This is a genomic window from Phenylobacterium sp., assembly GCF_030651185.1.
Lineage (GTDB): Bacteria > Pseudomonadota > Alphaproteobacteria > Caulobacterales > Caulobacteraceae > Phenylobacterium.
In genome coordinates this window covers 55,352-108,410 of record NZ_JAUSCJ010000013.1, presented here as the reverse complement: position 1 = coordinate 108,410, position 53,059 = coordinate 55,352, and the positions used below count along the sequence as shown (strand labels likewise).

The 53,059-nt window shown below is 67.9% G+C and carries 63 protein-coding genes and 2 tRNA genes (2 of these 65 cut by a window edge); 45 read left to right on the top strand and 20 right to left on the bottom strand.

The features are described 5' to 3' along the window. Together Q7J39_RS05650 and Q7J39_RS05645 are read right to left on the bottom strand one after the other, a co-directional pair. Positions 1 to 452, bottom strand: partial view of a hypothetical protein gene (locus tag Q7J39_RS05650; protein ID WP_304821305.1) — the 5' portion only. 382 nt of this gene lie to the left of the window's left edge; 452 of the gene's 834 nt are visible here — the first part of the coding sequence; it begins with the start codon at positions 450 to 452; the stop codon falls past the left edge of the window. Between the two features lie 3 nt (positions 453 to 455). After that, positions 456 to 1,448 (bottom strand): ATP-binding cassette domain-containing protein, encoded by a 993-nt coding sequence (locus Q7J39_RS05645; protein WP_304821304.1) that lies wholly within the window; start codon positions 1,446 to 1,448, stop codon positions 456 to 458. Between the two features lie 127 nt (positions 1,449 to 1,575). On the opposite strand from Q7J39_RS05645, the gene Q7J39_RS05640 reads away from it, so the two are divergent. Both Q7J39_RS05640 and Q7J39_RS05635 read left to right on the top strand, forming a co-directional pair. Continuing rightward, positions 1,576 to 1,863 (top strand): hypothetical protein, encoded by a 288-nt coding sequence (locus Q7J39_RS05640; RefSeq protein ID WP_304821302.1) that lies wholly within the window; start codon positions 1,576 to 1,578, stop codon positions 1,861 to 1,863. Positions 1,864 to 1,964: 101 nt separating this feature from the next. Further along, positions 1,965 to 2,174, top strand: coding sequence for a cold-shock protein (locus Q7J39_RS05635; protein ID WP_215341185.1), 210 nt, complete (start codon positions 1,965 to 1,967; stop codon positions 2,172 to 2,174). A 107-nt stretch (positions 2,175 to 2,281) separates the two neighbouring features. Here the strand turns inward: Q7J39_RS05635 and Q7J39_RS05630 are convergent, their stop codons facing one another. The 3 genes from Q7J39_RS05630 to Q7J39_RS05620 form a co-directional block, all read right to left on the bottom strand. Further along, positions 2,282 to 2,467 (bottom strand): hypothetical protein, encoded by a 186-nt coding sequence (locus tag Q7J39_RS05630; RefSeq protein WP_304821300.1) that lies wholly within the window; start codon positions 2,465 to 2,467, stop codon positions 2,282 to 2,284. A 142-nt stretch (positions 2,468 to 2,609) separates the two neighbouring features. Further along, complete coding sequence (locus tag Q7J39_RS05625) at positions 2,610 to 3,845, bottom strand: acyl-CoA dehydrogenase family protein (protein WP_215341183.1); 1,236 nt, start codon at positions 3,843 to 3,845, stop codon at positions 2,610 to 2,612. A gap of 79 nt (positions 3,846 to 3,924) precedes the next feature. Then, on the bottom strand, positions 3,925 to 4,278 hold the full coding sequence (locus Q7J39_RS05620) for a DUF4180 domain-containing protein (RefSeq protein WP_304821297.1): 354 nt from the start codon (positions 4,276 to 4,278) through the stop codon (positions 3,925 to 3,927). A 99-nt stretch (positions 4,279 to 4,377) separates the two neighbouring features. Between Q7J39_RS05620 and Q7J39_RS05615 the strand changes: the two genes are divergently transcribed. Together Q7J39_RS05615 and Q7J39_RS05610 are read left to right on the top strand one after the other, a co-directional pair. Beyond that, positions 4,378 to 4,887 (top strand): DUF1993 family protein, encoded by a 510-nt coding sequence (locus Q7J39_RS05615; protein ID WP_304821295.1) that lies wholly within the window; start codon positions 4,378 to 4,380, stop codon positions 4,885 to 4,887. A 79-nt stretch (positions 4,888 to 4,966) separates the two neighbouring features. After that, entirely contained in the window at positions 4,967 to 5,179 is a 213-nt protein-coding gene (locus tag Q7J39_RS05610) for an alkylphosphonate utilization protein (protein ID WP_304775779.1), read from the top strand. Here Q7J39_RS05610 and Q7J39_RS05605 read toward each other — a convergent pair. The 6 genes from Q7J39_RS05605 to Q7J39_RS05580 form a co-directional block, all read right to left on the bottom strand. Beyond that, complete coding sequence (locus Q7J39_RS05605; protein WP_304821293.1) at positions 5,176 to 6,996, bottom strand: NAD(P)/FAD-dependent oxidoreductase; 1,821 nt, start codon at positions 6,994 to 6,996, stop codon at positions 5,176 to 5,178. The genes Q7J39_RS05610 and Q7J39_RS05605 overlap by 4 nt on opposite strands. An 82-nt stretch (positions 6,997 to 7,078) precedes the next feature. Continuing rightward, on the bottom strand, positions 7,079 to 8,101 hold the full coding sequence (locus Q7J39_RS05600; RefSeq protein WP_304821291.1) for an NADP-dependent oxidoreductase: 1,023 nt from the start codon (positions 8,099 to 8,101) through the stop codon (positions 7,079 to 7,081). Positions 8,102 to 8,162: 61 nt separating this feature from the next. Beyond that, a complete protein-coding gene (locus Q7J39_RS05595) occupies positions 8,163 to 9,608 on the bottom strand; it encodes an MFS transporter (RefSeq protein ID WP_304821289.1) in 1,446 nt (481 codons plus the stop codon). Further along, positions 9,605 to 10,045: a MarR family winged helix-turn-helix transcriptional regulator gene (locus Q7J39_RS05590; RefSeq protein WP_304821287.1), complete on the bottom strand. Its 441-nt coding sequence runs from the start codon at positions 10,043 to 10,045 to the stop codon at positions 9,605 to 9,607. Before Q7J39_RS05590 ends, Q7J39_RS05595 begins: the two co-directional genes overlap by 4 nt. A 57-nt stretch (positions 10,046 to 10,102) precedes the next feature. Continuing rightward, complete coding sequence (locus Q7J39_RS05585) at positions 10,103 to 10,531, bottom strand: hypothetical protein (RefSeq protein ID WP_304821285.1); 429 nt, start codon at positions 10,529 to 10,531, stop codon at positions 10,103 to 10,105. Between the two features lie 80 nt (positions 10,532 to 10,611). Next, positions 10,612 to 11,253, bottom strand: coding sequence for a S24 family peptidase (locus Q7J39_RS05580; protein ID WP_304821284.1), 642 nt, complete (start codon positions 11,251 to 11,253; stop codon positions 10,612 to 10,614). Between the two features lie 83 nt (positions 11,254 to 11,336). Between Q7J39_RS05580 and Q7J39_RS05575 the strand changes: the two genes are divergently transcribed. The 3 genes from Q7J39_RS05575 (at position 11,337) to Q7J39_RS05565 (ending at position 13,072) form a co-directional block, all read left to right on the top strand. Beyond that, on the top strand, positions 11,337 to 11,648 hold the full coding sequence (locus Q7J39_RS05575) for a hypothetical protein (RefSeq protein WP_304821282.1): 312 nt from the start codon (positions 11,337 to 11,339) through the stop codon (positions 11,646 to 11,648). Next, positions 11,645 to 12,217, top strand: a complete 573-nt coding sequence (locus Q7J39_RS05570; protein WP_304821280.1) for a hypothetical protein — start codon at positions 11,645 to 11,647, stop codon at positions 12,215 to 12,217. The genes Q7J39_RS05575 and Q7J39_RS05570 overlap by 4 nt, the downstream gene beginning before the upstream one ends. A 99-nt stretch (positions 12,218 to 12,316) precedes the next feature. After that, positions 12,317 to 13,072, top strand: coding sequence for an enoyl-CoA hydratase/isomerase family protein (locus tag Q7J39_RS05565; RefSeq protein WP_304821278.1), 756 nt, complete (start codon positions 12,317 to 12,319; stop codon positions 13,070 to 13,072). A gap of 342 nt (positions 13,073 to 13,414) precedes the next feature. Here Q7J39_RS05565 and Q7J39_RS05560 read toward each other — a convergent pair whose 3' ends face one another. Next, positions 13,415 to 14,497, bottom strand: a complete 1,083-nt coding sequence (locus Q7J39_RS05560; RefSeq protein WP_304821276.1) for a toll/interleukin-1 receptor domain-containing protein — start codon at positions 14,495 to 14,497, stop codon at positions 13,415 to 13,417. A 172-nt stretch (positions 14,498 to 14,669) separates the two neighbouring features. Then, entirely contained in the window at positions 14,670 to 14,840 is a 171-nt protein-coding gene (locus tag Q7J39_RS05555; RefSeq protein WP_304821274.1) for a hypothetical protein, read from the bottom strand. Positions 14,841 to 15,159: 319 nt separating this feature from the next. On the opposite strand from Q7J39_RS05555, the gene Q7J39_RS05550 reads away from it, so the two are divergent. Continuing rightward, on the top strand, positions 15,160 to 15,564 hold the full coding sequence (locus tag Q7J39_RS05550; protein ID WP_304821272.1) for an excalibur calcium-binding domain-containing protein: 405 nt from the start codon (positions 15,160 to 15,162) through the stop codon (positions 15,562 to 15,564). A 110-nt stretch (positions 15,565 to 15,674) separates the two neighbouring features. Here the strand turns inward: Q7J39_RS05550 and greA are convergent, their stop codons facing one another. After that, entirely contained in the window at positions 15,675 to 16,148 is a 474-nt protein-coding gene (gene greA / locus Q7J39_RS05545) for a transcription elongation factor GreA (protein WP_304821270.1), read from the bottom strand. Between the two features lie 177 nt (positions 16,149 to 16,325). On the opposite strand from greA, the gene Q7J39_RS05540 reads away from it, so the two are divergent. Beyond that, the gene (locus tag Q7J39_RS05540) at positions 16,326 to 17,729 is read left to right on the top strand and encodes an HWE histidine kinase domain-containing protein (RefSeq protein ID WP_304821269.1); all 1,404 of its coding nucleotides are present in this window, start codon (positions 16,326 to 16,328) and stop codon (positions 17,727 to 17,729) included. A 33-nt stretch (positions 17,730 to 17,762) separates the two neighbouring features. Here the strand turns inward: Q7J39_RS05540 and Q7J39_RS05535 are convergent, their stop codons facing one another. Next, positions 17,763 to 18,551 (bottom strand): SDR family oxidoreductase, encoded by a 789-nt coding sequence (locus tag Q7J39_RS05535; protein WP_304821268.1) that lies wholly within the window; start codon positions 18,549 to 18,551, stop codon positions 17,763 to 17,765. Positions 18,552 to 18,854: 303 nt separating this feature from the next. Here Q7J39_RS05535 and Q7J39_RS05530 point away from each other — a divergent pair, with 303 nt between their 5' ends. From Q7J39_RS05530 to Q7J39_RS05460, 15 genes are all read left to right on the top strand, one after another. Next, positions 18,855 to 19,640 carry a trans-aconitate 2-methyltransferase gene (locus Q7J39_RS05530; protein ID WP_304821266.1) on the top strand — a complete coding sequence of 262 codons (786 nt, stop codon included), beginning with the start codon at positions 18,855 to 18,857 and terminating at the stop codon, positions 19,638 to 19,640. Positions 19,641 to 19,851: 211 nt separating this feature from the next. After that, positions 19,852 to 20,325: an SMI1/KNR4 family protein gene (locus Q7J39_RS05525; RefSeq protein WP_370690000.1), complete on the top strand. Its 474-nt coding sequence runs from the start codon at positions 19,852 to 19,854 to the stop codon at positions 20,323 to 20,325. Between the two features lie 60 nt (positions 20,326 to 20,385). Next, positions 20,386 to 20,640 carry a type II toxin-antitoxin system Phd/YefM family antitoxin gene (locus Q7J39_RS05520; protein ID WP_304821262.1) on the top strand — a complete coding sequence of 85 codons (255 nt, stop codon included), beginning with the start codon at positions 20,386 to 20,388 and terminating at the stop codon, positions 20,638 to 20,640. Continuing rightward, positions 20,637 to 20,903, top strand: a complete 267-nt coding sequence (locus Q7J39_RS05515) for a Txe/YoeB family addiction module toxin (protein WP_304821260.1) — start codon at positions 20,637 to 20,639, stop codon at positions 20,901 to 20,903. The genes Q7J39_RS05520 and Q7J39_RS05515 overlap by 4 nt, the downstream gene beginning before the upstream one ends. Positions 20,904 to 21,059: 156 nt before the next feature. After that, positions 21,060 to 21,671 carry a hypothetical protein gene (locus Q7J39_RS05510; protein ID WP_304821258.1) on the top strand — a complete coding sequence of 204 codons (612 nt, stop codon included), beginning with the start codon at positions 21,060 to 21,062 and terminating at the stop codon, positions 21,669 to 21,671. Next, entirely contained in the window at positions 21,649 to 22,989 is a 1,341-nt protein-coding gene (locus Q7J39_RS05505) for a hypothetical protein (protein ID WP_304821256.1), read from the top strand. The genes Q7J39_RS05510 and Q7J39_RS05505 overlap by 23 nt, the downstream gene beginning before the upstream one ends. A gap of 25 nt (positions 22,990 to 23,014) precedes the next feature. Continuing rightward, the gene (locus Q7J39_RS05500; RefSeq protein ID WP_304821254.1) at positions 23,015 to 23,434 is read left to right on the top strand and encodes a hypothetical protein; all 420 of its coding nucleotides are present in this window, start codon (positions 23,015 to 23,017) and stop codon (positions 23,432 to 23,434) included. 5 nt (positions 23,435 to 23,439) lie between these two features. Then, positions 23,440 to 23,841: a hypothetical protein gene (locus Q7J39_RS05495; RefSeq protein WP_304821252.1), complete on the top strand. Its 402-nt coding sequence runs from the start codon at positions 23,440 to 23,442 to the stop codon at positions 23,839 to 23,841. 65 nt (positions 23,842 to 23,906) lie between these two features. Next, positions 23,907 to 25,799: a portal protein gene (locus tag Q7J39_RS05490; protein ID WP_304821250.1), complete on the top strand. Its 1,893-nt coding sequence runs from the start codon at positions 23,907 to 23,909 to the stop codon at positions 25,797 to 25,799. Positions 25,800 to 26,012: 213 nt separating this feature from the next. Further along, complete coding sequence (locus Q7J39_RS05485) at positions 26,013 to 26,834, top strand: hypothetical protein (RefSeq protein WP_304821248.1); 822 nt, start codon at positions 26,013 to 26,015, stop codon at positions 26,832 to 26,834. A gap of 801 nt (positions 26,835 to 27,635) precedes the next feature. Beyond that, a complete protein-coding gene (locus Q7J39_RS05480) occupies positions 27,636 to 28,832 on the top strand; it encodes a P22 phage major capsid protein family protein (protein WP_304821246.1) in 1,197 nt (398 codons plus the stop codon). Between the two features lie 102 nt (positions 28,833 to 28,934). Next, positions 28,935 to 29,555, top strand: a complete 621-nt coding sequence (locus Q7J39_RS05475) for a hypothetical protein (protein ID WP_304821244.1) — start codon at positions 28,935 to 28,937, stop codon at positions 29,553 to 29,555. Then, complete coding sequence (locus Q7J39_RS05470; protein ID WP_304821242.1) at positions 29,552 to 29,791, top strand: hypothetical protein; 240 nt, start codon at positions 29,552 to 29,554, stop codon at positions 29,789 to 29,791. The genes Q7J39_RS05475 and Q7J39_RS05470 overlap by 4 nt, the downstream gene beginning before the upstream one ends. Then, positions 29,791 to 30,375, top strand: coding sequence for a hypothetical protein (locus tag Q7J39_RS05465; RefSeq protein ID WP_304821240.1), 585 nt, complete (start codon positions 29,791 to 29,793; stop codon positions 30,373 to 30,375). Before Q7J39_RS05470 ends, Q7J39_RS05465 begins: the two co-directional genes overlap by 1 nt. 12 nt (positions 30,376 to 30,387) lie before the next feature. Continuing rightward, positions 30,388 to 30,798, top strand: coding sequence for a hypothetical protein (locus Q7J39_RS05460; protein ID WP_304821238.1), 411 nt, complete (start codon positions 30,388 to 30,390; stop codon positions 30,796 to 30,798). Between the two features lie 580 nt (positions 30,799 to 31,378). On the opposite strand, the gene Q7J39_RS05455 is transcribed toward Q7J39_RS05460, so the two are convergent. Continuing rightward, positions 31,379 to 32,146, bottom strand: a complete 768-nt coding sequence (locus Q7J39_RS05455) for a bifunctional 2-polyprenyl-6-hydroxyphenol methylase/3-demethylubiquinol 3-O-methyltransferase UbiG (protein ID WP_304821236.1) — start codon at positions 32,144 to 32,146, stop codon at positions 31,379 to 31,381. A gap of 64 nt (positions 32,147 to 32,210) precedes the next feature. Here Q7J39_RS05455 and Q7J39_RS05450 point away from each other — a divergent pair, with 64 nt between their 5' ends. The 4 genes from Q7J39_RS05450 to Q7J39_RS05435 are packed head-to-tail and all read left to right on the top strand — an operon-like array spanning position 32,211 to position 35,380. Next, positions 32,211 to 33,719 carry a hypothetical protein gene (locus Q7J39_RS05450; RefSeq protein WP_304821234.1) on the top strand — a complete coding sequence of 503 codons (1,509 nt, stop codon included), beginning with the start codon at positions 32,211 to 32,213 and terminating at the stop codon, positions 33,717 to 33,719. 7 nt (positions 33,720 to 33,726) lie between these two features. Then, entirely contained in the window at positions 33,727 to 34,074 is a 348-nt protein-coding gene (locus tag Q7J39_RS05445; protein WP_304821232.1) for a hypothetical protein, read from the top strand. Further along, positions 34,074 to 34,970, top strand: a complete 897-nt coding sequence (locus Q7J39_RS05440; RefSeq protein WP_304821230.1) for a hypothetical protein — start codon at positions 34,074 to 34,076, stop codon at positions 34,968 to 34,970. Before Q7J39_RS05445 ends, Q7J39_RS05440 begins: the two co-directional genes overlap by 1 nt. 53 nt (positions 34,971 to 35,023) lie before the next feature. Further along, positions 35,024 to 35,380, top strand: a complete 357-nt coding sequence (locus tag Q7J39_RS05435; protein WP_304821228.1) for a hypothetical protein — start codon at positions 35,024 to 35,026, stop codon at positions 35,378 to 35,380. On the opposite strand, the gene Q7J39_RS05430 is transcribed toward Q7J39_RS05435, so the two are convergent. After that, the gene (locus Q7J39_RS05430; protein WP_304821226.1) at positions 35,377 to 35,946 is read right to left on the bottom strand and encodes a DUF2239 family protein; all 570 of its coding nucleotides are present in this window, start codon (positions 35,944 to 35,946) and stop codon (positions 35,377 to 35,379) included. The two genes, Q7J39_RS05435 and Q7J39_RS05430, sit on opposite strands and share 4 nt — an antisense overlap. Before the next feature lie 163 nt (positions 35,947 to 36,109). Beyond that, positions 36,110 to 36,184 (bottom strand) — tRNA-Thr (locus Q7J39_RS05425). 105 nt (positions 36,185 to 36,289) lie between these two features. On the opposite strand from Q7J39_RS05425, the gene Q7J39_RS05420 reads away from it, so the two are divergent. The 6 genes from Q7J39_RS05420 to Q7J39_RS05395 all read left to right on the top strand — a co-directional run bounded on the left by Q7J39_RS05420 (position 36,290) and on the right by Q7J39_RS05395 (position 40,101). Then, positions 36,290 to 36,418, top strand: a complete 129-nt coding sequence (locus Q7J39_RS05420; RefSeq protein ID WP_304821224.1) for a hypothetical protein — start codon at positions 36,290 to 36,292, stop codon at positions 36,416 to 36,418. 97 nt (positions 36,419 to 36,515) lie between these two features. Next, a complete protein-coding gene (locus Q7J39_RS05415) occupies positions 36,516 to 36,935 on the top strand; it encodes a DUF2948 family protein (protein ID WP_304821222.1) in 420 nt (139 codons plus the stop codon). A 42-nt stretch (positions 36,936 to 36,977) separates the two neighbouring features. Further along, positions 36,978 to 38,261 (top strand): histidinol dehydrogenase, encoded by a 1,284-nt coding sequence (hisD, locus tag Q7J39_RS05410; protein WP_304821220.1) that lies wholly within the window; start codon positions 36,978 to 36,980, stop codon positions 38,259 to 38,261. 131 nt (positions 38,262 to 38,392) lie between these two features. Next, entirely contained in the window at positions 38,393 to 39,019 is a 627-nt protein-coding gene (locus Q7J39_RS05405) for an SH3 domain-containing protein (RefSeq protein ID WP_304821219.1), read from the top strand. A 143-nt stretch (positions 39,020 to 39,162) separates the two neighbouring features. Next, the gene (locus tag Q7J39_RS05400; RefSeq protein ID WP_304821217.1) at positions 39,163 to 39,642 is read left to right on the top strand and encodes a UPF0262 family protein; all 480 of its coding nucleotides are present in this window, start codon (positions 39,163 to 39,165) and stop codon (positions 39,640 to 39,642) included. A 6-nt stretch (positions 39,643 to 39,648) separates the two neighbouring features. Then, complete coding sequence (locus Q7J39_RS05395) at positions 39,649 to 40,101, top strand: low molecular weight phosphatase family protein (protein ID WP_304821215.1); 453 nt, start codon at positions 39,649 to 39,651, stop codon at positions 40,099 to 40,101. Here the strand turns inward: Q7J39_RS05395 and Q7J39_RS05390 are convergent. Next, a complete protein-coding gene (locus tag Q7J39_RS05390; RefSeq protein WP_304821213.1) occupies positions 40,098 to 40,844 on the bottom strand; it encodes a nucleotidyltransferase domain-containing protein in 747 nt (248 codons plus the stop codon). The two genes, Q7J39_RS05395 and Q7J39_RS05390, sit on opposite strands and share 4 nt — an antisense overlap. 134 nt (positions 40,845 to 40,978) lie before the next feature. Here Q7J39_RS05390 and infA point away from each other — a divergent pair, with 134 nt between their 5' ends. The 5 genes from infA (at position 40,979) to Q7J39_RS05365 (ending at position 43,225) form a co-directional block, all read left to right on the top strand. Continuing rightward, positions 40,979 to 41,197 carry a translation initiation factor IF-1 gene (gene infA / locus Q7J39_RS05385; protein WP_215341158.1) on the top strand — a complete coding sequence of 73 codons (219 nt, stop codon included), beginning with the start codon at positions 40,979 to 40,981 and terminating at the stop codon, positions 41,195 to 41,197. An 18-nt stretch (positions 41,198 to 41,215) separates the two neighbouring features. Further along, positions 41,216 to 41,797, top strand: coding sequence for a nucleoside triphosphate pyrophosphatase (locus tag Q7J39_RS05380; RefSeq protein WP_304821210.1), 582 nt, complete (start codon positions 41,216 to 41,218; stop codon positions 41,795 to 41,797). Beyond that, complete coding sequence (locus tag Q7J39_RS05375; RefSeq protein ID WP_304821208.1) at positions 41,794 to 42,825, top strand: ribonuclease E/G; 1,032 nt, start codon at positions 41,794 to 41,796, stop codon at positions 42,823 to 42,825. Before Q7J39_RS05380 ends, Q7J39_RS05375 begins: the two co-directional genes overlap by 4 nt. Beyond that, the gene (gene yacG, locus Q7J39_RS05370) at positions 42,822 to 42,995 is read left to right on the top strand and encodes a DNA gyrase inhibitor YacG (RefSeq protein ID WP_304821206.1); all 174 of its coding nucleotides are present in this window, start codon (positions 42,822 to 42,824) and stop codon (positions 42,993 to 42,995) included. The genes Q7J39_RS05375 and yacG overlap by 4 nt, the downstream gene beginning before the upstream one ends. Positions 42,996 to 43,149: 154 nt before the next feature. After that, positions 43,150 to 43,225 (top strand) — tRNA-Phe (locus tag Q7J39_RS05365). A gap of 31 nt (positions 43,226 to 43,256) precedes the next feature. Here Q7J39_RS05365 and Q7J39_RS05360 read toward each other — a convergent pair. After that, positions 43,257 to 43,862: a hypothetical protein gene (locus tag Q7J39_RS05360; RefSeq protein ID WP_304821204.1), complete on the bottom strand. Its 606-nt coding sequence runs from the start codon at positions 43,860 to 43,862 to the stop codon at positions 43,257 to 43,259. Between the two features lie 145 nt (positions 43,863 to 44,007). On the opposite strand from Q7J39_RS05360, the gene Q7J39_RS05355 reads away from it, so the two are divergent. The 6 genes from Q7J39_RS05355 to Q7J39_RS05330 all read left to right on the top strand — a co-directional run. Next, positions 44,008 to 46,287: an NADP-dependent malic enzyme gene (locus Q7J39_RS05355; RefSeq protein WP_304821203.1), complete on the top strand. Its 2,280-nt coding sequence runs from the start codon at positions 44,008 to 44,010 to the stop codon at positions 46,285 to 46,287. A gap of 138 nt (positions 46,288 to 46,425) precedes the next feature. After that, positions 46,426 to 48,360 (top strand): translation factor GTPase family protein, encoded by a 1,935-nt coding sequence (locus tag Q7J39_RS05350; protein WP_304821201.1) that lies wholly within the window; start codon positions 46,426 to 46,428, stop codon positions 48,358 to 48,360. A gap of 168 nt (positions 48,361 to 48,528) precedes the next feature. Beyond that, the gene (locus Q7J39_RS05345) at positions 48,529 to 50,631 is read left to right on the top strand and encodes a TonB-dependent receptor (protein WP_304821199.1); all 2,103 of its coding nucleotides are present in this window, start codon (positions 48,529 to 48,531) and stop codon (positions 50,629 to 50,631) included. Positions 50,632 to 51,300: 669 nt separating this feature from the next. After that, the gene (locus Q7J39_RS05340; RefSeq protein WP_304821197.1) at positions 51,301 to 52,206 is read left to right on the top strand and encodes a MotA/TolQ/ExbB proton channel family protein; all 906 of its coding nucleotides are present in this window, start codon (positions 51,301 to 51,303) and stop codon (positions 52,204 to 52,206) included. A 5-nt stretch (positions 52,207 to 52,211) separates the two neighbouring features. After that, positions 52,212 to 52,646 (top strand): biopolymer transporter ExbD, encoded by a 435-nt coding sequence (locus Q7J39_RS05335; RefSeq protein ID WP_304821195.1) that lies wholly within the window; start codon positions 52,212 to 52,214, stop codon positions 52,644 to 52,646. 9 nt (positions 52,647 to 52,655) lie between these two features. Beyond that, positions 52,656 to 53,059, top strand: partial view of an energy transducer TonB gene (locus tag Q7J39_RS05330; protein WP_304821193.1) — the 5' portion only. It continues 295 nt past the right edge of the window; 404 of the gene's 699 nt are visible here — the first part of the coding sequence; its start codon is at positions 52,656 to 52,658; its stop codon lies beyond the right edge, outside the window.

Genomic DNA, 53,059 nt, shown 5'->3' with positions numbered 1-53,059 from the left:
CTGGCCGGGGGCTGCCAGGCCCATTGGTCCTGGCCGATCAGGGGCAGGACGATGCCCGCGGCCAGGATCATCAGCGCGACGCGGGGGATCAGGCGGGCGGTCATCCAGCCGGCGGCGCGGACGTACCACAGGGTGTAGGCGTCCACCGGGCGCAGCCGGTCATAGCTGATGGCGCCGGTGCGGACGCCGTCGGCGATCTCGGGGTCTCCCACCCAGGGCAGGACGGCGAGTAGCCCTTGGGCCAGCCAGGTATAGGTGATGGCCTGGGAGAGGCTGAGAGGGCTCTCCGCCGCCGCCTCAGGGGCGCCGAGGTAGAAGGCGGCCAGCACCATGACGTGGACCGCCCCGAACCAGCACTGGGTGAAGAAGCCCGCGAGCGCGGCGGCCCGGTACTGCATCATCAGCAGGAAGCGCGAGCTGAAGGCCGCGGCATAGGGGCGAAGCGCGTCCACCGATCACGCCTCGTTCGCGCCGTGCAGGTCGTAGAACTTGGCGATCACTTCCTCGATGGCCGGCTGCTCGACGTGGATGTCCTCCACCGCGTGGCGGGCGGTGATGGCGGCGATCAGGGCCGGGGCGGTGGTGATCCGCGGGTCGAAGGCCAGTTCCAGGGAGCGGCCGTCACGCTTGCGGACCTCGACGCCCGGCAGGTCGAGGGTGGGCGGGTCCCCCGCGAAGTCCACGAACAGACGCCGCTCGGCCAGGACATTGGCGCGCAGGGCCTCGAAGGGACTGTCGGCCAGCACCCGGCCATGGCCGATGACGATCACCCGCTGGGCCAGGGCCTCGATGTCGTGCATGTCGTGGGTGGTGAGCAGGACGGTTACGCCGCGCTCCTGGTTCAGCTTCTTGACGAACTCGCGGACCGCCAGCTTGGAGGGGGCGTCCAGGCCGATGGTGGGCTCGTCGAGGAACAGGATCGAGGGCTCGTGCAGCAGGGCCGCGGCGATCTCGGCGCGCATGCGCTGGCCGAGCGACAGTTGGCGCACTGGCTGGTCCAGCAGCTTCTCCAGCCGCAGCATGGCCACCAGTTCGTCGCGGGTAGTCCTGTAGCGCTTTGGATCTACTCGATAAATGTCCCGCAGCAGGTCGAACCCGTCGATCACCGGCAGGTCCCACCAGAGCTGGGTGCGCTGGCCAAACACCACCCCGATGCGGCCGACGTGCTTGATGCGGTCGGCATAGGGGACCAGGCCCTCGATCTCCACGCGGCCGGAGTCGGGCCGCAGGATGCCCGACAGGATCTTGATGGTGGTGGACTTGCCCGCCCCATTGGGTCCGATGAAACCCAGCAACTCGCCGCGCTCCAGGGAGAAGCTGACATCCTTCAGGGCTTGCACCGTGCGCCAGCGGCGGCGCACGAGGCCGCGCACGGCCCCGAACATGCCGGGGTCGCGTTCGGCCACGCGATAGGTCTTCGCCAGGTCCTGAACCAGGATCTGGGGCATGGGGGGCCGCCTTCGATTTCAAAGAAGAGGCGGGACGCTATGGGCCCGTCTCAACCACGTCAATGGCGCGGCTTCCGGTTTTCGCGCGCCGGCGCCAGGATGCCGACGGCCGGAAAGAGGGCTCGGAATGACCTTCACCAAGAAGCTGCGCGAACCGATCATGCGCGGCGAGATCACCTGTAGCGTGCGCATCTGGCGGAGCCCTCGCGTGAAGCTCGGCGGACGCTACCGGCTGGGGGAGGGCGCGGTGGAGGTGACCGCTCTGCGCCAGATTGAACTGTCTGATATCACGCCACAATTGGCGAGGGACTCGGGGTTCGATGGCGTGGTGGACCTGCTGAAGACCGCCAAGCATGGCGCCGGCGAAAAGGTCTATCTGGTGGGCTTCGAGTACCGCCCGGACACCACTTTTTGAACACTGAAACCCAGGATTCCGAACGGGCCGGGAATTTTGCACGCTTGCGTCTTTGACCGTCCTCTGCCACTGCGGATTCACTCACTTTGATAGGGACGACAATGGCGACTGGTACTGTGAAGTGGTTCAACGGAACCAAGGGTTATGGCTTCATCGCTCCTGAGGGCGGTGGCGGCGACGTTTTCGTCCACATCTCGGCGGTTGAACGCGCGGGCCTCGGCGGACTGAACGAAGGTGACAAGGTCAGCTTCGAAGTCGAGCGTGACCGCAAGAGCGGCAAGGATTCTGCCGCTCAGCTGCAAATCCTCTAGTTCTCGACGGCGGGGCCGCCGGCTTCCGGCGCGCCCCGTCTTCTTGATCTCTACCGACCTGATCCACCGGGCTTCGGCCCAGGTGTTTTTTCATGTCCGGCTATTGGCTAGCCCGGCGCGCCCTTGGCGGTGTCGCGGCGGGCCTTTTCCAGCTCCGGGCCCTCGGGCCCGTCCAGAGCCTCCCGGGCTTCCTGGGCCTTGTCTTCGACGGCGCCCGTCCGCACGAATTTTTCCTCGGCCTCGCGGAAGCGCCGCGCGGCCTCGTAGTCGCCTTCACCTTGAATCTTGCCCATGGGCCTGTCCTCCTCTGGTTCTGTCCAGAGGAACCCGGCGCGCGCGGAGAGGGTTCCGGCGCGCCGGCTCTCGCATATATCTGGAGCCTGATTCACCGCATCGGAGGAACCGCGAAGCGGTTCCTCCTCAACGGATCAGGCTCTAGAGCAGGTCGCCGCCGGCCGCCGAGGCGGTGGTGCCGAACTGTTCATAGGCCTTGATGACATTGCGGCCGACCGTCCAGCGGTGGACCTCGTCAGGCCCGTCCACCAGCCGCTGCGAGCGGATGTGGGTGTACCAGGCGGCCAGGGGCGTGTCGGTGGAGTAGCCGAGCGCGCCGTGCAGCTGGATGGCGGTGTCGACGACCTTGTGCACCATGTGGGCCAGGAACACCTTGGCGATGGAGTTCTCCTGCCGCAGGTCCATGCCGCGCTCGGCCTTGTAGGCGATGTGCAGCAGCATCAGGCGGGCCATGTAGAGCTCGCTGGCGCAGTCGGCGAGCATCCACTGGACGCCCTGGCGCTCCGACAGCTTCTTGCCGAAGGTCTCGCGCTGGGTGACGTGGGCCGCGGCCATGTCCAGGGCCCGCTGGGCCATGGCGACATTGTGCATGCCGTGGCGCAGGCGGCCATAGGCCAGGCGGTGCTGGCCCATGTTGAACCCCTGGCCTTCACCCCCCAGCAGGTTCTCGGCCGGGATCACCAGGTCCTTGATCTCGATCTCGGAGTGGCCGCCGCCCATGATGTGGCTGAGCGGGCCTTCCTTGGCCATGGTGCCGATGTCGCGCTTGATGATGTAGCCGGGGTTCGGCAGCTCGACGATGAAGGTCGAATAGCGCTGGTGACGCGGGGCGTCGGGGTCGGTCATGGCCATGACCACCGCCATGTCGGCGGCGCTGGCGGCCGAGGAGAACCACTTCTCGCCGTTGAGGATGTAGTTCTCGTTGCCGTCTTTCACGGCCCGGGTCTGCATGCCGGTGGCGTCGGCGCCGGCGGCCTTCTCGGTCATCGAGTAGCAGACGCGCTTCTCACCGTTCAGCAGCGGCTTGAGGTACTTCTCCTTCTGGAACTCGGTGCCGTGGGCCAGCAGGGTCAGCATGGTGGCGTCGTCGGGGCCCTGGCTGTTCATCGACAGGGCGCCGAGGTGGCTCTCACCGAGTTCCATCTGCACCAGGGCGTTTGCGAGCGGGCCCAGGCCCATGCCGCCGTACTCCTTGGGGATGAAGGGCAGCCAGAGGCCGGCGGCGCGAGCCTTGGTCCGTAGTTCGGCCAGGACGGTCTTGAAGGACTCCTTGTCCACCAGGCGCTTCTCGGCGGGGATGCATTCGTCGTGCACCCACTGGCGCACCTTGGCGCGGATGGCCTTGGCGTCTGCTGGAATCTCGAAGTCGATGGACATGGTCGCTCTCCGCCCTGTGGTTTTCTGGTTGGGCGAGAAGGTCGGCCGATCATGGGCAGGGCGCAAGCCTGCCCTGGCGTCAGAGGCGGGCGGCCAGGGCCTCCAGGTCCTCGACGAACCAAAGGTGGCGGCCGCGGTTGGACTCGTAGACGAAGTCGCGCAGGGCGGTGCTGGTGGCGACGTGGGCCGAGATGTCGCCGACGATGGCCAGGGCTGCGCCGTAGTTGACGAACTTCTGCACGAACTCGCCGGCCAGGCGGGTGCTGAGGTCGAAGAATTCGTCGGTCAGCCGGGCGGCGGGGAGGGCGATCACCGCGACCTCAGCCCCATAGGCGTCGCCGATGATGTCGGTGGCGTCGCGGGCGCTGGAGAGGGCCGCGCCCTGGGCGTCGCACAGCCAGATACGGGCGCCGTTGAGGATCTGAAGGCTCATGGTCGGGTCACCGTCGGGCAATGGTCGCGCTTGGCGCCTTCATACCCCATATGAGCGGCGATGGCCCACGGTGGGCCAGCCCCGTTCCAAGGACGCCTCATGTCGATCTCCCTCCACCAAGCCTCGATCCCGCTCTTCGTGCGTGGCCTGAAGAACCTCGCCAGCCTGCTGGAGAAGGGCGCGGCCCATGCGGCGGAAAAGGGGATCGACCCCTCGGAACTGATCGAGGCGCGGCTGGCCCCCGATATGCTGGCCCTGGCCGCCCAGGTGCAGCGCACCAGCGACACCGCCAAGCTCTCCGGCGAGCGCCTGAGCGGGATCGAGTCCCCGAAGATGGCGGACGAGGAGACCACCTTCCCGCAGTTGCAGGAACGCATCGCCAAGACCATCGCCTATCTGGAAAGCCTGCCTGTGGCGGATGTGGACGCCGGCGAAGGCCGCACCATCACCCTCAACTTCGGGCCGGTGAAGCCGACCTTCAGCGGCGCGGACTACCTGTTCGGCTTCGCCCTGCCGAACTTCTATTTCCACGTGGTGACCGCCCACGGCATCCTGCGCCACAAGGGCGTCGAGGTCGGCAAGCGCGACTATCTGGGCGCCGTCGGCTAGGGCTCTGCGGGGCGGCCGGCTTGTGGGCGGGCCGCCCAGCCCTTAAAGCACAGCTCTTCGCTGTGCAGGAATTCCGACCATGAACGTTCGCGACGCCAATGGCGCCCTCCTGGTCGAAGGCGACTCCGTCACCCTGATCAAGGACCTGAAGGTCAAGGGGACCACGGTCACCCTGAAGCGCGGAACCCTGATCAAGAACATCCGCCTGACCGACGACGAGACCCAGATCGAGTGCCGCGCCGAGAAGGTGAAGGACCTGGTCCTGAAGACCGAGTTCGTGAAGAAGGCTTAGTTCCGGCTCAGCTCCAGGCCCTGGAGTCCGCCTTCGGCGCGCCACGCTTCCAGCACCTTGATGAAGGCGGCCGGCCCCGCCCCGTAGGAGCCGTTGCGGACGGCCAGGTCCGACGGCTTGCCCTCGTTGTTGTAGTAGCCGGGGGTGCATTCCTCCTGGAACTTCTGGCGCATGATGGCCAGGGACAGGATGGTCTCCACCCACTTGTCCTCGGCCTCCCGGGAGGCCTCGACGGTGCGCACCTGGTGGTCGAGGGCGTGGCTGACGATGTAGGCGAAGTGCTTGGACTGCTCGTTCATCATGTGCGGGAAGTTGGCGGTGAAGCCGGACTGCGCATTGGAGAAGATGAAGCAGTTGGGGAAGCCACGGGTGTGCATCCCGTGCAGGGTGGACAGGCCGTCCCTCCACTTCTCGGTGAGGGTCAGGCCGTCCTTGCCGTGGACCTCGTAGCCGGCGCGGCGGGTGTAGTCGGTGCCGACCTCAAAGCCGGTGGCATAGATCAGGCAGTCGAGGTCGTAGTGGCGGCCGTTGGCCCAGACCCCGGTCTCGTCGATGCGTTCGACGCCCATCCCGTTGGTGTCGATCAGGTGGACGTTGGGGCGGTTGAAGGTGGCCAGGTAGTCGTCGTGGAAGCAGGGGCGCTTGCAGAACTGGTTGTAGTAGGGCTTCAGCGCCTCGGCCGTTGAACGGTCGCCGACCACGGAGTCCACGCGGGCGCGGATCTGCTCCATCTTCTTGAAGTCGGCCAGTTGCATCAGTTCGGAGGGATCAACCGGGCCGCCGGATTTCTCGGCCCGCTGGCGGGCGACGAGGCCCAGGTTGCGGATGATGTCGGTCCAGCCATCGTTGACCAGGTCTTCTTCCTGGTAGCCGCCCGACAGCAGGATGTTGAAGTTGTCCATCCGGCGCTGCTGCCAGCCCGGCTCCAGGCTCCCCGCCCACTCCGGATCGGTGGGGGTGTTGTTGCGCACGTCGATGGAGGAGGGGGTGCGCTGGAAGACGAACAGCTCGCCCGCGCCTTCCCCCAGGTGGGGCACGCACTGCACCGCCGTGGCGCCGGTGCCGATGATGCCGACGCGCTTGCCGGCCAGGCCGGTCAGGCCGCCGAAGCTGTCGCCACCGGTATAGGCATAGTCCCAGCGGCTGGTGTGGAAGGTGTGGCCCTTGAAGGTGTCGACGCCGGGGATGCCGGGCAGCTTGGGCCGATGCAGCGGCCCGTTGGCCATGGCCACGAAGCGGGCCTTCATGCGGTCGCCGCGGTTGGTCTCGATGATCCAGCGTGACGAGGCCTCGTCCCAGGTCATGTTGGTGACCTCGGTCTGGAAGCAGGCGTTGTCGTAGAGGCCGAACTTCTCTCCGATGGCGCGGCTGTGGGCCAGGATCTCGGGCGCGCGGGTGTACTTCTCCCGCGGCATGAAGCCGACTTCCTCAAGCAGCGGCAGGTAGATGTAGCTCTCGATATCGCAGGCCGCGCCGGGATAGCGGTTCCAGTACCAGGTGCCGCCGAAGTCGCCGCCCTTCTCGATGACCCGGATGTCCTGGACCCCGGCCTCGCGCAGCCGGGCGCCGGCCAGCAGGCCGCCGAAGCCACCGCCGATCACCACCACCTCGACCTCGTCGGTCAACGGCGCGCGGGTGAAGCCCGGGGCGACATAGGGGTCTTCGAGGTAGTGGGCGTAGTCGCCGGCGATCTCGACATACTGCGCGTTGGCGTCGTCGCGCAGGCGCTTGTCGCGCTCGGCGCGGTACTTGTCGCGCAGGGCGGCGGGATCGAAGCCGAGGTCTCCGGCCGGCGGGGCGAGGGTGGTGTCCGACATGCGCTTCTCCCTGGGCTCTCTGGCCTGTTGACCCGATTGGGCGACGGCTTGCCCCACGTAAGGCAAGCCGTCATCGCGCCCCTCAGGTGTTGGGCTCGGGGCTGACCCGCACCAGCAGCTTGCCGTCGTGGGCGCCGGTGAAGAGCAGCTTCACCGCCTCGGCGGCGTTTTCCAGGCCGTCGACCGCGTGGGTCTTCCACTTGAGTTGGCCCGACGCCACCAGCGGGATCAGCTCGGCCATCGCCTCGGCGGCGCGGGGCAGGTAGTCGATGACGATGAAGCCCTTGATGAGGATGCGGCGCATCAGGACGCGGGCGAAGTCCTTCGGTCCGGGAATCTGGCCGTCGATATTGTAGGTGGAGATCATGCCGCACAGGGCCATGCGGCTGAAATTGTTCATGCGGGCGATGACGGCGTCCATGATCTCGCCGCCGACGTTCTCGAAGTCGATGTCGATCCCATTGGGGCAGTGACGGTCGAGGGCGGCGCCCACGTCCTCGTTGCGGTAGTCGATGGCCGCGTCGAAGCCGAGCTCCTCGGTGAGCCAGCGGCACTTCTCAGGACTGCCGGCGATGCCGATGACCCGGCAGCCCTTCAGCTTGGCCAGCTGGCCGACGATGGAGCCGACCGCGCCGGCGGCGGCGGAGACCACGACGGTTTCACCGGGCTGCGGCTTGCCGATGTCCATCAGGCCGAACCAGGCGGTGAGGCCGGTGGCGCCGAGCACGCTCATATAGGCGGTCATCGGGACGCCGGGGATCTGCAGACTGGGGCGGGCCATGGCGGCTGGCAGGACGGTGTAGTCCTGCCAGCCGCCCAGGCCGGGATTGACGATCTGGCCAACCTGGAGGTCGGGGCTGTTGGATTGCTCCACCACGCCGATGACGCCGCCGCGCATGACGTCGCCGATCTCGACCGGCGGCAGGTACTGGTCCTGGTCGCTCATCCAGATGCGGTTGGTGGGGTCGAGGGAGAGATAGGTGGTGCGGACCAGGACCTCGCCGTCCTTGAGCTCCGGGGTCTGGGTCTCGATCAGTTCGAGGTCTTCCGGGCCGATCTCGCCGGTCGGGCGGCGGCGCAGGATCCACTGGCGGTTGGTCGGCATCGGACATCTCCCTTGTTCGTTGGAGAGACGATGCCGACCGCACGCCGGGGAAGTCGAGGGTTTAGCTACTCGCCCGACCGTTCATCTCGTCGCCGGCGTTCTTCGGCAGGGGGATGAAGAACAGGATCGAGATGAAGGTGATGGCGCCGATGATCACGAAGGCGGGCGCAATGGTGGCCGCCGTCATCTGGGTCTGGCCCTGGGCGACCATCAGCATGTGCAGCAGCAGGGCGGCCAGGCCGATGCCGATGGACTGCACCAGCTGCTGGGCCATGGAGGAGGTGGTCGACGCCCGGCTCATCTGGTGCTGCTCGATCTCGGCATAGGCCAGGCCGTTGAGGCTGGTGAACTGCAGGGACCGGAAGAAGCCGCCGATGGCCAGGACCGCCAACATGATCCAGTGCGGGGTCGAGGGCTTGAAGAGGCCGTAGGCCATGAAGCTGACGCCGACGATGACGGCGTTGACCAGCAGCACGGTGCGGAAGCCGTAGCGGCGCAGGATCGGCGGGGCGGTGGTCTTCATCACCAGGGCGCCGGCGGCGCTGATGAAGGTCATCAGGCCGGCCTGGAAGGCCGAGAGGCCAAAGCCGATCTGCAGCAACATGGCCAGCAGGAAGGGGGTCGCCCCCATGGCCACCCGCATGAAGGCGCCGCCGATCACCGAGGCCCGGAAGGTCACCAGGTTGAAGATGGAGAGGTCGATGATGGCGTGGGGATTACCCTTGGCGTGGAAGCGATAGGCCACCAGGGCGGCTATGCTGCCCAGGAAAAGCGCGGCCACCACGCCGGGGGGCAGGGCGTCGCGGCCGATGTTCTCAAAGCCGAAGATCAGGCCGGCCAGACCCAGGCCCGTGAGCAGGATGCCGATCCAGTCGATGGGGGAGACATCCTGTTCCTTCACATTGGGAACATAGGCGCGGACCAGCAGCACGCCGGCGACGGCGATGGGCAGGTTCATGAAGAAGATCCAGCGCCAGTCGAAGAAGGTGACGATGGCGCCGCCGACCACGGGGCCAATCACCGGGCCCAGCAGGGCCGGCATGGTCAGGACTGACATGGCGCCCACCAGCTCGTTCTTCGGCGTCGTGCGCAGCAGGACCAGGCGCCCGACGGGCCCCATCATGGCGCCGGCCATGCCCTGGAAGATGCGGGCGATGACCAGCTGGTTGAGGTCCTGGGCGAAGCCGCAGGCGGCTGAGGACAGGGCGAAGAGCACCATGGCGATCATGAAGATGCGCTTGGCCCCGAACTTGTCGGCCACCCAGCCGCTGATGGGCAGGAAGACCGCCGAGGCCAGCAGGAACATGGTGATGGCCAGGTTCAGGCGCAGAGGGTCCTCGTCCAGGGCCTTGGCCATGGTGGGCAGGGCGTTGGAGATCACCGTGGCGTTGAGGGTCTGCATCAGCATGGCCGAGCCGATGATGGCCGGGATCATCCAGCCGCGGGTCGTCGCGGTGGTGGCCGGGGGGGCGGCCTGGGCTTCGACGGGGCCCTCGATCTCGCTCATGCTTCAAGGCTCAGCAGTTGGAGGAGGGGGCCGGCGGCGGCGTCGAGCTGGGCCCGGGCTTGCGGCGGCAGCTGGGCTAGGCGGGCGGCCAGCCAGTCGTTGCGGCGCCGGCGGATCTCGTCGAGCCGGGCCTGGCCGGTGGAGGTGACGGCGAGACCCGATCGGCGGCCATCGGTGGCGCTGTCGGCGCGGGCGATCCAGCCGGCCGCCTCCAGCCGCTTGATGTGGCCGCTCATGGTGGGGCGCGACAGCTGTTCGCGGTCGGCCAAGTCGCAGACCCCGATGCCAGGGTCGCGGGCGATCTGGTTGAGCAGCAGGGCGTCGAGGGCCGAGACGCCGGCCTTCTGAGCCTCCTGGCGCAGGCGGCGCGAGACCCGCAGCAGGGCCGGCCGCAGGGTTTCGGCCAGGGCGACGGGGTCTTCGGTGAGGGTGGGCATCGCGTCCCGCATGGATAGTTAGGTTGTCGAACTACCTATAATCCGGCGGTAGAGGGGTCAAGGCGGCAGATCCCGAACCGCGCGCCGCGCGGCGCGGACACCGGCGATCAGGGCCAGGGCCTGGCGGCGCAGGTCGCGCGCGATGGCCTCGCAGGTCTCAGCTTCATCCTGAAAACCCCGGGCGGCGGCTTGGCGGGCGCGTTCGCCGCCCGCATGGAGGTTCCGCGCCGCCGTCTGGACCTGAGCAACCGCGCTGACGAAGCGGCCCTGGGCGCTGTCGCGCCACTGGCGTCGCGCCGCGAGCTTGGCGCGGGCGGCGGTCAGGAGATCGGCCTCCGTGCGGCGGTCGGAGGGCGCCGGGGCCAGGCCCGACCAGGCGACGCCGCTGGCGCGCCGCGCCTCCCGCGCGCTCCCGTCACACCGCGTCCGATCCAGGGCGCGCTCGGCGATCAGCAGGTTGATGAACTCGGGATGGTGATCTTCCATCGTGAAGATGTATAAAAACTACAGTTTTTCGCCAAGGCGAATCTGAGATTTCTTGCCCAGGCGGACCACCTGGGGGCGAGCTAGCCGCGGATGATGATCCGGCGCGCCTGGTAGGGCGGGATGATCGCGGTGATGTGGGCGGCCCATCGCAGCCGGGCGTCGTGGCGGGTGGGGCCGGCCAGGCTCTCCAGGTCGAAGCGGCCGGGCTCGCTGCCGCGCAGCAGGCGCTTGACCAGGACCTCGTCGGTGTCGGTCTCCACCACCACGACGTGACCCAGCATGTCGGGGGTGGGGGGCGTGCGTTGGTCTTCAAAATAAATCAGCGCGCCATCGTCGGCGAGACCGCGCATGGAGTGGCCGGAGACCTGGACGGCGACGGCGTTTTCCGTGCCCCCAGGCGGGATCGGGGCCAGGTCGTCAGCCTCCTGGCCGGTGGCGTAGAGGATGGTCCCCTCGGGGTTGGCGCCCACCATGCCGATCACCTTGACCAGGCCCGGCCCCGCGCCCGGCCGCATGGCGCCCGAGGCGTCATAGAGCCATTCGGGGCGGACCCCGAAGGCGGCGGCGTACTCCTTGGCCTTGCGGTAGGAGAAGGCGGCGTTGCCGTTCTCGTTGGAGGCGTAGGTGTTGCGGTTCCAGCCGAAGGCCTCGGCCGCCGCCGCGGCGGTGTCGAAGCCCTTTTCGGTGCGGGCGGCGCGGAGGCGTTGGCAGCGTTCGTCCATGCCCTGAAACCTAAAGTGGAAAGTCTGTACAGAAAATACAGGTTCATCTTGCTCGTTCCCTGTATGTTCTATACAGTTTCTGAATGCAACGGGAAAACGCCATACCAAGGCCCGCCGACGGGCAAGATTACGCGGCCCTACGTCAAAGTGGGACGTCTCCCCTCCGCGCCAGGACACAGCTGGGTCTCGAGGATTGGCAGGCCAGACGGTTCGAGAAGCTGTTCCGGGCCCGCACGGCGCGGGGCTGCGGGGACAACCAGCTGCCGAAGTTCGCGCGGCACGAGGCCCATGTGGCGGCGGTGCTGGCGGCGGGGGGCTTCTGGGCCTTCTCCGAGCGGCGGATCGGCCGCGACGGGGTGGCGGTCTGCCTGCCGATGATCGGGCCGCGCCCATGAGCCGCACGGCCCATCTGGCGCGTCTGGAGCGCGAGCGTCTGCTGGCCCTGGAGCGGCGGGGCAGGGCCCGCGCCGAGGCCCTGGCCGTCCGTCAGGGGATCGCCGAGAGCGTGGCCCTTTCGGCGGCGCGCGGCGCGGCCATCGAGGCGCCCCCGCGCAAACCGCATCGCCGGCAGGCCGGGCTGGAGTGGCTGGTCCGGCAAGGGCGGCTGAACGATCAGCAGAAGCGGGCGGGCGAGCGCTATGGGACCTATTACCGCCGGGCGGGGGCCGGGGCGGCCCTGGGGTCGAGCCTGGACATCAAGCAGGGCGACAATCCGCAGGGGACCCCGCTCACCGAGGTGCTGGCCCAGGCCGAGGCGCGGGCCGTGGCCGCCGCCAAGCTCGCCCTCTATCGCCGCCGGTTGCACCAGCATCCGACCCTGCTGGCCGCCTGCGACCTGGTGTGCGGCCAAGAGCTGACCCCGCGGGAGGCCGCCCGCACCGACCGCGAGGCCGGGCGGTTGGAGGCGGTGCTGGAGGTGGCGCTCGACCTGCTGGCCGACGAGGGCGGCGCGCCGGGGGCGTGACCCGGCCCCCTGATATTCAAGGTGACTTCCGTTAGGACTCCCGTGCCTGATCGCGCAAAGGCCCGGGCCACTCGGGCGGAACAGGGCAGGGAGGCCGGCATGGCGGATCAAGATGTGTTGCTCGTGGAACGTCGGGGCGAGACCGACTTTGTGACGCTGAACCGGCCCGACCGGCTGAACGCCCTGAACCAGCCGCTGTCGGACGCCCTGCTGGCCTATTTCGAGGCCCGGCGGCGCGACACCGAGTGCCGGGTCATCGTGCTGGCCGGGGCGGGCCGCGCCTTCTCCTCCGGCGCGGACCTCAAGGCCGGCGGCCAGCCCGACCGGCTGCGCGACGGGCCCAATGGCGACTGGATGCTGCGCGACACCTTGAAGGCCATGCGCGCTTGCCCGCAGCCGATCATCGCCCTGGTGCACGGCGCGGCGGCCGGGGGCGGCCTGGCCATAGCCTTGGCCGCCGACGTGATCGTGGCCGGGGCCAGCGCGGCCTTCCATCCGGCCTTCATCAAGATCGGGCTGTCGGGCTCGGAGCTGGCGGTGAGCTGGCGCCTGCAGCGGACCATGGGGATTTCGCGGACCCGCGAGATGCTGCTGACCGGCGAGCCGATGAACGCCGAGGAGGCGCATCGCGTGGGCCTGGTCTCCAAGGTGATCCCCGATCAGGCCCTGGCCGCCGAGGGCGAGCGCCTGGCGACCGCCATGCTGAAGGCGGGGCCGGACGCCCTGCGCATCTCCAAGCGCACCTTCGATGCGACCCTGGAGGGGATGAGCTTCGACGCGGCGTTGGAGCTGGAGGAGCGGGGGCAGATCCAGATGATCCGGGGACGTACGGCGGCGGTCGCGATGCCGGGGTAGGGGGCGGGGCGTATGAGATAGCTCGATCTGATCGCCCGTCAGGGCGCGCTCTATTTCAGGCGGCGTCACCGCAATGGCGCGGGAGTGGGGATCGGATCGGTTCGTGGGGTTCGTGAGGTTCGTGGTTCCAATTCTTGAAGCTGCGTAGCCGGCAGGTTTGATAAGATTGTCCACGAACCTCACGAACCTCACGAACGGGTTCGACACCGCGCATCGGGAGTTTCGGTGGCGCTGTTTTAAGAAACTCAGTCCGATCGTCCTCAGGGGCCGCGCTGGCTAGGCGCGAGGACGTGCGGCGGACGACCTATTTCATGCAGTGTCACCGTAATTCCCTGACCGCCGTCAGAATGCGACCTCTCTGGTCGCGCCTTGCTCCTGAATCTCCCGGCCTGCGAACTCGAACCTTCTCCCCGTGGCCCGCTCCAGGAACTTCAGCAGCCTGTTGTTGTGGTTCACCAGATAGATGGCGCCGTGCAGCTGATCGTTGCGCCGGAATGCGTCGGTGATCGCCGCCAGCTGCGCGTCCGTCAGCTTGTCGACGATTTCCGCCATCCGATCGAAGCGGGCCTTCGCATCGTAGAAGGACGGAGCTTCAAAGAAGCTCTGGATGGTGATCTCCTGGAGGCGCTCCCGACGGCCCAGCGCATCTGCGATGAGGCGGAACAGATCCGCGGCAGACGCTGCGGGACTGTCGAGGCTGCCCTTCAGCGCCTGCTGATTGGAGACGAACCCGGGAGGGTCTTTGCGGCCGAGCTTGAAGCTGACGATCGGGATCTGCGTGCCGAGCGCGTAGCCGACTTCCTGGTTCGTCCAAACGCTTTCGTCGAAGTCGTCGGTGAGGAAGACCAGCATGACCTCCATGGTCTGCAAGCCCTTCATGATCTCGGCCCGCCACTCGGTCATCGGCTTGATCGTATCGTGTGCGACGAAGCAGGAGACGCCGTAGGGCTCGAGGGCATCTGACAGCCCGCGGGCCGCCGCCTTATGCTGATCGCGGTGACTGATAAAAACACGGGCGTGACCGGGTCTCCAGAAGGCGACGCTCGACGGATCTACGGAGCGCCGTCCGGAGAACGGGGTTGCCATCTGGAACTCGACGTCGCCCTCGTCTTGCAGTTCCAAGTAGACGGCGCAGTACCACTCGTTGGTTGCGGACTTCGCCAGCTTGTTGAGGTCGTCGCGGATCTGCTCGCCCAGTGCGGAGGCTTCATCGAGGTCAACCTCGAGGAAACGGTCCGGTGGCAGGTAGAGCTTGACCGCATGACCGTACGTACCGCCGTTCCAGTTGTCGTACTCGGCATCTTCTTCCACGTAGTAGGTGGAGGAGCCGATGATGCCGGCCAGGGCTGTTCTGCCCGTGCGCCTGTAGAGCGCTTCGAGATGGCGGAGGTGAGCATGCACCTTCGAAGGGAGGACTCTCGACAATTTCGACCCCGGCGATTGCGGACACTCTCCGCATATAAGTTGTGCTCTCCGCTCTACACAGCGCCGTCATCGGTCTTGTCCACAGGCGATCCGGCGGGGATTGTCCGCTTCCCGACGTAATCCCGACGTCCGCTCCTGGCGCACGACGGACCAAAATGGTTTGCCGGCGTCATCAGAACAGCCCGAAGAGACCACCCGCGACCGGCGAGTAGGCCAGCGCCGCCATCAGCGCGATGATAACCACCACGCCCAGGATGCCCCATGGCCCTGACGCCTCAGCATCGATGAAACGTGCAATCTTCACCCGGAGGGTGTTCGCTTTAGAGGGTCTTTGGTCCGCCATTCCAGCTCCTACGATTTTCGCAGCGAGCAGGCATGCAGGCACAATTTTTCGCCCCTCGTGGTCTCCACCCATGGGGGCGGCGAGAGGGTAAATGTGAGCTGTTAACGTGCTTTGATTCGTTTCCAGCGATCAAGAGCTACCTACTTCCGCCCAGCAGCGTTCACCGATGAATTGGAATCGGCGGTGGCCCACGGTGATCGTCCGCTTCTTGGCGCCGCGCCAACTTCCGCTCCTGGCGCAAAGCCGCCCAATTCCCCTGCGCGCGGCGCTAACCTTCTCTGTTCAGTCCGGGTTGGTGATTGCCGGACAGGATGGGCGCATGGCGGCTCACCACAACAGCACGCGCCGGCTCGAAGGTCATGGCAGCGAGGAACGGCTGATCCGGCTGCGGAGCAGATTCCGCGCGGCTGCGCCCAGAGCGCGCCTTTGGCCCCAGGCGCGCGGGAGGCTTGGTGATCTGGGGCGAAGCCTTCTGATTGTCTACTGGCTGGGCTGCGTTGTGGTCATCGCAGTCGGCGTGAACAGGATCTATCCCGACCTCTGGCCAAGGGTGCAGCGGGTGCTGCCTGGCCCCAAGGTCGACCAGCCTTTCCCGAGCTGTCGCGCGGCCCATGCGGCGGGCGTCTACAACATCCCGATCTGGTCGCCTGGCTACACGTCCGAGCAAGACGGCGACGGTGACGGGAAGGCCTGCGAGCCTCCACGCGGGTACAGGAATTTCTAGGCTGTTTTGAATGTCCGCCTGTGAGCCGAACGCCAACTTCCGCCGCTGGCGCATCAAGGACTCAGCGGTTCGACCGTTCGTGATGCATCTCCGTTCGGAGGCTTCGCGGCTCAAACCCACTCCACCTTGGTGATCTCGTACGCCTTCAAGCCACCGGGAATTCGCACCTCGACGACGTCACCGCTCTCCTTGCCGATCATGGCGCGGGCGATGGGGGAGGTGATCGAGATGCGGCCCTCTTTCACGTCCGCCTCATGCTCACCCACGATCTGGTAGCGGGCCTGGTCGTCTGTATCCTGGTCGATCACCGAGACGGTGGCGCCGAACTTGATCTGGGTTCCGGAGAGCTTGGTGACGTCGATGACCTGCGCGCGCGCGATCATGTCGCCAATCTGAACAATCTGTCCTTCGATCCACCCCTGCCGATCCTTTGCGGAATGGTACTCGGCGTTCTCCTTCAGGTCGCCGTGGAGGCGCGCCTCGCCGATCGCGACGGTCACGGCGGGCCGATCGATGGTCTTGAGCCGCTTCAAGTCTTCGTCCAGGGCGCGATAGCCCTGAACCGTCATAGGCACTTTATCCATAGCGATGGGTCACTCGGCTCGGTTTCGGGGAGGACGCCGGCGGCAGGCGCAGACGTCCGTGACGGGGTCGGGATGGTGATCCACGACTTGAGCAAGTCGTCGAGGGCCGCGTCTCGTTAGCACAACGACCGTGGGGATTGGGCGGCCGATGTCTCAGCCCCGCCCCGCGCTCACTTCATGGCGCAGGGCGCCAAGCTCCACGACGGCCCGGTGCGGGCGGAGGTCGGGGCACAAACAGCGCGCTATTCCCCGGGAAGAGGCGCATGGCTGCGCGGTGTCTCGATGCGGCCAGCGCTTGCGACGCCTCAGCCACGCTTTGGATTCATGATGAAAAAAGCCATTCCTCCGTTCGTCGTCTTGGTTGTGGAAGACGAGCTGATGCTCCGGATGCGCGCCGTGGACATCGTTGAGGACGCCGGGTTCATTCCCATAGAAGCCGTCAATGCTGACGAGGCGATTCGGGTCCTTGAGTCGCGCGATGACGTAGCGGTGTTGTTCACCGACATTCAAATGCCGGGAAGCATGGACGGGCTAAGACTTGCCCACCTGGTGCATACCCGCTGGCCCCATATCAAGATCATCCTGGTTTCTGGCCAGATCGCGGTTGATGACTCCGACAAGCCGCAGGACAGCAAGTTCTTCCCCAAGCCGCTTGAGATCCATCAGATGGTCCTGGAGCTCCAGGCGATGATCGGCAGCGGCGCCCTGAAGGTGTTGCCGACGCTTTCGGCCGAGAACGGCTCCCTGACCAAGGAGAACAAGGAGCTTCGCTATCAGCTTCAGCAGGCCGGGGCCCACGCCAAGGCTTTGCTCTTGAAGACCGTTCTGGATACCGAAAAGCAGCAGCTGATCATCAATGAGAACCAGCCGCTTCAGGACGCCCTGACCACCGAAAACGACAGTCTGAAGCTGGCCCTGGAACAGGCCGGAATCGACGCCACCGCCCTGTTGGTCCAGGCGGGGATCGAGGCCGAGGAGCGTGATGCGGCGGGGAAGCTGCAGGACCTCATTCACGCCGAGCTGCACCACCGGATCAAGAACATGCTGGCGACCGTGGGCGCGATTACCGACCAGAGCCTGCGGACGGCCACCAGCATGGCCCACGCCCGGTCGGCCATCGACGGACGCTTCGCGGCCCTGGCGCGGGCGCATGATCTTCTCACCCGCGCGAGCTGGGATAACGCGACCATCGAGAGCACGGTCCGCAGCGCCGTCGAACCCTTTGACCAAGGGGGCGGCCGCTTCGTCATTTCCGGCGAGAACATCCGGATCACGTCCAGCTCGGTGATCGCCTTCGCCATGACCTTGAACGAGCTCTGCACCAACACGACGAAGTTCGGCGCCCTCTCGCTTCCATCGGGACAGGTCCGTCTGGACTGGCACGTCGAGGACGCGCGCCTTCAGCTGGAATGGGCGGAGTTCGGCGGGCCGCCGGTGACTGAACCGACGCGCAAGAGTTTCGGAACGCGAATGATCACGTCCCTGGGTCAACAGCTGAAGGGCCAGGTCGAACTCGACTACAGGCCAGGCGGGTTTGTCTACCGGCTGAATGTGCCCGTGGAGGCGCTCACCACACGGTGAGGCCGGAGCAGGCGACGGTTCGCTTTGGGGCCCCTACGCCGTTCCCATCACCTTGGCCCGCAGGCGGCGCATGCCGCCCAGCCAGCGGTCGTAGTCGGCGGTCTTGCGCTGCATGTAGGTGAGCACCTCGGGGTGCGGCAGGATCAGGAAGCGTTCGGCAGCCAGGCCCTCGATGACGTGGCCGGCCACCTCGTCGGGGGTGAGCACCCCGTCCAGGCTCTGGGGCGAGCCGGAGCCGCCGGCCCGCAGCATGGCGGTGTCGACCCCCTGCGGGCAGAGGATGGAGACCTTGATGCCCTGGTCGCCGTGGGTGATGGCGATACTTTCGGCGAGACCCACGGCGGCGTGTTTGGTGGTCGAGTAGACGGCGCCGCCGATCTGCGACAGCAGGCCCGCGGCCGAGACGGTGTTGAGCAGGTAGCCTTCGCCACGGGCGATCATACCGGGCAGGACGGCGCGGGCGGCGTGGACGTGGGCCATGACATTGACCCCCCAGGCGCGGGCCCAGACGGCGTCGGGGGAGGAGACCGCGTTCTCGCGGTCCGGGTCACCGTCGCCGACCCCGGCGTTTGCGCAGAAGAGGTCGATGCGTCCGTGGGCGGCCTCGACGGCGGCGACAAGGTTGGCCACCTGGGCGCCATCGGAGACGTCGACGGTGTAGGCGCTCCCGCCGATCTCGGCGGCGACAGCCTTCGCGCCGGCTTCGTTGCGGTCCACGACGGCGACGTGGGCCGCGCCCTCATGTGCGAAGCGGCGGGCGAGCGCCGCGCCGATGCCCTCGGCGGCACCGGTCACCACAACGATCTTGCCCCGAACGTCCATGTCTCGTCTCCGTCCCGTGTGCCTTGTTGCGGGCAGGGGTAGGGCGGGGGACTGGTGAAGGCAATGGGGCGAACCTGTTCGTGTGGTTCGTGTGGTTCGTGGACAATCTTGGTCGGCCTTGCGGCGTCGCGGCGTGAAGACTTGGAACCACGAACCACACGAACCCCACGAACGGGGGCGCTTCCAGGGGCTTAATGTGAAACGTGGCCGGCTGCGCCGGGTGGAGAATTGTGAGTTCAGCTCACAAGAATGCGTGCGAGATGTCGTTTGATTGACCGGGCTCGATCCCGGATCGTCCGCGACATGAGCGATATTCCCCTGCACTTGGCCCGGTCCTTCGACGAGGTGGCTGAGCTCTATGAGGCCCACCGGCCGGGCTATCCTGAGGCGCTGTTCGTCGATCTGATGGCGCAGGCGCGGCTGGGGCCGGAGGACGCGATCCTGGAGCTGGGGTGTGGCACAGGGCAGGCGACGCGGGGGCTCGCGCTCTATGGTCGCCGGGTGCTGGCCCTCGATCCGGGACCGGATCTGGTGGAGGTGGCGCGGCGCCGGCTGGCGGCCTTCCCCCATGTGCATTTCGCGACAACGAGTTTCGAGGACTGGGCGCCCCGTTTGTCGGCCTACCGGCTGATCGTCTCGGCCCAGGCCTTCCACTGGATCGACCCGATGGTGGCCCTGCCCAAGGCGGCCGCTGTGATGGCCCCGGGCGGGGTGCTGGCCTGCTTCGCCCATGTGCCGGAGCCGCCGCCGGCGGCGTACCTCGGGGTCCTAGAACCGATCTATGCGCGTCTGGCGCCCGAACTCTGGGTCGATCCGCCGGAGCGGTGGTACTGGCCGGACGGGGCGTTCGCGCAAGGCCTGGCGGCGAGCGGACTGTTCGGGCCGGCCGAGCACCGGGTCTATCGCGCGACGCGGGCCTACACGGCCGATGGCTTTGCGGACTACCTGCGGACCCGGTCGGACTACCGCGCGCTTGGGCCCGAGCGGCTGGAGGCCCTGTTGGCGGCGGTGGTCCAGGCGGTGCGGGAGGGCGGCGGGGCCATCGAGATGGAGATGCCCGCGCATCTGCACATGGCGCGGCGGCTCTAAAAGTTCCTGTTTTGTTCTTGACGACGTCGCGCAGTTTCGCTACATTCTCGTCATTGGTTGTTTCTGCGTCTGAGGCGCGGGACGGGCTTCCGGCCCCGCGACGCCGCCGCGCTCCGGGTGGGCCACCTTCTCGGCCGAAGGGCGGAATGAGGGCCCGATATGAAAGTATCCGTCCGGGAGGCCGCTCGGCAGGTTCGAAGAGGCCGGCGGGCTGAAGCGGCTGAAGCTCGACCAGTCGGACCAGGTCATTGTCTTTGTCAGCCAATTGCTGGGCCGGCCGCTTCCGTCGGGTCTCGAAGATTTCTACCGGGAGAACATCGCCGAAATCGGGGAATTCCCGAGCTACAATCCGTGGTGGAACGCCTGGATGAGCCGTTGGGAATCCGACCTGACGATCGTCCTCGATCTATTCCCAGCCGAGGCCGCGCCGCTTTTCAGCGACGGATGCGGCAACGTCTACGCGCTTGATCCGTCGTCCGGCGATGCGACGCCCGCCGTCTATTTCTTCGATCACGAATATGGCTTCCATCAACCCCGGTGGGCCGTCGGTTCCTCCTTGGGGAGGTTCTTGCTGCTACTCGCCGATAGTGACCGTTCGATCAGGGAGGGTTGGCCAGAGGATTGGCGACGCGCCATCGATCCGGATCTCGACAAGTGTCCTCGGGCGCCAATGGAGTCCTCCTAGGAGGCTGATCTTGCCCTAACTTCTATTGTACGCGATATTGTACATATACCGGAGGCCCTCATGGACGTGCTCAGCTACTCAGACACCCGCGCCAACCTCAAGGAGGTGATGGATCGCGTCGTCGCGGACCGGGCGCCGGTCGTCGTCACCCGCAAGCGCGGGGAGTCGGTGGTGATGGTGTCGCTGGCCGACTGGAACGCGATGGAGGAGACGCTTCATCTGATGTCGAGCCCGGCCAATGCACAGCGTCTGGCCGAGGCGGTGCGTCAGCTGGAGGCCGGCGAGGGATCGGAGCGCGAGCTCATCGCGCCGTGAGGCTGGTCTTCGCCGACCGGGCCTGGGAGGACTATCTCCATTGGCAGGCGGCCGACGCCAATACGCTGGAGCGGCTGAACGGCCTGATCAAGGAATGCACGCGCTCCCCCTTCAAGGGGACGGGCAAGCCGGAGCCGCTGCGCGGCGAACTTCAAGGCTGGTGGTCGCGGCGGATCACGCTGGAGGACCGGCTGGTCTATCGGGTGACGGGCGCGGGCGCCACGCAGCAGCTGGAGATCGCCCAGTGCCGGTATCACTACTGAGCGCCGACTGAGCTTTCTCCTTCCCCTTCATGAGTAGGGTGGACGGCGGAACGCCGGACGGCTGGGGGAGTGCGGCAAGTATTTCCCACCCCGACCGCTGTCGCGGTCTGCCCCTCCCCAGGTCGGGGAGGGCGTTCAACATCAGGATTATCCGACATGACCGATCCCCCGGAGCCGGGGCGCGACGCCGTGCCCGCGGCGCTGGCCGTCGCCTATTCGCAGGAGATCGCCGAGGCGATCTGCGATCTCACCGCCCAGGGCCACAGCCTAGCCGCCATCTGTCGGCGGCGCGGGATGCCGTCGCAGTCGGGGGTGCTCAAGTGGCTCAAGCGCCGGGCCGACTTCGCCGAGAGCTACGCCCTGGCCCTGGCGGCCGGCGGCGGCCCGCACAAGGGCGGGGAGCCTAGCCACTACAACCTCGACACCGCCGTGGAGTTCTGCCGCAGGCTGGCGGAGGGCCGCGCCCTGATCCGCATCTGCGAGGATGAGGACATGCCGGTGGTCTCGACCATCTATCACTGGCTGAAACGACATCCTGAGTTCGTTGCCCTGTACGCTAACGCCCGGGAGATCCAGGCCGACCGACTGTTCGAGGAAGTCCGGGAGATCGCCGACAGCGCGACGCCCGAAACCCTGGCCGTCGACAAGACGCGCATCGCCAGCCGCCAGTGGCAGGCCGCCAAGCTGGCGCCGCGATCCTATGGCGCGCGCATCAACCAGGAACATCCGGACGCGGTGGTGATCAATGTCGAGGTGGTCGAGTTCTGAGCTTAACCTGCGGGTGCCGGGCGGCTGGGAGCCGCGCGAGTATCAAAAGCCGCTGACCCGTTACCTGCAGAAGGGCGGCAAGCGGGCCGACGTGGTGGCGCACCGGCGGTGGGGCAAGGACGAGGTGGCCCTGCACTGGACCGCCACCCAGGTGGTGAGGAACCCCGGGACCTACTGGCACCTGCTGCCGGAGGCCTCCCAGGGGCGCAAGGCGATCTGGGACGCGGTCAACCCGCACACCGGCGCCAAGCGGATCGACGAGGCCTTTCCCAGGGGGTTCCGCGCCAGGACCGTCGACGCGGAGATGAAGATCGAGTTCCGCAATGGGGCGGTCTGGCAGGTGTTGGGCTCGGACAATTACGACCGGCTGGTGGGGGCCTCGGTGCGCGGGGTGGTGTTCTCCGAGTGGGCGCTCGCCAAGCCGGAGGCCTGGACCTACATCCGGCCGATCCTGGTGGAGAGCGATGGCTGGGCGCTGTTCATCTGGACGCCGCGGGGGCGGGGGCATGCGACGCGGGCCTTCGAGGTGCGCGCCGCCGATCCGGCCTGGTTCACGCTGAAATCGCCGGCCACGGAGACCGACGTGTTCACGCCCGCGCAGCTGGCGGTGGAGCGGACCGAGCTGATCGCCGAGGCGGGATCGGAGGCGGAGGGACAGGCGAAGTTCGACACCGAGTACCTGGTGGCCTTCGACGCCGCCGCGCCCGGCGCCTATTACGGCGCGGCGCTGCGGGAAGCCGAGGCGGCCGGGCGGATCGGGCGCGTGCCGCACGACCCGGCGCTGAAGGTGGACACCGCCTGGGACCTGGGGATCGACGACTATACGGCCATCTGGTTCTTCCAGCAGGTGGGGCGCGAGGTGCGCGCCATCGACTATTTCGAGACCTCCGGCGAGGGGCTGGACGCCATCGTCGCCCAGGCGCTGTCGGGCAAGCCCTATGTCTACGGGACCCACCACCTGCCGCACGACGTGATGGTTCGTGAGCTGGGGGCCGGCGGTCGCTCGCGGCTGGAGACCCTGGGTGGGCTCGGGGTCTGGCCGATCTGCGTGGGCACGGCGCAAGGGCCGGACGAGCGGATCAACGCCGCGCGGCTGATGATCCCGCTGACCTGGTTCGACGCCGAGAAGTGCGCCGTGGGGCTGGACCGGCTGGGCGCCTATCGCAAGCGCTGGAGCGCGGCGACGCGCAGCTTCGTCGGGCCGCTGCACGACGCCGCCAGCCACGGGGCCGACGCCTTTGGCGAGTTCGCCGTCAACCGCCAGGGCGCGGCGCGGCCGAAGAGCGCGCGGGCGCAGGGGCTGAACTGGATGGGGTGAGGCCCTTTCCTCAAGGAGACAGACCATGCCGACCCCCGCACACCGCGTTCGCGCGAACCAACTGATCGCCTCCAACCGCCCCCTCCTGGCTGCTGCGCCGCAGAAGCGGCGGCCCCTCGATTCCCAACGCACCGACGTCTTTCAGCCGGGCCCTGATGGGAAGCTCCATCCCGTTCCCGGGTGGACCACGACGGGTGCCTTCGACTTCGGCCGCTGGACCCGGAACATCAACCTTCCCGGGGTGGCCCGGGACCTCGCCTTGATCGCCGCGAGCTCGATCGGCGGCGGCGGCCTACAGGGGCTTGGCGCCTTGCGGGGCGTGACCGGGGTGACGGGCGGTGGACTCACCGCGGCCGATGGCGTGACCCTGGGAGCGGGGACCTATGTGGTGGGGGACAGGACGATGGAGTCCATGGCTCCCAAACAGCGTCCGAAACACTGGTGACGACCTTGGATGACCTGGATAGCATCGCGGCGTCGACCTTCGCGGCGGCGCCCAGGGCGGGAGATCAGATGCGCAAGGACGTGACCACCTATCTCGCCTTGGCGTCCTGCGCCTACATCCTGGTCTATGTGGGCGTGCACATGCTCGACGACGGGTTCGGCCTGGCCTTGCCGATGTTCGCGACCTTGGCGGCGTTCGGCACGCTGCTGGCCGGCCTTCCGGCCGCACCCTACGTCTGTATCGCCGGAGGCGTGTTGACCGGCGTCCAGGTGGCCATTCCCCTGGCCGTCCATCGAGGCGCGCCGGACATGCCGTATGCGGTCGGTTGCCTGGCGGCCGCGGCGCTCGCCGTGGTGACGGGCCTGATCCTGGCGCGGCGCGTCAAGCCGGCCGACCCCGCGGCCTGAGCCGCGCCTCCCTTCCGACACTTCAGCGACCCGTGGGCCGAGCGCCGCGGGCCGAAGGATCCTGCATGAAAACCGAAGACATCCTGAAGGACGCCCGTGAGGCGTTCGACCTGGCTTGCGAGCACGAGTCAGAGAACCGCCGCGAGGCGCTGGACGACATCCGCTTCGCCCGGCTGGGGGAACAATGGCCCGACAAGGTGCGGCGTGACCGGGAGCTGGACGGGCGGCCCTGCCTGACCATCAACCGGCTGCCGGCCTTCATCCGCCAGGTGGTCAACGACGCGCGGCAGAACAAGCCGGCGATCAGCTGCCATCCCGTGGACGACGGCGCCGACCCGGAGACCGCCGAGATCTTCAACGGCCTGATCCGCAACATCGAGCAGTCCAGCGACGCCGAGGTGGCCTATGACACCGCGCTGGATTTCGCGGTGACCGGCGGGTTCGGATACTTCCGGATCAACACCCGCTATGCCGGCGAGGACAGCTTCGACCAGGACCTGGTGATTGAGCGGGTGGCCAACCCGTTCAGCATCTATGGCGATCCCCATTCGACGGCCGCCGACTCGTCCGACTGGAACACCGCTTTCGTGGTGGACACCCTGCCCAAGGCCGCCTTCGAGGCGCGCTGGAAGGGGGCCGACGCCGTCGACTGGAGCGCCGACTCCTATGCCGGGCTGGGCGGTCCCTGGCTGGAGGGCGACCGGGTGATGGTGGCCGAGTACTGGCGGCGCGAGGCGGTGATGAAGACCCTGCTGGCGCTGTCCGATGGCCAGGTAGTGGAGCGCTCCGTCTACGAGGCCCAGAAGGCGATGTTCGACGCCCTGGGGGTGAGCGTCATCGGGCGGCCGCGGGCCGTGGCCTCCAGCAAGGTGGTGCAGGCGATCATGAACGGCGCCGAGGTGCTGGAGACTGTCGACTGGGCGGGCCGGTTCATCCCCATCGTGCCGGTCTATGGCGAGGAACTGCACGTCGACGGCAAGCGCCGGCTGCGCAGCCTGGTGCGCGACGCCAAGGACCCGCAGCGGATGTTCAACTACTGGCGCACGACGTCGACCGAGCTGGTGGCGCTGGCCCCGAAGGCGCCGTTCATCGGTCGCAAGGGAGCCTTCGAGACCGATGCGTCGAAGTGGGCGACGGCCAATGTGCAGACCCACGCCTATATCGAATATGACGGCTCCGAGCCGCCGATGCGCCAGCCCTTCAGCGGCGTCCCGGCCGGCGCGCTGCAGGAGGCGCTGAACGCCAGCGACGACATGAAGTCGATCATGGGGCTGCACGACGCCAGCCTGGGGGCGCGGTCCAATGAGACCTCGGGGCGGGCGATCATGGCGCGGCAGCGGGAAGGCGACGTTTCCACCTTCCACTATATCGACAACTTGAGCCGGGCGATCCGGCATGCCGGCCGCATCCTCATCGACCTGATCCCCAAGGTCTATTCCGCGCCGCGTGTGGTGCGGGTGCTGGGGCCGGGCGGGGAGGCCAGGCTGGCGCCGGTGAACCAAAAATTCCAGGCGCCCGACCCGGCCGACCAGGCGCGGAAGATCACCCGCATCTACGACCTGGCTGCGGGCAAGTACGACCTGACCGTCAAGTCGGGGCCGAGCTTCACCAGCCGCCGGGAGGAGGCGGCGACCCAGATGATCGAGCTGATCCGCGCCTATCCGCCGGCCGCCCCGGTGATCGGCGACCTGCTGGCCCGCAACCTCGACTGGCCCGGCGCCGACGAGATCGCCGGACGGCTGGCGGCCATGGTGCCGGGCGAGGCCCGTGGCGCGACGCCAGAGGTGGAGGCGGCCAAGGCGCAGATGGCCAAGCTCGCCCAGGCGCTGCAGGCCGCCGGCGCCAAGATCGCCGCCCTGGAACAGGACCGCGCCCACGAGGCCCGCAAGCTGGAGATCGAGGCCTTCGAGGCTGAGACCAACAGGATGCGGGCGATGGAGGGGCGTCAGCAGGTCTGAATTGTTCTTGATTTGTTCTTGACGGGCTCGCGCGTTTTTGCGATGATTTCGTCATTGGTCGAGAGTGCGTCCTGAGCCTCCGAACCGCTTGCGAGCCGCCGCCTGTCCGGTGAGCGCCTCGGCTTCTATCGATCCACGCGATGGGACCGCCGGTGAGCGGCTCTGCGCGTGCGTCATCACCGGCCCGAGTGGGCCGATCATCCTGAGGACATCATGAGAGACGAAGACGCGACCGATCTGGCCGTGGACGCTGGCGTCCTGGCGCAGGTCGCCGGGGCCCAGGCGCCCGGCGAACTCGAGGGTGACGACCATGAGGAGGTGGAGCACGACGGGCAGGTCTACCGCATCCCGCGGGCCCTGAAGGGCGCGTTCCTGATGCACGGGGACTATACCCGGAAGACCCAGGAACTGGGGGAGCATCGCCGCTCACTGGAGGCGCAGCGCCGGGCCCATGCACAGGAGGTGGAGCTGGCCCAGGCCGATATCGGCGACCGGGCGCAGCTGCACCTGCTGGACCAGCAGCTCGAGGCCTATCAAGGCGTCGACTGGGAGGCGTACGGACAGGCCGACCCGCAGGGCGCCCAGGCGGCTTGGGCGGAGTTCACCCAGACCCAGCAGGCACGCGAGCAGTTCGCCTGGTCGCTGACCCACAGGACCGAGCAGGGCCGGCTGGAGGCGCAGCGCCGAGCCGCGGCGCAACTGGCCGAGACGGGCCGGGTGCTGAGCCAGGAGATCGACGGCTGGTCGCCCGAGGTGGCCGCCAAGCTGGTGGAATATGCCGGCGCCTTCGGGGTGACCCTGGAGGAGCTGCGGGAGATCGCCGATCCGAGGCTGTGGAAGATCCTGCACCGCGCCCACCTGGGCGAGCAGCTGGAGAAGCAGCAGGCCTCGGCCAGGACCCTGGCCCAGACCCAGGCCGTGCGGCCGGCGATCTCGGTCACCGGGGCGGCGGTCCCCGGCGGCGGCGTGCGCGACGAGATGGCGACGGGGGAATGGATCCGCCGGCGCAACGAACAGGCGCTGAAGGGGCGATAGGGATGGCGAGCGTCGACAAGCTGATCCTTCGAAACCGGACCTCGTTGGCGGATGCGCCGAAAAGGGCCAAGGCCTCCACCGCCCCAGGACGGTTGCTCTCCCGCCTGTCAGTCGGCCTGGGCAATGCGACCCAGATACCCATGCTGCCCGGCTACTCCGGGTACTGAGGAACGGGCGGCTCCAGCCCCGGGGCGCGCTTTTGGAAGAGCGCCACCGGCAGGGCGACGAGCCCCGCCCCCAACGGCAGGGCCACCCTGGGACCCACCAAGATGAAGATGACCCCCAAAGCCTCGCCGTTATCGCCACCCTGCTTCAACAGGTAGAAAACGAGATTAAGAGATGGCGCTCGGAACACAGCACGGCGATGGGCGCCGCAACGAAAAGCGGCGTGGGAATCTATCCCAGCACCAGCAGCGCGCCCGGAATTCCATATCGACGCAGCAATCGTCGGCTCATGGAGCGGCCAACCGGTTCCTTGTCCATTTCACCGATCAAGTTCTCTTTTCGTTGCGGCCAAGCTGACGGGAACAGGCCAAACGTCAACCGCCAGCCTGGCGATCGCCGACAGTGCCTCCGGTCGCTCTCAGAGCTTGTGGGGCGTCGGCGGCTCTCTCCCTCTCCCGGACCCGCGTGACCAACTCCCTGCGAGAGTCACGCCTGACAGATTGCGCTCCGCCGTGAGCGCCCCTGGACGCGACCGCGCGCTGGCCCAGCCAGGACCGCCGCCGCGGACCGCCCTCCCATGAACCTGTGCGCAGCGCGCCCGACGGCCGCTGCGCCATCTGAAAAGGACGCCAGACCTTGCCCAACACCCTGCTTTCCCCCACCGCGGTCACGCGCGAAGCCCTGCGCGTGCTGCATCAGAAACTGAACTTCGTGGGGTCGATCACCCGCGAGTACGACGACAGCTTCGCCCGCCAGGGCGCCAAGGTGGGCGACACCCTGAAGGTGCGCCTGCCCAACCAGTACGTCGTGCGGACGGGCTCGACGCTCGCCGCCCAGGACACCACCGAGACCAGCGTCGACCTGAAGGTCCAAACCCAGAAGGGGGTGGACCTGAACTTCACCTCGGTCGACCTGACCATGAGCCTGGACGACTTCAGCGACCGGGTTCTGGAGCCGGCCATGAGCGTGCTGGCGGCCAATATCGAGGCCGACGCCATGTCGATGTACAAGGACGTCTACAATCAGGTGAGCAGTCCCGGCGCGCCGGCGACCTTCGCCAAGATCCTGCAGGGCCGGAAGATCCTGGTGGACAACCTGGCGCCCCTGGCCAGCCGCACCTGCAACCTCAACACCCAGGACAATGTCGACCTGGTGGACGCGCTGAAGGGCCTGTTCAACGACAAGACCAACCTGACCAAGCAATACCGCGAGGGCTTCATGGGCCGGACCGCCGGGTTCGACTTCATGGAGAACACCCTGTGGCCGTCGCACACGCCCGGCGCGCGTCCGGGCACGCCGGCGGTGAGCACCGCCAGCCAGACGGGATCGAGCCTGGCCACCAGCGGCTGGACCGCCTCGCAGGCGGTGCTGAAGGCCGGCGACGTGTTCACCATCGCGGGCGTGTTCCGCGTGCACCCGGAGACCAAGCAGCCCACGGGGGTGCTCCAGAGCTTCGTGGTCACCGCCGACGCCAGTTCCAACGGCTCGGGACTGTCGACCCTGCAGATCAGCCCGGCGATCATCACCAGCGGGGCGGGTCAGAACGTCTCGAACTCGCCGGCGGCCGCAGCCCTGCTGACCGTGGCCGGCACGGCCTCGACCCCTCACGGACTGTCCATGGCCTACCACCAGAGCGCCTTCGCCTTCGCCACCGCCGACATGGTGATGCCGCGCGGCGTGGACTTCGCCGCGCGCGAGGCCTTCGACGGGATCTCGATGCGGATCGTGCGCCAGTACGACATCAACAACGACAAGTTCCCGTGCCGGCTGGACGTCCTGTACGGCTTCAAGACCCTGCGGCCGCAGCTGGCCTGCCGCCTGGCCAACAACTAGGGCGCGCGGGGCCGCCCCGCGGCGGCCCCGTCGTCTTGCGGGCCGGCCACGCGGGCCGCCGCCCGCCGAAATCCTGAAATTCCACTGAGGAGGGACCCGCGCATGGCGCTCTCGACCTATGCCGACCTGAAGGCCGCGATCGCCGACTGGCTGGAGCGCGGCGACCTGGCCGACCGGACAGGGGACTTCATCGCCCTGGCGGAGTCGCGGCTGAACCGTGTGCTCCGTCTACGGATGATGGAGGCAGAGGAAGCGCTGACCGCCGGGGTCGGCCTCCGGACGGTGAGCCTGCCGGCGGCGTTCCGGGAGCCCATCGCGCTCTGGATCCTGGATTCCGGCGGGCGGACGCCGCTGCGCTTCATGGACCCGGCCTCGCTGACGATCAGCGCCACCGCCGGCGCCCCCCAGGCCTGGACGCTGAACGCCGGGGCCATCGCCTTCGACCGACCCTGCGACCGGGCCTATGGCCTGACCCTGCGGATGGTGGGCCGGCTGGCCCTGTCCGAGGCCCAGCCCAGCAACGCCGTGCTGACGGACTATCCGGACCTCTACCTGTTCGGAGCCCTGGTGGAGGCCGCGCCCTATCTGCGGGACGCCGAGCTGCTGTCGCTGTTCATGGCGCGGTTCGAGGCCGCCCTGGCCGAGGCCCGCGCCAAGGAGGCGCGGGGCAAGGCGCTGGCGACCCTGGGGGTCGAACCCCTGCTGCTGGCCAGCGGCGCATGACTCCCCTGCCGCCGGATGCGCCGGCCAACCTGCGGCCGGTGCTGAACGACCTGCTGGCGGCGGTCCGCGCCTGGCGCGCGCCCGAGGCGCCGACGCCGATCTATGCCTGCGCCCAGGCGGCCCTGCCGCCCGCGGCGAACTGGCCGCGCACGGTGCTGCTGGTGAGCGACCTGAACATCCTGGCCCATTCCGACGGGGTCCACTGGATCCGGCAAGACACGGGAGCGACCCTCTGATGCCTTCCTCCTACACCCCGCGCCTGCGCCTGGAGCTGCAGGCGGCCGGCGAGAACCTCAACACCTGGGGGGCGCCGAAGCTGAACAACGTGCTGAGCCGGATCGACACGGCGATCGCCGGCCTGACGGTGATCGCCCTGACCGGCGACCATGCGCTGACCAGTTCCAACGGCGACGACGAGGCCCGCGCCGCCCTGCTGAAGTTCACCGGCGCCGGACCGTTCGCGGTGACGATCCCGTCGGTCAGCAAGACCTATCTGATCTGGAACGCCTGCTCCGCCGCCGTGACCGTGACGACCGGGGTCGGGGCGGGGGTGGTCGTCGACGCCGGGGCCCGGGTGGTGGTGTTCTGCGACGGCGCCCAGGCCGCCGAACTTGGCTACGCCGGGTACGGACTGAAGGGCTACATCGACACCGCCGTCCTGGCGGCCACCGGCTCGCTGCCGGCCGTGACCGGCAACGCCGGCAAGGCGCTGTTCTGCGACGGCGTCGCCTGGGCCCCGAAGGCGCCGACCGTCGCCGACATCTCCGACTATTCCCCGGCGACCAACGCGCGGGCGATCGCCTTCTCACTGCTGTTCTAAGGAAGCCAAGCCATGGCCGTCACCGGCAACTACGTCATCACGCCCCAGACGCCGAAGTCCGGCGTCGCGGTCTGCACGACGGCGAACTCGACCTATTCCGACACGCCGGCCAATACCCAGAAGCTGCTGACCGCGGGGCCGAACGGCGCGCGGGTCACCAAGATCACCGCGATGGCGCGGGCGACCAACACCGCCACCGAGCTGCAGCTCTATGTCTCGTATGACGCCGGGACGACGAAGAAGCTGATCAATTCGGTGCTGATGGCCGCCTATACGGTGGCCCAGACGACGGGGCAGATCGCGACCGACTTCGGCTACAGCGAAGACTTGCCGATGGTGCTGCTGGCCGGCGCCGAGCTCTATGTCGCCATCGGGGTCAGCAACACCGGCGTCGTCTTCGCCGCCGAGTGGGGCGACTACTGATGCGTCCGGGCCTGAAGGGGCTTCAGAGCCCCGCCGCCGCGATGAACCCGCCGCGCAAGGCGGCCTCGGCCCCCGTCGTTTCCAACTACGTCCGGACCTATGCGGCGGGGAGCTACAACTGGCAGTGCCCGAAGACCGGGCGGTACCGGTTTGTGCTTTGGGGCTCTGGGGGTGGGGGTTTCGGCTCAATGAACCGAGGCGGCGGGGGCGGCGCTCACGCGCAGAAGGTTGCGCCAGTCCGGTCTGGAGAGATCGTTTCGGTAACGGTTGGCGGCCCGACGCTCGCCAACGACACCGGCGCAGCAACGACGGTCACCCTCGCCTCGGGGGTCGTGTCTGCTGGTGGTGGTGTGAAGGGCGAAGATGGGGGCGCAGGCGGAACGGCGATCGGCGGCGACATAAATGTGAGCGGTGGAAATAGGATTGGAGTGAACGGTGGCGCGTCTGGATCCAGCGGCCTGTTCAGTGGTGGCGGCACGCCGCCAAGTGCGCCGCCGACTAGCCCGGGCGGTGGTGGTGGCGTGTCAGGTGTCGGATTTGGGGGAGCGGCGGGCTACCTCGTAATTGTTCGTGAGGGGGGCTAATCCCGCACGAACAGGTGGACGAACCCGTCATCGCCCAGGCTGACCGGGTCCTGCTGTCTGCTCAGACCGCAAGCCGCCGCGTAGGGTTCCGGGTCGCCTGAATACAAAGTCAGACGTTCCAGGGTTTCTCGGACGCCCTTGGGGCCGGTGACCACATAGCGCAGGACGAGGTCCATCCGACCGACGCGCTCCATCATCGTTTGCTTGGCTACGAAGAGGGTAAGGGTCCCACCATCGGCGGTCGGCTGGCTAAAGACCGGCATGTTTGGAGGTGGGGGCGCAGAGCCCATCTTCGCCGCTACGGGCAAATGAAACGCCGCAGTTCCTCCTGGAGCCAGGTGAAGTGCGACCGCCTTGAACGTGTTCGCCCACGCCGCTCCGACCGGGAGATGGGCCAGAGCGTAAAAGGTGCAGATCACGGAGTCGAACCGCTCCTGAAGCGCGAACGAGGTCATGTCGCCTTGGACGAAGCGGACCCTCGACGCAACATCGGGATTGCAAGCCGCGCGCTTGGCGTTGGCCTGGGCCAGCATCGCTGGCGCCAGGTCGAGACCCGTAACGTGGAAGCCGCGTTCTGCGAGCGCGATAGCAACTCGGCCAGTTCCTGCCCCGAGTTCGAGGATCGAACCTCCAGCCGGAGCAAGGCTCGCATAGAGGTCTGTGTCCCCAGCGAGCGAGGCGTCACCCGCCGTGACCAAATCATAGAACGCCGTAGAGGCGCCCTTTTCCGAATAGTAGGGCCGAACCGGCGCAGAGACCTTCATTGCCGCAGCTTACGGCTCCGCACCACGCCGCTCAACCCGACCGCGAGGAAAGCGATACCAACCCATGCGCATACCCCTCGACATCCCGCCGGGGCTCTCGGCGGACGACACCCGTTTTGCGGCTGCGGGCCGTTGGGCGGATGGGTCCAATGTTAGGTTCTGGCGGGGCCGACCCCAGGTGATCGGCGGCTGGGAGCGGCTGGTGGACGCGCCGTTGACCGGCGTCTGCCGGGACGTCCTGCCCTGGACCGACAAGGCCGCGGTGCTGAACGTCGCCTTCGGCACCCACAGCCGGCTGCAGGTGTTCCTCGGCGGCGGTCTCTACGACATCACTCCCGCCGGCCTGACCGCCGGCCTCGTGGATGGAACCGGCGGGCAGGGGTACGGGACCGGGGCCTATTCGACCGGCGCCTGGTCGGAGCCGTCGTCGGGGGACTATTTCCCGCGCACCTGGTCGCTGGGGGCGTGGGGGGAGAATCTCATCGCCTGTCCGCGCGGGGGCGCGATCCATGCCTGGACCAACAACACCGGCGCCCCGGCGGCCCCGCTGAGCAACGCGCCGGCCCGGGTGACGCATATGCTGGTGGCGCTCACCGACCAGGTGTTCGCGCTGGGGTGCGACGAGGAGGTCTCGGGGACCTTCAACCCGCTGTGCCTGCGGCATTCGTCGGTGCGCAACAACACCGAGTGGATCACCGGGCCCTCGACCACCGCGCGGGAGTACATCCTGCCGGGCGGCGGGCGGATCGTGGCTGGCCGGGTGATCGGGCCCAACCTGCTGATCTGGACCAGCCACGCGCTGTTCCTGGGATACTTCGTGGGGTCCCTGGCCCAGCCCTGGCGGTTCGACCGGGTGGGGGAGAAGTGCGGTCTGATCGGCCCCAACGCCGCGGTCGTCGTGGGGCAGCAGGCCTATTGGCTAGGCCCCGACCTGCAGTTCTACCGCTACGGGCTGGGCGGGTCGGTGGAGCCGCTGCCGTGCGCGATCCGCGAGGCCCTGGCCGACAATCTGGCGGCGTCGCAAGGCGACAAGATCGTCGCCTCGTCATCCTCGTCGTTCAGCGAGATCCGGTTCGATTACCCCGACGCCCGCGAGGGTTCGGAGAACAGCCGCTACCTGCTGATGTCACTGATGGATGGGGCCTGGTCGCGGGGGATCATGGCGCGCACCGCGATGGTCGACGCCGGGCCGTCGCAGTATCCGATCGGGGTCGACCCCAATGGCGCGGCCCATTGGCATGAGCGCGGGCAGAGCGCCGACGGCGGCGCCTTCTCCTGGTTCGTGGAGAGCGCCGACCAGTGCCTTGACGAGAACGCCACGGCGATGGTGCGCGGCCTGTGGCCCGACATGGCCGATCAGGTCGGGCCGGTCTCGGTCTCGGTCATCAGCCGGTTCACGCCGCAGGGGGAAGAGACCTCGAACGGCGCCTACAGCATGGCCCCCGGCGCCGACCGGGTGGACCTGAGGACCACCGGGCGGATGTTCCGCGTGCGGTTCTCCGGCGGCTCGGCGCCGACCGCCTGCCGCATCGGCCGCCCGGTGTTCGACATTGTCGCGGCCGGAAGCCGCTGAGGGGGCGGTGGGCTGGGCGCGGTACCGCGCCTGGCTGCTGCCGGCGCTGCGGGGCGAGTGCGCCACGGAGGCGCAACTGCTGGAGGACATCCTCTCAGGCCGGGTCCAGCTCTGGGCCGGCGAGGCGTCGGCCGTGGTCACCCAGCGGGTTTGGGAGGACGGCGTCCTCCGCCTGCACATCTGGCTGGCGGGCGGCGACCTGGCCGAGATCCTGAGCCTGCGGCCCGGCCTCGAGGCCTGGGCCCGAGGGCAGGGCTGCCGCCACATCACCATCGACGGGCGCGCCGGCTGGAGCCGCGTGCTGCGCAGGCTGGGTTACTCAGCCGTCGGACATCAACTGCAAAGGACGCTCTGATGGGCAAGAAGACCAAGACGAACGAGACCACGAGGAACCACACCGTGACGGCGCCCACGAACCCCGAATGGGTGACGAACATGGCCCAGAGCCTGGATCTCGGGATCCAGAGGATCGGCGGCGCCAGTCCCTATGACTATGTGGCGCCGGTGTCGGCCCTGGAGCGCCAGGCCGAGGGCGGGGCGGCGGGCCTCAGCGGGCTGCGCGGCGGGAACGCCCAGACGGTGGGCAGCGACGCCTGGTTCTCCAGCCTGCTGAGCGGTGGCGCGCCCAGCGTCGGGTCGGCGAGCCTGCTGGACAACCTGTCGGCCTACTACAATCCCTACCGCGAGCAGGTGATCGACGCCGCCAGCGTCGACTTCGACGCCAATGCGGGGCGGACGCGGGCGGCGCAGGACCTGGCCATCGCCGGGCAGGGGGCCTTTGGCGGCTCCGGCGCGGCCCTCGCCAGGTCGCAGACCGAGGGCGAACTGGCGCGGGCCCGCAGCAGCGGACTGGCCCAGATGCTGTCGGAGATGTTCACCACCAGCGCCAGCCTGGCGGGCCAGGACGCCGATCGCCGCCAGCAGGCGTCGGCGGCCAATGCGCAACTGGCCCTGCAGGACAGCCAGATGAAGCTGCAGGCCGCCCAAGACCGCGCCAACAGCAACCGGGCCGACATCACCACCCAGGCCGCCCTGGGGGCTCAGATCCGGGGCGTGGACGATCAGATGCGCAAGGCGCCGATCACCACGCTGGCGTCGCAGATCGACATGTTCTCGGGCCTGCCCCTGGCGCTGTTCAAGGGACAGGTGGAGGACGGGACGGGGACGAGCAACAGGACCACGCGGGAGACGGGGGCGAGCCTGGGCGAGATCGCTCAGCTGGTTCAAGCCATCAGCAGTTTCCGAAATTGACCCGCCAATCTGAGGGCCAGGAGGCCGCATTGGCTGGTGTGACGGGCGAGGATGTGTCCCGTCTGCAAACCCTCGACGCGTTGCAGAACGCCCAGATACTCACCCTCCGTCAAATCGGCGAAAACGTCGCCGCCCAGACGCGCCGGCTGGAGGGCCTGACGGCCAAGGTGGATGATGTGCGCGAGCGCCTGGTGCGGCTCGAGGCGCAGGAGGCCGGCAAGCTGGTGGAGGCCCTGCGGTCGGACCTGAAGGCCGCGGTCGGCAGGGTCGATCTGCTGGAGGCGGCGCGCAACAAGATCGAGGGCGCGGCGGCCCTCTGGAACTGGGTCGTGAAGAGCGCGCCGTGGCTGGCGGCCGGCATCTCGGCGTTCGTGGCCGGGATCGGGCTGAAGTCCCTGGACGGACGCTAGGCGGCGCCCTGGCGTTCGGCCACCCTGGCCACCAGGCGACGGATATAGTCGCCGACGTCCTGAGGCCACGACGAGGTCAAGGCCCCGAACTTCGCGTCGTCCTTGGCGTAGAAGGCCCGCATCGCCTCCTCGTAGTCAGGCAGGTCGCCGGCCAGGGTGGTCATGGCGCGGTGGGCGGCCTCCTGGGCCATCCGCGCGTCATCGGCGCCCTCGCGGAGCGCCTGTTCCACCAGGCGGCGCAGGACGGCCGACGCGCCGCCGGGCTGACGGGCCAGCCAGTCCCAATGGCGGGGCAGGAGGGTCACCTCGCGAGGGGTGACGCCGAGCTTGGGACGTCCGCGGGCTGGTTTGGGCGGGGTGTCGAGGGTCGGCAGCCGCGCCAGGACGTCTGCGGGCGCGCCCCGGAAGTCCAGCTCGACCGTGCGGCCGGTGGCGTCGTCGAAGACCAGGATGGGCTCATGGCCTTGGTCGTGCGCGGCTTTCGCGGCGGCGGCGACCGTCTGGAGCGAGCCCGCGGCGAGGCCCCGTTGCCCGGCGAAAGCGGTGAAGGTGGCGGCTTCGTCCATCGGCCCCTCGGCGACCTGAGCGCCTCAAGGCGTCAGAATATTACCCGGATATATAGCTTGGAGGGGTTCGATCGCAACCGTCACGGTGATCGCCAAACGACAAAGGGACGGAGCGCTGGTGCGTTCCGTCCCCCTGAAGCCCTTGCACCGCAAGGGTTTGTAGTGGTGCCGTTGCAGGGATTCGAACCCTGGACCTCAGCCTTACCAAGGATGCGCTCTACCTCTGAGCTACAACGGCGAAAAGGCGAGGGCGGGCTATAGCCAACGTCGAGGGCCGCGTGAAGCCTTAAATGCGCCGGAAGAGAACTTGACGGCTCGGACCGGTCGCCGCACCCCTTGGGATATGGACAAATCCGGCAAACCGAAGGCGGCCGAGCGGGAGGCGCAACTGGCCAAGGCCCTGCGCGCCAACCTGCGGCGGCGCAAGGTTCCCGACCGCGCGCCAGCGCCCGCCAAGGCTGACGAGGAATAAGTCGCCGCGCGCCTTCCGTCCGGACCGCCCGCCCGCTAGAGAACGAGCTCAGCCGCGGCGCGTCGTGATGGCGTCGGGGCGACCCTAAGGAATTGAGATGAGCGACCTGCTTCACCTGCTGGCGGAAGATGCGGAGGACCTGGCGGTCATTTCCGCGGCCCTGCAGGATGCGGTGGCCAAGATCGGCGACATCGCGGTGGAGGCGCGGGGGCGCCGAGTCACCGTGGCCTTCAATCGGTATCGCTGGGAAGGCAAGGGGGGCGAGCGCGTGCGTTCGGCCCTGCAGATCGGCTCGGTGCTGGGGGTGCAGGCGCGCAACCTGCGGCGCGGCGCCAAGTCGGCGGTGATCGAACTGCTGACCCTGGACTTCGAGCCCGGCGAGGCGCCAGGGGGCACGATCACCCTGAGTTTCGCCGGCGGCGGCGACCTGCGGATCGCCGTGGAATGCATCGACGCGGTGCTGGCCGATATCTCCGCGCCCTGGCCGACGCCGCGGACTCCCGCCCACGACGCCTGACAAGGCGTAGCGCGGAGGCGCTGGCGCCGCTAAAGAGCGCCCATGCGCCGTTTCCGTTTTTCAGATCCCGGCTTCGAAGCCGCCTTCGCCGCCTTCGTGGACGAACGCCGTGAGACCCCCGAAGAGGTCGATACCCTGGTGCGCGACATCCTCCTGGCGGTCCGGGCCGAGGGGTTGGACGCCGTGCTGCGCTTTGGCCGTCAGTTCGACCGGGCCAATGTCAGCGCCGAGAACATCCGGGTGACGCCCGAGGAGATCGAGGAAGGCGCGGCCCAGTGCTCGCCCGAGGTGCGCGAGGCCATCGCCTTCGCCGCCAAGCGTATCCGCGCCTATCACGAGCGCCAGCGGCCCGCCGACCAGTGGTTCAAGGACGAGGCCGGGGTGGAGCTGGGTTGGCGCTGGACGCCGCTGGAGGCTGTGGGAATCTACGTGCCCGGCGGACGCGCGGCCTATCCGTCGACCGTGCTGATGAACGCCGTGCCGGCCGCCGCCGCAGGGGTGGAGCGGATCGCCATGGTGACGCCGCCGGGGCGCCTGCAGCCGGCGGTGCTGGCCGCGGCCAAGGATGCCGGGATCACCGAGATCTGGCGGGTCGGCGGGGCTCAGGCCGTCGCCGCCCTGGCCTATGGCGCGGGGCCGATCCTGCCGGTGGACAAGATCGTGGGACCGGGCAACGCCTTCGTCACCGCCGCCAAGCGCCGGGTCTACGGCACGGTGGGTATCGACGCCCTGGCCGGGCCGTCGGAGATCGTGGTGGTGTCGGACGCCGGCAGCCGGCCCGACTGGATCGCCGCCGACCTGCTGTCGCAGGCCGAGCACGACCCGGCGGCGCAGTCGATCCTGATCACCGACGACGAAGCCTTCGCCGACGCCGTCATGGCGCAGATCGAAGAGCAGCTGAAGAGCCTGGAGACCAACGAGGACGCGAGGGTCTCGCTGAAGAACCACGGCGCGGTGATCATCGCGCCGCTGGAAGAGTCCCCGCGCCTGGTGAACCTGATCGCGCCAGAGCACGTCGAATTCGCCCTGGACGAACCGGAACGCCTGGCCGACCGCGTGCGGCACGCCGGCGCCATCTTCCTGGGACGGCACGCGCCGGAGGCGATCGGCGACTATGTGGCCGGCTCCAACCACGTTCTGCCCACCAGCCGGGCGGCGCGGTTCTCGTCGGGGCTGTCGCTGTACGACTTCATCAAGCGCACCTCGATCGTGAAGTGCGATGAGGCGGCATTCGCGATCCTGGGGCCGCCGACGGTGGCCCTGGCCGACGCCGAGGGGCTGCCGGCGCACGCCCGTTCGGCGGCGATCCGACTAGGTCAGGGCTAGGATCCGACCGCGGCGGGAAGCTGAACGGTAGCTAACAGGGGCGTCCCGGCGCCCGTTCAGGGTCGACGCTCTAGGGTGTGGTCATCGGAGCCGACGAGGCTTCGGACACATTCAAAGACGGAGACCAAGCCATGCAAACCTCTTCCAAGCTGATCCGCAGCGCGGCCGTTGCGACGATGGCCGCCGCTCTCTCGGTTGGCGCCGCCTCGGGCGCCTCGGCCCAGACCCGCCTCAGCCCGGTGGTGGGCTGCGACGCGCCGGGCAACAAGCAGGTCGGCGGCGCGCTGATCGGCGCCCTGCTGGGCGCGGTGGCCGGTTCGAACCTGGCCAAGAACGACCGCGGCACGGGCACGGCCATCGGCGCCGTGGTCGGCGGGGCCACCGGCTCCTATGTCGGCTGCAAGATGCAGCGGACCGATCAGGCCCAGAACGCCTACGGCTACGGCCAGCAGCCCGCGTACCAGCAGCCGTCCACCTACAGTCACTCCGGCTATCGCCTGTCGGGGGACATCTCCCCGGCGACCTATGTCCGGGATGGGGGGAACTTCGCCGCCAGCAGCAATCTGAACCTGCGCGGCGCCCCGTCCACCTCGGCCCGCAAGGTCGGCTCCCTGCGCGCCGGTGAGCGCTTCCAGGCCCTGGCCCGGGTGCGCGGGACCGACTGGATCCTGGTGGGTCAGGACGGCGTGGGCGTCGGCTATGTCAGCGGCCGCTACGCCAGGCCCGTCGGCCAGCAGTACGCGTCCTACGGCTACTAAGGTTTCCTGAGGTTCCTCCCCGAACCGACTTCGCCCGACGCTCCCCAGCGCCGGGCGATTTTTTATCACCCGCGATCGGGAGGATGACGTTAGGGGTTGGTTTGCAATAAACCTCGCTCATCCTGTTCCTCCTTTCGACCGCCATGGCCGACGAAGACCGCACCAAGCACCGCCTGCAGACCGTGGAGATCGACGAGGAATCCCTCGCCGCGGTCTCGCGCGACCAGGAACAGGAGCGGCAGATCGCCATCTTCGATCTGCTGGAGGAGAACTATTTCCATCCGGAGGGCGCCGAAGGCGGTCCCTATGACCTGAAGATGGGGCTGGTGGAGAACCGGCTGGTCCTCGATGTGCGGGGCCCCAGCTATGAGCGCCGCCACATCCTGTCGCTGTCGCCGTTCCGACCGTTGATCAAGGACTATTTTCTGATCTGCGAGAGCTATTACCAGGCGATTCGCAACTCAACGCCCTCGCAGATCGAGGCCTTGGACATGGGCCGGCGCGGCCTGCACAACGAGGCCTCGACCCTGTTGCGCACCCGGCTGGCGGGCAAGATCGAGACCGATCTCGACACCGCGCGGCGGCTGTTCACCCTGATGTGCGCCCTGCATTGGCGGGGCTAGGGTTTCATGGCCGCTGACCCGTCCGCCTCGCCGCTGCCCGGCGCGGTGCTCTTCGCCTGCAATTTCAATCGCGTGCGCTCGCCCATGGCCGAGGCGCTGATGAAGCGCGCCCTGGGCGACCGGGTCTATGTCGACAGCTGCGGCCTGAAGCGGGACGAGGCCGATGGCGTGGATCCCTTCGTCGAGGCGGTGATGGCCGAACTCAGTGTCGACCTGGCCGATCACAAACCCAAGACCTTCGATGACCTGGAGGACGCCTCCTTCGACCTGGTGGTTTCGCTGACGCCGGAGTCCCAGCATCGGGCCGTCGAGATGACCCGGGGCCGGGCCGCCGAGATCGAGTACTGGCCGACCTTCGACCCCACCCTGGTGGAGGGCTCGCGCGAAGCGCGGCTGGCGGCCTATCGCGAGGTGCGCGACGCGCTCGCCGCACATATCGCCCGGCGGTTTGCGCGCTAGCCGCGCATCCAGGCGAGATCGCCGCCCCAGCCGTCGAAGACCTCGCCGTGGCCTGCGGGGCGGAACAGCGCCTCGGTGTCGCACACCAAGTTTCTCAGAATCTCCGCGTCCGGACCGAGCAGAGAAGGGACCGCGAGCGCCAAGGCTTGCCCCGAGGAGAGCGGATGGACCGCCATCTCCCACGCCAGATATTTGTAGAATGGCCGCAGTCTTCCGCCATTGAGGGCGAAGAGGGCATCCAGCAGCGGCGCGATTCCATCGGCCGCCTCCAGCCGCGCCGCCGAGGGCAGGCCATCGCACAGGCACTTCAGGGCCCGATAGGTCTGGTTGAGGTAGTGGTCGAGGCGCTGGTCGATGAAGCCCGGGATCTCGCGAGCCGGAACGCGCGCCTTCTCGTCGATCACTTCCTGGCAGAGCCCGTCAGTTCGGTCCACCAGCACGCGGACATGAGCATAACTGTACCGATCCCAGGCATCCGGCCGTCCCCATGCGGCGTGGGCGCGCAGGCCCTCCAAGGTCATCACCGAACAATCGGTCCTTGCCCGCGCCCTGCCGGCATGGCGCGTGCTCCATGCGTCGAACACCTCGTCGCGCACGATCAGCACGCAGTCATAGTCCGACGCCGCGGTCTCCCGGCCCTTGCCGCGCGACCCTGTCAGCCAGAAGGCCAGCACGTCGGGATCACGCTCCGCCAGGTCCAGCAGATCGAAGTATCGGGGCCGTTCGTCCGGGTCCTGGCGCAATTCTCTCCCTTTCCAGCCGTGGCATTCGACCGTGCGGCGGGCTCCGCGTTATGATAGAGGCCTCTCCCACGGCTCGCGCCCCTCGATTCAGGCGTGGGCCGTTCGACTTTTATCGGCGTCTATTTGGAGCCTGCATGGCTAAAGAAGAACTTTTGGAGTTTCCGGGCACGGTCAGTGAAGTCCTGCCCAACGCGACCTTCCGCGTGAAGCTCGAGAACGATCACGAGATCATCGCCCACACCGCCGGCAAGATGCGCAAGAACCGCATCCGGGTTTCGGCCGGCGACAAGGTCCTGGTGGAGATGACCCCCTACGACCTGTCCAAGGGCCGCATCACCTTCCGCGTCCGCTAGCGGGCGCACGGCCCCCCGATGACGACGCCGCGCCTGGTGCTGGCCTCCGCGAGCCCCAGGCGGCTCGATCTCCTGGCCCAGATCGATCTTGTGCCGGACGCCGTGGTGGCCGCCGAGATCGACGAAACCCCACTTCCCAACGAGACGCCGCGCCTGCTGGCGCTGCGGCTGGCCGTGGCCAAGGCGGCCAAGGTCGCCGCCGAGCAACCGGACGCCTATGTCCTGGCCGCCGACACGGTGGTGGCCGTGGGTCGCCGCGTGCTGCCCAAGGTGGAGACAGAGGCTGAGGGCCGCAAGTGCCTCGAACTGCTGTCGGGCCGCGCCCACAAGGTGCTGACCGCCGTGGCCGTGCGCGCGCCGGATGGCCGTGCGGTCAGCCGGCTGGTGGAGAGCCGCCTGCACGTCAAGCGCCTGAACGCCGCCGAGATCACCGCCTACCTCGCGACGGGCGAAGGGATCGGCAAGGCCGGCGGCTACGCCATCCAGGGCCGGGCCGGCGGCTTCGTGATGTCCCTGCAGGGCTCCTATCCCGCCGTGGTCGGCCTGCCGCTCTACGAGACGCTCAACCTGCTGAACGGCCTGGGATACGTGCGGCCATGAGCGTGCGGAAACTCTATCTGGACCGGGGAATCGGTGAGACCCGCGGGGTGGTAACCCTGGACGGCGCGCCGGAGCGTATGCTGATCGTCCGTGACGGCGACGGTCCGCTGACCCAGCTCGGCGCCCGGCTGGTGGGACGGGTGCGCAAGGTGGAGCCGGCCTTCGCCTCGGCCTTCGTCGATCTGGGCGGTGTCGAAGCCCTGATGGCCTTCAAGCCGGACGCCCGTCCCGTCGAGGGCCAGGCCATCGAGGTGGAGATCCGCAGCGAGCCGCGCGACGGCAAGCTGGCCACCGTGCGCCTGATCGGCCCGGCCGAGGGCAAGCCACGCCTGCTGACCGCGGCGCCGGACATCGCCGAACACCTCGCCTTCTTCGCCAAGGACACCCCGATCATTGAGGGCCGTCAGGCCCGCGCCATGGCCGACGCGGCCGAGGCCGAGGCCCTGGAGACGATCCATCCGCTGCCCGGCGGCGGCGACCTAGCCATCGAGCCGACCCGCGCCCTGGTGGCCATCGACGTCGATGTGGGCGAGCGCAAGGGCCAGGACGTCAAGCGCGTCACCCGCCAGGCCAATCACACGGCGCTGGCCGAATCCGCCCGTCTGCTGAGGCTGAAGGGCCTGGGGGGGATCGTGGTGATCGACCTGGTGGGGCGTGGCCATGACGGCAACGCCCTGCTGACGGCGGCCCGCACCGCCTTTTCCCCCGACAATCCCGGCGTCGCCATCGGCCCCGTGGGCCGCTTCGGCACCATGGAGATGACCGTGCCGCGCCGCGGTCGCGCGCTCCGCGACATCCTTGGGGATGGGGCAGGGGGCCTGTCGGACCTCACCCTGGCCCTGCGCCTGATCCGCCGCCTGGAGGCCGCCGCCGCCAGCGATCCCGGCGGACGCCTGGTCGCCACCTGCGCGCCCTCAGTGGCCCAGGCGGCCAAGCCCTACGGCGAAACCCTTGCGGCGCGGATCGGCGCGCGGTTTGTTATCGAGACCAACCCCGACTGGCCCCGCGACCGCCTCGACGTCCGATGACCACCGCCCCCTGTCCGATCTGCAGGAAGCCCGGCTCGGTGGAATACCGGCCCTTCTGTTCACGCCGCTGTTCCGACGTCGATTTGCAGCGCTGGCTGGTGGGGAGCTATGCGATTCCGGTGGAGCCGGACGAAGCCGACAGCCTCCACGACGAGGATGACGGGAATTGAAGCTCCTCGCTGGACACCGCCCCGACCCTCTTTTATAGACGCGGCTCCCGCGAAGGCGGGGCACGGAGCGTGACAGCCTGAAGTGGATACCGGTTCAGGCGACCGTCGCGCTCCAACGAAGAATTCCGAGCCTTTTCTCCGGAAAAGGCTCCGGGCCTGGGTAGCTCAGTTGGTAGAGCAGTGGATTGAAAATCCACGTGTCGGTGGTTCGAATCCGCCCCCAGGCACCACTTCCTCGTTCCAGACCAGTAGAGAGCAGCCTCACCCTCGGTGAGAGGCCGGAGCTTCGGTCGCTTCGAGTTTGGTCTGGAGAAACGCGGCGAGAAAACCACTCTCGTTGCGGCCTAGCCAGCGTCCAAATTTTACAATCCCGATTCCAAATCCGGCAATTGTCAGTGGGCCGGCAATGAAGACCCAGGTCTCGGGCTGCGCCTCGCCCCGGAAATAGGCGGTAACGGCGTAGATGGTCATCGCGCCGCCGATCAGCGCCGCCATCGCGAACCAAAGGGTGAGGAAGATCGTCGTAAAGGTGCTCATCCCAAATCGCAGGGAGATGCGGCTCCCTGAGCCAAACTCTTGAAACTCAGCGAATACAAATGTGCGGAACGCGTTGCCGTAGAAGATGCGCTTGCAACCTCTGAAATTTGACCGACCCGTCGAACCCATCACGGGTTTCGAGCCGAGAAGATTCCATTGAGGGTCCACTTCTTGCCGCAGTCGGGCCAGGCTCTCGCTGGGAGATAGCGGCGAAACGAGCTCAAGCATGAATAACGAGAACACGTCCGCCGGTGAAGCTCCACCCCGAAGGGAGGTTGGCTGATACGCGCTCGCGCCAATTTTCGAAAACCGGGCGCGTTCTTCGAGCAATCTTGCGGATCGAAAAACACCTGCGGTGGTTCGAATCCGCCCCCAGGCGCCACTTCTTCCCGAACATCATGACGCGCTCTCGGCCCTATGGCCTTGAAGATGACGCCGCATCGTCCCAGAGGTCTCTTCAGGAGACCTGACCGCCATGGACGACGACTTCCGCAAGGCCGCGCTGGACTATCACCGCCTTCCCCGGCCGGGGAAGCTGTCGGTGGAGCCCACCAAGCGCATGGACACCCAGCGCGACCTGGCGCTCGCCTATTCGCCTGGCGTGGCGGCGGCCTGCGAGGCCATCGTCGCCGATCCGTCCGCCGCTGATGAGCTGACGGCGCGGGCCAACCTGGTGGCGGTGATCTCCAACGGCACGGCGGTCCTGGGCCTCGGCAATATCGGGCCGCTGGCGAGCAAGCCGGTGATGGAGGGCAAGGCGGTGCTGTTCAAGAAGTTCGCCGGCATCGACGTCTTCGACCTGGAGGTCGATGCGCTGGACCCCGACCGCTTTGTGGACATCGTCGCCTCCCTGGAGCCGACCTTCGGCGGCATCAATCTGGAAGACATCAAGGCGCCGGAGTGCTTCGCCATCGAGCGGGCCCTGCGCGCGCGGATGAACATCCCGGTGTTCCACGACGACCAGCACGGCACCGCCATCGTCTGCGCCGCCGCCGTCCGCAACGCCCTCGTCCTGCAGGGCAAGACGCTCCCCGAGATCAAGCTGGTGACCTCCGGCGCCGGCGCCGCGGCCCTGGCCTGCGTCGACCTGCTGGTGCTGATGGGGCTGAAGCCAGAGAACATCACGCTCACCGACATCAAGGGCGTGGTCTATCAGGGCCGCGAGCCCGACATGCCGCCGAACATGGCGGCCTATGCGCGCCAGACAGACGCTCGGACCCTGCCGGAGGTGCTGTCGGGCGCGGACGTCTTCCTGGGGTTGTCAGCGCCGCGGGTCTTCAAGGCCGAGTGGCTGCCCCTGCTGGCGCCCAACCCGCTGATCCTGGCCATGGCCAATCCGGAGCCGGAAATCCTGCCAGAGCTGGTGGCCGCCGCCCGGCCCGACGCCATCGTCGCCACCGGCCGTAGCGACTATCCCAATCAGGTCAACAACGTCCTCTGCTTCCCCTTCGTATTCCGTGGCGCCCTGGATGTGGGGGCCAGCGAGATCAACGAGGCCATGAAGCTGGCCGCCGTCGAGGCCATCGCCTCGCTCGCCCGCGCCGAGGCCTCCGAGGTGGTGGCCGCTGCCTATGGCGGGTCCGCGCCGCTGTTCGGGCGTGACTACATCATCCCCAAGCCCTTCGACCCGCGCCTGATCCTGCAGATCGCCCCGGCCGTGGCCAGGGCGGCCATGGAGACCGGCGTCGCCCGGCGGCCGATCGCCGACTTCGCCGCCTACCGCACCGAGCTGGAGCGCTTCGTCTACCGCTCGGGCCAACTGATGCGCCCGATCTTCGACGCCGCCCGCAAGGCCACCAAGAAGGTCGCCTATGCCGAGGGCGAGGATGACCGCGTCCTGCGCGCCGTGCAGACGGTGGTGGACGAGGGCCTGGCCCGGCCGGTGCTGGTGGGTCGGCGCGAGGTGATCCTGGCGCGCATCGCCGCGCTGGGCCTGCGCATGAAGCTCGACACCCACATCGAGATCCTCGATCCCAACCAGGACCACGAGATCTTCGCGCCCCTGACCGCCCGCTACCAGAACCTGGTCAGCCGCCGGGGCGCGCCGCCGGCCGCCGCCGCCCGCCGGGTGGAGCGGCGTCCCACGGTCACCGCCGCCATGCTGCTGGAGAGCGGCTATGTCGACGCCGCCCTCTGCGGCGGCTCGGGCGACTGGTGGCAGCACATGACCTATGTCATGCCGATCATCCCGCGCCGGCCCGGTATCGACCGTATCCATGCGCTGTCGGCCCTGATCACCCGGGGCGGGGTGCTGTTCATCTGCGACACGCACATGAACCCCGATCCCACCGCCGAACAGATCGCCGAGATGACCCGCCTGGCCGCCGACACCGTGCGCGGCTTCGGTCTGGAGCCCAGGGCGGCGCTGCTGTCCCATTCCAGCTTCGGGGCGTCCAATTCCCCCAGCGCGCGGAAGATGCGCCAGGCTCTGGCCCTGCTGCGCGTCCAGGCGCCGGAGCTGGAGGTGGACGGCGAGATGCATGCCGACGCCGCCCTGCTGGAATACCAGCGCAACCGGCTGGTCAGCGATTCGCGGCTGAAGGGGGCGGCCAACCTGCTGGTCATGCCCAACCTGGACGCGGCCAATATCAGCCTGACCCTGCTCCAGGCCTCGACCAATGCGCTGCTGGTGGGGCCGATGCTTCTGGGGATGTCCAAGCCGGTCCACGTGCTGCCCCCCAGTGTCACGGCCCGGGGAATCGTCAACCTCACGGCGCTGGCCGTCGTGGAGGCCAGCACCGGCCGGATGCCCTGACCCCGACATTTCGTTTGCCCCGCATAACGGGGTTCTGCTGTACTGTTCTCTGAGGCAGCCGCCCCAAGGAGAGACCCATGCGCCGACCCTTCATGACCATCGAGACGGGAATGACCCTTCAAGAGGACATGGGGCGTAATGCGGACTTTGAACTTGGGAATCCTGGCGCATGTCGACGCCGGTAAGACGAGCCTGACGGAACGGCTGCTCTACGCGGCCGGTGTCATCGACGAGATCGGCAGCGTCGATGGCGGAAACACCCAGACCGACTCCCTGGATCAGGAGCGGCGGCGCGGCATCACCATCAAGGCGGCGGTGGCCTCCTTCGTCGTGGGCGATGTCGCGGTCAACCTGATCGACACGCCTGGCCACCCCGACTTCATCGCTGAGGTCGAGCGGGTGCTCAGCGTGCTGGACGGCGCGGTGCTGGTGATCTCGGCGGTGGAGGGCGTCCAGGCCCAGACGCGGGTGCTGATGCGGACCCTGCAACGCCTGCGCATCCCCACCCTGATCTTCATCAACAAGATCGACCGCCGGGGCGCGGACCCTGATCGGGTGCTGGCCGCCATCGCCGAGCGCCTGACCCCAGCTATCGTCCCCATGGGCGCAGCCGAGCGGCCCGGCGAACGGGACGCCGCCTTCGCGCCCTTCGGACCCGCCGACGCCGAGCGCCTCTGCGAACGGCTGGCCGAACAGGACGACACCTTGCTTGCGGCCTATCTCGACGGCGGCGGCCTGTCCTATGGGCGGCTTCGCAAGGCATTGAGGCGCCAGACGCGGCAGGGGAGGGCGCATCCCGTCTTCCTGGGCTCGGCCATCACCGGCGCGGGCGTGGATGACCTGATGGCCGCGATCGCGATCCTGCTGCCCGCCACCGAGCGCAACGTCGAGGCGCCGGTCTCCGGTACGGTGTTCAAGGTGGAGCGTGGCCCGGCCGGGGAGAAGATCGCCTATGCCCGCCTGTTCTCCGGCGCCCTGCATGTGCGCGACCGGTTGGCGTTCGGTCAGGACGGCGGCGCCAAGCTGACCGCCCTCCAGGTCTTCGACCGAGGGCCGGCCGTCCCCAGGGAAACCGCCGTCGCCGGGCAGATCGTCAAGCTGTGGGGGCTGGCCGACATCCAGATCGGCGACGCCATCGGCGACCGGCGAGATGGCGCCCCCCGTCACCACTTCGCCCCGCCCACCCTGGAGACGGTGATCTATCCCCGCCGTCCCGAGGACCGGCGGGCGCTTCACGCCGCGCTCGCCCAGCTCGCCGAGCAGGACCCGCTGATCAACCTGCGCCAGGATGATGTGCGCCAGGAGATGTTCGTCTCTCTCTATGGCGAGGTGCAGAAGGAGGTGATCGGCGAGACCCTGGCCCACGACTACGGCGTCGAGGCGGCGTTCCGCGGGACCCGCATGATCTGCGTGGAGCGACCGGTGGGCGTGGGGACGGCCATCGAGCACGCCCCCTATCCCTTCATCGCCACCATCGGCCTGAGGGTCGAGCCGGCGCCGGTGAACAGTGGCGTGGACTTCCAGCTTGAGGTCGAGTTCGGGTCCCTGCCGCTCTCGTTTCACAAGGCGGTGGAGGAGAGCGTGCGCGAGACCCTGGATCAGGGACTGCACGGCTGGCGGGTGACCGATTGCAAGGTCACCATGACCCACGGCATCCGCTACCGGGACTGGGCCACAAGTACGCCGTCCGAGCATCGCAACCTTACGCCCCTTGTGCTGATGGCCGCGCTCAAGCGGGCGGGCGTCCAGGTCTGCGAGCCGGTCCACCACTTTGGACTGGAGATCCCGGCCGACGCACTGGGGCCCATGCTTCCGGTCCTGGCCCGGCTTGGGGCGGCGCCCGGCGTTCCGGAGATGCGCGGCGCCTCGTGCTGGCTCGAGGGCGAAGTTCCGGCGGCCCGCGTCCACGACCTGCAACAGCAGCTGCCCGGCCTGACGCAAGGGGAGGGGGTGCTGGAGGCGGCCTTCGATCACTACCGCCCGGTCCGCGGCGAGATCCCGACCCGGCCGCGCACCGACAACAATCCCCTAAACCGGAAGGACTACCTGACCCGGGTGGCGCGGCGGGGGTGATTCATCAATCGTCATGGCCGGGACAAGCCCGGCCATGACGATTGAGGGGAAGGTGTCCGCTCAAATTGGCGGCGCCGGCAAACCTCTTCGCGCCGCTAATCGGAAATCGCTTGAGGGATGTTATGATATAACATAGTGGACTCCGGAATTGCTTCCAGGGGTCTCCGCATGCGCGCCAAAACGCTTCTCCTCGCCGCCGTCGGCGTGTCCGCTCTCTGCGCCGGTCAGGCCGTGGCCGACGAGGCTGGCGCGCCCACGGTATCGGAACTGGTGGTCACCGGCGCGCCCTATGCCGTCTCCCTCGACAGCGCCACCACCCACATCAACATCATCACCCAGGAGCACCTGGCCACGGCGCCGCCGGTGGGGATTGGCGACCTGCTGAACGGCATGCCCGGGATAAGGTCCACCTCCTACAGTCCCGGCGCGAGCCGCCCCATCATCCGCGGCCTGTCAGGCCCGCGGGTCATGATCCTGCAGAACGGGGTCGGCCTGGTGGACGCCAGCTCGCTATCTCCCGACCACGCCGTGGCCTCCGATCCGGGCGAGGCGTCCCGCATCGAGATTCTGCGCGGCCCTTCGACCCTGGCCTATGGCGGCTCCGCCATCGGCGGGGTGGTCAATATGCTCGACGAGCGCGTGCCCTCGACGCCGGCCACCGGCGGGGCCGACGGCCATGTCGGCGCCTCCTATGGTTCGGTGGACGACAGCTACTCGGTCTCCGCCGGCCTGAAGGCGGGCAAAGGTCCCTGGGTCGTGGCCTTGGACGCGGTCCGTCGTGAGAGCGGCGACTACGACACGCCGGTCAATCCAGTCTCTTCCAGGTATGAAGCCGTCAACGGCGTCACGGCTCTGCCCGACCGGGTGGTCCACAATACCGGCGTAGACCTCACCGCCTATGGGATCGGCGCCTCGTACATCGGCGACAGCGGCTTCATCGGCGGCTCGGTCAAGCGCACCGAGACCAGCTATGGCGTGCCCTTCGCGCAGATCGTTCAGGTCGGCCCGCCGCCCGAGGAGGGGCCGGTCTATATTGACCTCAAACAGACCCGCTACGACCTCCGCGGGGAGACGGCGCTGGATCTGGGTCCCTTCGACAAGGCCCGTGTCTCCGTGGGCTATGCCGACTATGAGCACCAGGAGATCGCGGTCGACGGCGGCGCGGTCGGAACCACCTTCCTCTCAAAGGGCGCCGAGGGCCGGCTTGAGCTGGTTCAGCGTGAACGTGACGGCTGGCAGGGCGCCGTGGGCCTCCAGATCCTGGGGCGCGATTTCGAGGCGCTTGGCGACGAGGCCTTCATTCCTCGGGTCGAGATCAGCGAGGTCGGCGCCTTCGTCCTCCAGCGTCTCGACCGCGACACCTGGGGGGTGGAGGGCGGTCTGCGCATCGACACCCGCACCCTGGACGCCAATCTCACCGGCCGCCCCACCAGCGACGCCGCCGCCGGATATGACGTCAACTGGGCCGCGGCCTCGGGCAAGCAGGACTTCACCAACGCCTCGGCCTCGGTGTCGGTCTTCTGGCGACCGGCCAGCGACTGGTTCCTGGGCCTGAGCCTGGCCCACAACGCCCGCGCCCCGACCGAGTTTGAGCTCTTCGCCGATGGCCCGCATGGCGGCACGGGATCCTATGAGATCGGCGACCCCACCCTGGACGCTGAACAGGTCACATCCCTGGAGGCGACGCTCCGCTGGACCGGCGCCAACGGCAAGATCGAGGCCCACGTCTACACCGCCGACTATACGGGCTTCATCGATGAGGCGCGCACCGGCGACTTCGTGGACGACGCCGGGGTTCTCGATCCGGCCGGCGAACTGCCGGTGGTGCGTTTCATCCAGTCGGACGCCCTGTTCTATGGTGGCGAGCTGGAGGGAACCTACGATGTCTGGCGCCACGGCGATGGCGTGCTGTCCCTCGAGGGGGCGTACGACTACGTCCATGGCCGCACCGACGCGGGACCGCCCGCGCGGATTCCGCCCTATTCCGTGACCGGACGCGTCGTGTGGACCGCGCCGCGCCTGGAGGGCCAGGTGGAGGTCCGCCATGTCGCCGAGCAGGATCGCCTCAGCGCCTTCGAGCTGCCCACCGACGCCTATACCCTGCTGAGCGCCCGGGTCTCCTACCGGCCGCTGGCCGATCAGGACTTCAGGATCTTCCTTGATGGCCGCAACCTGACCAACGAGCCGGCGCGCGAGCACGCCTCGTTCCTGAAGGACATCGCCCCCCTGCCGGGCCGCACGGTTCGCGCGGGCGTCACATACAGCTTCTAGGTTGGCGGCCTCCTGTCCCGTAGGGGCAGGGGGCCTTGGCCGCTCCTCCATCGATACCACCGGTGGCGGCGCCCTCGACTGTGGCCGCCGCGCCATGTCGGGCGAGTTCCGCCGACGAGTCGGGGCCTGGCGCCTTGACGCCCGAGCCCCATCCCCCCATTTGCCAAACTGTACGGCGACCTGACCGAAAATCAGGCGTGAGCGCCTCCGGGCCGTTCGGCGACCGTGTTATTTCAAGACCGGCGTTCCGTCGAAAATGCTGCAATGCAGCGCATAAATTCCCCCGTCAGTAGAAAAACGATCAGGAATAGTTGCTGATCGCGGTGTGCGGTGCAGCAATACCGTATCTCCCAATGCATCCGTATGGTTGAGCTTGGCGGTAAGCCCCCTTGACGCTTGGAAAAGGGGTTGCCAAAGCACCCCTGCCGCACGTCTAACATAGCGGTAAGACTTCAACTTCCCCTCGGGGCAGGCGAGGTCGCTCCCGCCTCCGGAACACGACCGTCGCCAGCTGGCGACACGGGTTACGGGTCGGGCGCAGCGATAGCGGCTCCGTCGTTTCTCTCGTGGTTACGAGAGGGACTGCGGGCAATTTCAATTGGGGTGGACACGCTCTCGCGCGACGACCCTCGGTCCAAACGTGCTAGACCAATCAGGAACTGGCGACAGATGCTCGACAACAAACGAACGACTCCTTTCATCGCTCTCTTCGGCGCCTTGGTGCTGATGACGAGCGCGCCGGCGTTCGCGCAGGATGCCGCCGCACCGGCCGCACCTGCCGCTGACGCCGCCGCTCCCGCAACAACTCCGACTGACGCCGCCGCCGCGGCTCCCGTCGCCGCGGCCGCTCCGGCCGAAGAAGCTGCCCCGCCCCAAATGGAAAGCGCTGGCAAGCTCAGCGTCATCCAGATGGCCATGGACGCCGGCGCGGTCGTCAAGGTCGTCATGATCGGCCTGGTGCTCTGCTCCATCTTCTCGTGGACCCTGCTGGTCACCAAGCTGCTTGAGTATGGCTCTCTGAACCGCCAAACGGACCGCTTCCTCGAAGCCTTCCGCACCGCCAAGACCATCAACGACATGGGCCGCATCGGCATGTCAGACGAATTCGAAGGCAATCCGCTGGCCGATATGGCCGCCGCGGCCGCCCAAGAAGTCGAACTGTCGCGCCAAGCTGGCCTGGCCGTTTCCGGTACTCACCGTGACGCGGTCATTCACCGCGCCGAGAACGCCGTCGCCGCCGTCCAGGCGTCGCTCGGTGGTCGTCTCTCCAGCGGCATGCAGTTCCTGGCCTCGGTCGGTTCGTCCGGTCCGTTCATCGGTCTGTTCGGCACCGTTTACGGGATCATGACCTCCTTCATCGGGATCGCGAACACCAACACGACCAACCTGGCCGTCGTCGCCCCCGGTATCGCCGAGGCGCTGCTGGCCACCGGCATCGGTCTGTTCGCCGCCATTCCGTCGGTTATCTTCTACAACTACTTCCAGACCCGCATCTCCGCTTACGGTGCGCGTACGGAAGGGTTCGTGGCTGAGCTGATGAACGGCATCTCCCGGCAGCTCGACAAAGGGGCCTAAGCACCATGGGCGCCAAACTCTCAGGTTCTGGGGGTGGCAGGTACGCCGTGGATGCGAACAGCGAGATCAATGTGACGCCCTTCGTGGACGTCATGCTGGTCCTCCTGATCATCTTCATGGTGGCGGCACCCATGGCCGCCGTAACGGTGAAGGTCACACTTCCCAACGCGGTGGCTAAGCCGTCTACCAACCCTCCTAAGCCGGTCTACATATCCATCCAGGAATCCGGTCGCTTGTTCATTGGGGACATTCCCACTGAGATCGCGACCCTGGGTGACGACCTGCGGAAGAATATCGGCAACAAGCGTAACCCGGAGAAAGAGCGGATCTTCATCCGCGCCGACAAAGGGGTCCTCTACGGGGACTTCATGGGCGTGATGAACCAGCTCCAGGACAACGGGTTTTACAGCGTGGCGCTGATCGGCGAAGACAAGAACTAGGGGTGGAGCATGGCTGAAGACATCACCCACCCAGGGCACAACCCCTTCGATGCGCCGCGTAAAAAGCGCAACAACGGGGTGACTGCCGCCATCATTGGCTCTGTCATCGTCCACGGCGTGGTCGGCGTTTACCTCTGGAAGGCCAAGTTCCAGTCGGAGTTCAAGGAATACTCGGACGACGTGACGGATGTGGCGATCATCAAGCCCGCCCCGCCGCCGCCGCCGCCGCCTCCGCCTCCGCCGCCGAACACCCCGCCGCCGCCGCCGCCCAAGCTGCAACCGCGGCCTCCGGTGAACGTGCCGTCTGATATGCCGACGATCCCCCCTCTGCCGGTTCCGCCGGTCGAGAAGCGGATCGAGGAACCGAAGCCCCCGGCTCCGGCTCCCGTGGCGCCTCCGCGCCCCTCGGTCAT

Coding starts and splice junctions, on each gene's coding strand:
- Q7J39_RS05645 (WP_304821304.1), bottom strand. CDS start 1,448: ATGCCCCAGATCCTGGTTCAGGACCTGGCGAAGACCTATCGCGTGGCC.
- Q7J39_RS05640 (WP_304821302.1), top strand. CDS start 1,576: ATGACCTTCACCAAGAAGCTGCGCGAACCGATCATGCGCGGCGAGATC.
- Q7J39_RS05635 (WP_215341185.1), top strand. CDS start 1,965: ATGGCGACTGGTACTGTGAAGTGGTTCAACGGAACCAAGGGTTATGGC.
- Q7J39_RS05630 (WP_304821300.1), bottom strand. CDS start 2,467: ATGGGCAAGATTCAAGGTGAAGGCGACTACGAGGCCGCGCGGCGCTTC.
- Q7J39_RS05625 (WP_215341183.1), bottom strand. CDS start 3,845: ATGTCCATCGACTTCGAGATTCCAGCAGACGCCAAGGCCATCCGCGCC.
- Q7J39_RS05620 (WP_304821297.1), bottom strand. CDS start 4,278: ATGAGCCTTCAGATCCTCAACGGCGCCCGTATCTGGCTGTGCGACGCC.
- Q7J39_RS05615 (WP_304821295.1), top strand. CDS start 4,378: ATGTCGATCTCCCTCCACCAAGCCTCGATCCCGCTCTTCGTGCGTGGC.
- Q7J39_RS05610 (WP_304775779.1), top strand. CDS start 4,967: ATGAACGTTCGCGACGCCAATGGCGCCCTCCTGGTCGAAGGCGACTCC.
- Q7J39_RS05605 (WP_304821293.1), bottom strand. CDS start 6,996: ATGTCGGACACCACCCTCGCCCCGCCGGCCGGAGACCTCGGCTTCGAT.
- Q7J39_RS05600 (WP_304821291.1), bottom strand. CDS start 8,101: ATGCCGACCAACCGCCAGTGGATCCTGCGCCGCCGCCCGACCGGCGAG.
- Q7J39_RS05595 (WP_304821289.1), bottom strand. CDS start 9,608: ATGAGCGAGATCGAGGGCCCCGTCGAAGCCCAGGCCGCCCCCCCGGCC.
- Q7J39_RS05590 (WP_304821287.1), bottom strand. CDS start 10,045: ATGCCCACCCTCACCGAAGACCCCGTCGCCCTGGCCGAAACCCTGCGG.
- Q7J39_RS05585 (WP_304821285.1), bottom strand. CDS start 10,531: ATGGAAGATCACCATCCCGAGTTCATCAACCTGCTGATCGCCGAGCGC.
- Q7J39_RS05580 (WP_304821284.1), bottom strand. CDS start 11,253: ATGGACGAACGCTGCCAACGCCTCCGCGCCGCCCGCACCGAAAAGGGC.
- Q7J39_RS05575 (WP_304821282.1), top strand. CDS start 11,337: ATGCAACGGGAAAACGCCATACCAAGGCCCGCCGACGGGCAAGATTAC.
- Q7J39_RS05570 (WP_304821280.1), top strand. CDS start 11,645: ATGAGCCGCACGGCCCATCTGGCGCGTCTGGAGCGCGAGCGTCTGCTG.
- Q7J39_RS05565 (WP_304821278.1), top strand. CDS start 12,317: ATGGCGGATCAAGATGTGTTGCTCGTGGAACGTCGGGGCGAGACCGAC.
- Q7J39_RS05555 (WP_304821274.1), bottom strand. CDS start 14,840: ATGGCGGACCAAAGACCCTCTAAAGCGAACACCCTCCGGGTGAAGATT.
- Q7J39_RS05550 (WP_304821272.1), top strand. CDS start 15,160: ATGGCGGCTCACCACAACAGCACGCGCCGGCTCGAAGGTCATGGCAGC.
- greA (WP_304821270.1), bottom strand. CDS start 16,148: ATGGATAAAGTGCCTATGACGGTTCAGGGCTATCGCGCCCTGGACGAA.
- Q7J39_RS05540 (WP_304821269.1), top strand. CDS start 16,326: ATGGCGCAGGGCGCCAAGCTCCACGACGGCCCGGTGCGGGCGGAGGTC.
- Q7J39_RS05535 (WP_304821268.1), bottom strand. CDS start 18,551: ATGGACGTTCGGGGCAAGATCGTTGTGGTGACCGGTGCCGCCGAGGGC.
- Q7J39_RS05530 (WP_304821266.1), top strand. CDS start 18,855: ATGAGCGATATTCCCCTGCACTTGGCCCGGTCCTTCGACGAGGTGGCT.
- Q7J39_RS05520 (WP_304821262.1), top strand. CDS start 20,386: ATGGACGTGCTCAGCTACTCAGACACCCGCGCCAACCTCAAGGAGGTG.
- Q7J39_RS05510 (WP_304821258.1), top strand. CDS start 21,060: ATGACCGATCCCCCGGAGCCGGGGCGCGACGCCGTGCCCGCGGCGCTG.
- Q7J39_RS05505 (WP_304821256.1), top strand. CDS start 21,649: ATGTCGAGGTGGTCGAGTTCTGAGCTTAACCTGCGGGTGCCGGGCGGC.
- Q7J39_RS05500 (WP_304821254.1), top strand. CDS start 23,015: ATGCCGACCCCCGCACACCGCGTTCGCGCGAACCAACTGATCGCCTCC.
- Q7J39_RS05490 (WP_304821250.1), top strand. CDS start 23,907: ATGAAAACCGAAGACATCCTGAAGGACGCCCGTGAGGCGTTCGACCTG.
- Q7J39_RS05485 (WP_304821248.1), top strand. CDS start 26,013: ATGAGAGACGAAGACGCGACCGATCTGGCCGTGGACGCTGGCGTCCTG.
- Q7J39_RS05475 (WP_304821244.1), top strand. CDS start 28,935: ATGGCGCTCTCGACCTATGCCGACCTGAAGGCCGCGATCGCCGACTGG.
- Q7J39_RS05470 (WP_304821242.1), top strand. CDS start 29,552: ATGACTCCCCTGCCGCCGGATGCGCCGGCCAACCTGCGGCCGGTGCTG.
- Q7J39_RS05465 (WP_304821240.1), top strand. CDS start 29,791: ATGCCTTCCTCCTACACCCCGCGCCTGCGCCTGGAGCTGCAGGCGGCC.
- Q7J39_RS05460 (WP_304821238.1), top strand. CDS start 30,388: ATGGCCGTCACCGGCAACTACGTCATCACGCCCCAGACGCCGAAGTCC.
- Q7J39_RS05455 (WP_304821236.1), bottom strand. CDS start 32,146: ATGAAGGTCTCTGCGCCGGTTCGGCCCTACTATTCGGAAAAGGGCGCC.
- Q7J39_RS05450 (WP_304821234.1), top strand. CDS start 32,211: ATGCGCATACCCCTCGACATCCCGCCGGGGCTCTCGGCGGACGACACC.
- Q7J39_RS05440 (WP_304821230.1), top strand. CDS start 34,074: ATGGGCAAGAAGACCAAGACGAACGAGACCACGAGGAACCACACCGTG.
- Q7J39_RS05430 (WP_304821226.1), bottom strand. CDS start 35,946: ATGGACGAAGCCGCCACCTTCACCGCTTTCGCCGGGCAACGGGGCCTC.
- Q7J39_RS05420 (WP_304821224.1), top strand. CDS start 36,290: ATGGACAAATCCGGCAAACCGAAGGCGGCCGAGCGGGAGGCGCAACTG.
- Q7J39_RS05415 (WP_304821222.1), top strand. CDS start 36,516: ATGAGCGACCTGCTTCACCTGCTGGCGGAAGATGCGGAGGACCTGGCG.
- hisD (WP_304821220.1), top strand. CDS start 36,978: ATGCGCCGTTTCCGTTTTTCAGATCCCGGCTTCGAAGCCGCCTTCGCC.
- Q7J39_RS05405 (WP_304821219.1), top strand. CDS start 38,393: ATGCAAACCTCTTCCAAGCTGATCCGCAGCGCGGCCGTTGCGACGATG.
- Q7J39_RS05400 (WP_304821217.1), top strand. CDS start 39,163: ATGGCCGACGAAGACCGCACCAAGCACCGCCTGCAGACCGTGGAGATC.
- Q7J39_RS05395 (WP_304821215.1), top strand. CDS start 39,649: ATGGCCGCTGACCCGTCCGCCTCGCCGCTGCCCGGCGCGGTGCTCTTC.
- infA (WP_215341158.1), top strand. CDS start 40,979: ATGGCTAAAGAAGAACTTTTGGAGTTTCCGGGCACGGTCAGTGAAGTC.
- Q7J39_RS05380 (WP_304821210.1), top strand. CDS start 41,216: ATGACGACGCCGCGCCTGGTGCTGGCCTCCGCGAGCCCCAGGCGGCTC.
- Q7J39_RS05375 (WP_304821208.1), top strand. CDS start 41,794: ATGAGCGTGCGGAAACTCTATCTGGACCGGGGAATCGGTGAGACCCGC.
- yacG (WP_304821206.1), top strand. CDS start 42,822: ATGACCACCGCCCCCTGTCCGATCTGCAGGAAGCCCGGCTCGGTGGAA.
- Q7J39_RS05355 (WP_304821203.1), top strand. CDS start 44,008: ATGGACGACGACTTCCGCAAGGCCGCGCTGGACTATCACCGCCTTCCC.
- Q7J39_RS05350 (WP_304821201.1), top strand. CDS start 46,426: ATGCGGACTTTGAACTTGGGAATCCTGGCGCATGTCGACGCCGGTAAG.
- Q7J39_RS05345 (WP_304821199.1), top strand. CDS start 48,529: ATGCGCGCCAAAACGCTTCTCCTCGCCGCCGTCGGCGTGTCCGCTCTC.
- Q7J39_RS05340 (WP_304821197.1), top strand. CDS start 51,301: ATGCTCGACAACAAACGAACGACTCCTTTCATCGCTCTCTTCGGCGCC.
- Q7J39_RS05335 (WP_304821195.1), top strand. CDS start 52,212: ATGGGCGCCAAACTCTCAGGTTCTGGGGGTGGCAGGTACGCCGTGGAT.